At 72.9% G+C, this 57,040-nt stretch carries 50 protein-coding genes (1 of these 50 cut by a window edge); 18 read left to right on the forward strand and 32 right to left on the reverse strand.

Annotated features, from left to right (window positions below; all coding sequences use genetic code 11):
- Positions 1-606: 606 nt before the first annotated feature.
- The 5 genes from OG867_RS31740 to OG867_RS31760 all read right to left on the reverse strand — a co-directional run bounded on the left by OG867_RS31740 (position 607) and on the right by OG867_RS31760 (position 5,281).
- Complete coding sequence (locus tag OG867_RS31740) at positions 607-1,572, reverse strand: DUF1152 domain-containing protein (RefSeq protein ID WP_328904561.1); 966 nt, start codon at positions 1,570-1,572, stop codon at positions 607-609.
- Between the two features lie 98 nt (positions 1,573-1,670).
- A complete protein-coding gene (locus tag OG867_RS31745; protein ID WP_331720314.1) occupies positions 1,671-1,925 on the reverse strand; it encodes a GNAT family N-acetyltransferase in 255 nt (84 codons plus the stop codon).
- A 314-nt stretch (positions 1,926-2,239) separates the two neighbouring features.
- The gene (locus OG867_RS31750) at positions 2,240-2,455 is read right to left on the reverse strand and encodes a hypothetical protein (protein WP_331720315.1); all 216 of its coding nucleotides are present in this window, start codon (positions 2,453-2,455) and stop codon (positions 2,240-2,242) included.
- A gap of 176 nt (positions 2,456-2,631) precedes the next feature.
- Positions 2,632-3,972, reverse strand: coding sequence for a PLP-dependent aminotransferase family protein (locus OG867_RS31755; protein ID WP_331720316.1), 1,341 nt, complete (start codon positions 3,970-3,972; stop codon positions 2,632-2,634).
- 13 nt (positions 3,973-3,985) lie between these two features.
- Positions 3,986-5,281, reverse strand: coding sequence for an MFS transporter (locus OG867_RS31760; protein ID WP_328904565.1), 1,296 nt, complete (start codon positions 5,279-5,281; stop codon positions 3,986-3,988).
- A 193-nt stretch (positions 5,282-5,474) separates the two neighbouring features.
- On the opposite strand from OG867_RS31760, the gene OG867_RS31765 reads away from it, so the two are divergent.
- Genes OG867_RS31765 through OG867_RS31780 form a run of 4 tightly spaced genes read left to right on the forward strand, consistent with a single transcriptional unit; the run spans position 5,475 to position 9,857 of the window.
- Positions 5,475-6,827: a condensation domain-containing protein gene (locus tag OG867_RS31765; RefSeq protein WP_331720317.1), complete on the forward strand. Its 1,353-nt coding sequence runs from the start codon at positions 5,475-5,477 to the stop codon at positions 6,825-6,827.
- On the forward strand, positions 6,824-7,087 hold the full coding sequence (locus tag OG867_RS31770; protein WP_328904567.1) for an acyl carrier protein: 264 nt from the start codon (positions 6,824-6,826) through the stop codon (positions 7,085-7,087). The genes OG867_RS31765 and OG867_RS31770 overlap by 4 nt, the downstream gene beginning before the upstream one ends.
- A 3-nt stretch (positions 7,088-7,090) precedes the next feature.
- On the forward strand, positions 7,091-8,560 hold the full coding sequence (locus tag OG867_RS31775; protein ID WP_331720318.1) for an AMP-binding protein: 1,470 nt from the start codon (positions 7,091-7,093) through the stop codon (positions 8,558-8,560).
- Positions 8,541-9,857, forward strand: coding sequence for an ATP-grasp domain-containing protein (locus OG867_RS31780; protein WP_331720319.1), 1,317 nt, complete (start codon positions 8,541-8,543; stop codon positions 9,855-9,857). Before OG867_RS31775 ends, OG867_RS31780 begins: the two co-directional genes overlap by 20 nt.
- A 47-nt stretch (positions 9,858-9,904) precedes the next feature.
- Here the strand turns inward: OG867_RS31780 and OG867_RS31785 are convergent, their stop codons facing one another.
- Both OG867_RS31785 and OG867_RS31790 read right to left on the reverse strand, forming a co-directional pair.
- Complete coding sequence (locus tag OG867_RS31785; protein WP_328904570.1) at positions 9,905-10,333, reverse strand: SgcJ/EcaC family oxidoreductase; 429 nt, start codon at positions 10,331-10,333, stop codon at positions 9,905-9,907.
- 191 nt (positions 10,334-10,524) lie between these two features.
- Positions 10,525-11,970: a GMC oxidoreductase gene (locus tag OG867_RS31790; protein WP_331720320.1), complete on the reverse strand. Its 1,446-nt coding sequence runs from the start codon at positions 11,968-11,970 to the stop codon at positions 10,525-10,527.
- 177 nt (positions 11,971-12,147) lie between these two features.
- On the opposite strand from OG867_RS31790, the gene OG867_RS31795 reads away from it, so the two are divergent.
- From OG867_RS31795 to OG867_RS31805, 3 genes are all read left to right on the forward strand, one after another.
- Complete coding sequence (locus OG867_RS31795; protein ID WP_331720321.1) at positions 12,148-12,474, forward strand: YciI family protein; 327 nt, start codon at positions 12,148-12,150, stop codon at positions 12,472-12,474.
- Between the two features lie 149 nt (positions 12,475-12,623).
- Positions 12,624-13,853 carry a glycosyltransferase gene (locus OG867_RS31800; protein WP_331720322.1) on the forward strand — a complete coding sequence of 410 codons (1,230 nt, stop codon included), beginning with the start codon at positions 12,624-12,626 and terminating at the stop codon, positions 13,851-13,853.
- Between the two features lie 160 nt (positions 13,854-14,013).
- Entirely contained in the window at positions 14,014-14,565 is a 552-nt protein-coding gene (locus OG867_RS31805) for a GNAT family N-acetyltransferase (RefSeq protein WP_406281289.1), read from the forward strand.
- A gap of 45 nt (positions 14,566-14,610) precedes the next feature.
- Here OG867_RS31805 and OG867_RS31810 read toward each other — a convergent pair whose 3' ends face one another.
- Entirely contained in the window at positions 14,611-15,249 is a 639-nt protein-coding gene (locus tag OG867_RS31810) for a MerR family transcriptional regulator (protein WP_331720323.1), read from the reverse strand.
- 118 nt (positions 15,250-15,367) lie between these two features.
- Complete coding sequence (locus tag OG867_RS31815; protein ID WP_328904575.1) at positions 15,368-16,615, reverse strand: cytochrome P450; 1,248 nt, start codon at positions 16,613-16,615, stop codon at positions 15,368-15,370.
- 295 nt (positions 16,616-16,910) lie between these two features.
- On the opposite strand from OG867_RS31815, the gene OG867_RS31820 reads away from it, so the two are divergent.
- From OG867_RS31820 to OG867_RS31840, 5 genes are all read left to right on the forward strand, one after another.
- On the forward strand, positions 16,911-18,113 hold the full coding sequence (locus tag OG867_RS31820; RefSeq protein WP_331720324.1) for an epoxide hydrolase family protein: 1,203 nt from the start codon (positions 16,911-16,913) through the stop codon (positions 18,111-18,113).
- Positions 18,110-19,027, forward strand: a complete 918-nt coding sequence (locus OG867_RS31825; RefSeq protein ID WP_331720325.1) for a glycosyltransferase — start codon at positions 18,110-18,112, stop codon at positions 19,025-19,027. The genes OG867_RS31820 and OG867_RS31825 overlap by 4 nt, the downstream gene beginning before the upstream one ends.
- On the forward strand, positions 19,024-20,931 hold the full coding sequence (locus OG867_RS31830; RefSeq protein WP_331720326.1) for an ABC transporter ATP-binding protein: 1,908 nt from the start codon (positions 19,024-19,026) through the stop codon (positions 20,929-20,931). Before OG867_RS31825 ends, OG867_RS31830 begins: the two co-directional genes overlap by 4 nt.
- The gene (locus OG867_RS31835) at positions 20,928-22,718 is read left to right on the forward strand and encodes an ABC transporter ATP-binding protein (protein WP_331720327.1); all 1,791 of its coding nucleotides are present in this window, start codon (positions 20,928-20,930) and stop codon (positions 22,716-22,718) included. The genes OG867_RS31830 and OG867_RS31835 overlap by 4 nt, the downstream gene beginning before the upstream one ends.
- 131 nt (positions 22,719-22,849) lie before the next feature.
- Positions 22,850-23,248 (forward strand): VOC family protein, encoded by a 399-nt coding sequence (locus tag OG867_RS31840; protein ID WP_328904580.1) that lies wholly within the window; start codon positions 22,850-22,852, stop codon positions 23,246-23,248.
- A 78-nt stretch (positions 23,249-23,326) separates the two neighbouring features.
- Here the strand turns inward: OG867_RS31840 and OG867_RS31845 are convergent, their stop codons facing one another.
- From OG867_RS31845 to OG867_RS31875, 7 genes are all read right to left on the reverse strand, one after another.
- Entirely contained in the window at positions 23,327-24,196 is an 870-nt protein-coding gene (locus tag OG867_RS31845; protein ID WP_331720328.1) for a TauD/TfdA family dioxygenase, read from the reverse strand.
- 45 nt (positions 24,197-24,241) lie between these two features.
- Positions 24,242-24,919: a cyclase family protein gene (locus OG867_RS31850; RefSeq protein WP_328904582.1), complete on the reverse strand. Its 678-nt coding sequence runs from the start codon at positions 24,917-24,919 to the stop codon at positions 24,242-24,244.
- 30 nt (positions 24,920-24,949) lie between these two features.
- Entirely contained in the window at positions 24,950-25,552 is a 603-nt protein-coding gene (locus OG867_RS31855; protein WP_331720329.1) for a pyridoxamine 5'-phosphate oxidase family protein, read from the reverse strand.
- A 40-nt stretch (positions 25,553-25,592) separates the two neighbouring features.
- Complete coding sequence (locus tag OG867_RS31860) at positions 25,593-26,555, reverse strand: iron-containing redox enzyme family protein (protein ID WP_331720330.1); 963 nt, start codon at positions 26,553-26,555, stop codon at positions 25,593-25,595.
- 89 nt (positions 26,556-26,644) lie between these two features.
- Positions 26,645-27,997, reverse strand: a complete 1,353-nt coding sequence (locus OG867_RS31865; RefSeq protein ID WP_328904585.1) for a hypothetical protein — start codon at positions 27,995-27,997, stop codon at positions 26,645-26,647.
- Positions 27,994-28,854 carry a phytanoyl-CoA dioxygenase family protein gene (locus OG867_RS31870; protein WP_328904586.1) on the reverse strand — a complete coding sequence of 287 codons (861 nt, stop codon included), beginning with the start codon at positions 28,852-28,854 and terminating at the stop codon, positions 27,994-27,996. The genes OG867_RS31865 and OG867_RS31870 overlap by 4 nt, the downstream gene beginning before the upstream one ends.
- Positions 28,855-28,954: 100 nt before the next feature.
- Positions 28,955-30,013, reverse strand: coding sequence for a carboxymuconolactone decarboxylase family protein (locus OG867_RS31875; RefSeq protein ID WP_331720331.1), 1,059 nt, complete (start codon positions 30,011-30,013; stop codon positions 28,955-28,957).
- A 242-nt stretch (positions 30,014-30,255) separates the two neighbouring features.
- Between OG867_RS31875 and OG867_RS31880 the strand changes: the two genes are divergently transcribed.
- Positions 30,256-31,443: an acyl-CoA dehydrogenase family protein gene (locus OG867_RS31880; RefSeq protein ID WP_331720332.1), complete on the forward strand. Its 1,188-nt coding sequence runs from the start codon at positions 30,256-30,258 to the stop codon at positions 31,441-31,443.
- Here the strand turns inward: OG867_RS31880 and OG867_RS31885 are convergent.
- The 4 genes from OG867_RS31885 to OG867_RS31900 form a co-directional block, all read right to left on the reverse strand.
- Entirely contained in the window at positions 31,433-32,410 is a 978-nt protein-coding gene (locus OG867_RS31885; protein WP_331720333.1) for an NADP-dependent oxidoreductase, read from the reverse strand. The genes OG867_RS31880 and OG867_RS31885 overlap by 11 nt on opposite strands.
- On the reverse strand, positions 32,407-33,789 hold the full coding sequence (locus OG867_RS31890) for an FAD-binding monooxygenase (RefSeq protein WP_328904590.1): 1,383 nt from the start codon (positions 33,787-33,789) through the stop codon (positions 32,407-32,409). Before OG867_RS31890 ends, OG867_RS31885 begins: the two co-directional genes overlap by 4 nt.
- Complete coding sequence (locus OG867_RS31895) at positions 33,786-34,976, reverse strand: epoxide hydrolase family protein (protein WP_328904591.1); 1,191 nt, start codon at positions 34,974-34,976, stop codon at positions 33,786-33,788. Before OG867_RS31895 ends, OG867_RS31890 begins: the two co-directional genes overlap by 4 nt.
- A gap of 147 nt (positions 34,977-35,123) precedes the next feature.
- Positions 35,124-36,305 carry an acyl-CoA dehydrogenase family protein gene (locus OG867_RS31900; RefSeq protein WP_331720334.1) on the reverse strand — a complete coding sequence of 394 codons (1,182 nt, stop codon included), beginning with the start codon at positions 36,303-36,305 and terminating at the stop codon, positions 35,124-35,126.
- 289 nt (positions 36,306-36,594) lie between these two features.
- On the opposite strand from OG867_RS31900, the gene OG867_RS31905 reads away from it, so the two are divergent.
- The 3 genes from OG867_RS31905 to OG867_RS31915 are packed head-to-tail and all read left to right on the forward strand — an operon-like array spanning position 36,595 to position 38,870.
- On the forward strand, positions 36,595-37,341 hold the full coding sequence (locus OG867_RS31905; RefSeq protein ID WP_331720335.1) for an alpha/beta fold hydrolase: 747 nt from the start codon (positions 36,595-36,597) through the stop codon (positions 37,339-37,341).
- Between the two features lie 24 nt (positions 37,342-37,365).
- Entirely contained in the window at positions 37,366-37,917 is a 552-nt protein-coding gene (locus OG867_RS31910) for a carboxymuconolactone decarboxylase family protein (protein ID WP_328904594.1), read from the forward strand.
- A 41-nt stretch (positions 37,918-37,958) separates the two neighbouring features.
- Positions 37,959-38,870, forward strand: coding sequence for an oxidoreductase (locus OG867_RS31915; protein ID WP_328904755.1), 912 nt, complete (start codon positions 37,959-37,961; stop codon positions 38,868-38,870).
- A 75-nt stretch (positions 38,871-38,945) separates the two neighbouring features.
- On the opposite strand, the gene OG867_RS31920 is transcribed toward OG867_RS31915, so the two are convergent.
- The 6 genes from OG867_RS31920 to OG867_RS31945 form a co-directional block, all read right to left on the reverse strand.
- Complete coding sequence (locus tag OG867_RS31920; protein ID WP_331720336.1) at positions 38,946-40,316, reverse strand: condensation domain-containing protein; 1,371 nt, start codon at positions 40,314-40,316, stop codon at positions 38,946-38,948.
- Complete coding sequence (locus OG867_RS31925; protein ID WP_328904596.1) at positions 40,313-40,864, reverse strand: prephenate dehydrogenase/arogenate dehydrogenase family protein; 552 nt, start codon at positions 40,862-40,864, stop codon at positions 40,313-40,315. The genes OG867_RS31920 and OG867_RS31925 overlap by 4 nt, the downstream gene beginning before the upstream one ends.
- 32 nt (positions 40,865-40,896) lie before the next feature.
- A complete protein-coding gene (locus tag OG867_RS31930) occupies positions 40,897-41,700 on the reverse strand; it encodes a TIGR03084 family metal-binding protein (RefSeq protein ID WP_331720337.1) in 804 nt (267 codons plus the stop codon).
- A 92-nt stretch (positions 41,701-41,792) separates the two neighbouring features.
- A complete protein-coding gene (locus OG867_RS31935) occupies positions 41,793-42,236 on the reverse strand; it encodes an acyl-CoA thioesterase (RefSeq protein ID WP_328904598.1) in 444 nt (147 codons plus the stop codon).
- A gap of 102 nt (positions 42,237-42,338) precedes the next feature.
- The gene (locus OG867_RS31940; RefSeq protein ID WP_328904599.1) at positions 42,339-44,024 is read right to left on the reverse strand and encodes a GMC family oxidoreductase; all 1,686 of its coding nucleotides are present in this window, start codon (positions 44,022-44,024) and stop codon (positions 42,339-42,341) included.
- Positions 44,021-44,593: a DUF5987 family protein gene (locus OG867_RS31945; protein WP_328904600.1), complete on the reverse strand. Its 573-nt coding sequence runs from the start codon at positions 44,591-44,593 to the stop codon at positions 44,021-44,023. The genes OG867_RS31940 and OG867_RS31945 overlap by 4 nt, the downstream gene beginning before the upstream one ends.
- Positions 44,594-44,876: 283 nt before the next feature.
- Between OG867_RS31945 and OG867_RS31950 the strand changes: the two genes are divergently transcribed.
- Complete coding sequence (locus tag OG867_RS31950; protein ID WP_331720338.1) at positions 44,877-45,905, forward strand: ParB/RepB/Spo0J family partition protein; 1,029 nt, start codon at positions 44,877-44,879, stop codon at positions 45,903-45,905.
- A gap of 94 nt (positions 45,906-45,999) precedes the next feature.
- The gene (locus OG867_RS31955) at positions 46,000-46,725 is read left to right on the forward strand and encodes a helix-turn-helix domain-containing protein (protein WP_406290686.1); all 726 of its coding nucleotides are present in this window, start codon (positions 46,000-46,002) and stop codon (positions 46,723-46,725) included.
- 91 nt (positions 46,726-46,816) lie between these two features.
- Here OG867_RS31955 and OG867_RS31960 read toward each other — a convergent pair whose 3' ends face one another.
- The 6 genes in view from OG867_RS31960 to OG867_RS31985 are tightly spaced (at most 2 nt apart) and all read right to left on the reverse strand, a layout consistent with a single transcriptional unit that may run on beyond the window.
- Positions 46,817-48,163, reverse strand: a complete 1,347-nt coding sequence (locus OG867_RS31960) for a cytochrome P450 (RefSeq protein WP_331720339.1) — start codon at positions 48,161-48,163, stop codon at positions 46,817-46,819.
- A complete protein-coding gene (locus tag OG867_RS31965; RefSeq protein WP_331720340.1) occupies positions 48,160-48,702 on the reverse strand; it encodes a flavin reductase family protein in 543 nt (180 codons plus the stop codon). The genes OG867_RS31960 and OG867_RS31965 overlap by 4 nt, the downstream gene beginning before the upstream one ends.
- The gene (locus tag OG867_RS31970; RefSeq protein WP_331720341.1) at positions 48,699-49,070 is read right to left on the reverse strand and encodes a hypothetical protein; all 372 of its coding nucleotides are present in this window, start codon (positions 49,068-49,070) and stop codon (positions 48,699-48,701) included. Before OG867_RS31970 ends, OG867_RS31965 begins: the two co-directional genes overlap by 4 nt.
- The gene (locus tag OG867_RS31975; protein WP_331720342.1) at positions 49,063-54,930 is read right to left on the reverse strand and encodes a type I polyketide synthase; all 5,868 of its coding nucleotides are present in this window, start codon (positions 54,928-54,930) and stop codon (positions 49,063-49,065) included. Before OG867_RS31975 ends, OG867_RS31970 begins: the two co-directional genes overlap by 8 nt.
- Positions 54,927-55,952: an enediyne biosynthesis protein gene (locus tag OG867_RS31980; protein WP_331720343.1), complete on the reverse strand. Its 1,026-nt coding sequence runs from the start codon at positions 55,950-55,952 to the stop codon at positions 54,927-54,929. Before OG867_RS31980 ends, OG867_RS31975 begins: the two co-directional genes overlap by 4 nt.
- Before the next feature lie 2 nt (positions 55,953-55,954).
- On the reverse strand, positions 55,955-57,040 hold the 3' portion of the coding sequence (locus tag OG867_RS31985) for a VCBS repeat-containing protein (protein ID WP_328904608.1). The gene runs 840 nt beyond the window's last position; only the last 1,086 of its 1,926 coding nucleotides appear in the window; the start codon falls outside the window, past its right edge; its stop codon occupies positions 55,955-55,957.

The raw sequence follows: 57,040 nt of genomic DNA on the forward strand, positions 1-57,040 counted from the left end.
TCATCGCTGCGCGATGAGCAAGCGAAGCGCCGCGCTTCGCTTGGCGCGTCCTTCCGCTTCGCTCCAGGACTACGGATGCCGGCTCGCTTCGCTCCCCGGTGCGCGCGAGCGCGGGCGTTCACTCCGCTTCGCTCCATGAACGCAATGAACGGGCCTCGCTTCGCGGTGCCTTGACGGGCCGTCACTTCATGGCTGCCCGTCAAGGGTTTCGCTTCGCTCCACCCCTACCCGTCCGCTTCGCTCCCAGATCCAGAGCCCGCTTCGCGGGCGGCTTGCTGCACAAGTAAGGAATGAGAAAGTTGGCCTCAGCCCTCTCGGCTCAGCCTGTGCTTCATTCTCTGAACTGGATTCGAACTGGACTAGAGATATCCCCCCGATGAGGCTCAGCTCGTTCGTCTGTCTGTTTTGCCCTGCACCGTGGCAAGGCGCGGCACCGGTGACCTTGCCACGTCAGGCTTCACCCGGCCGCGCAGCGCGGGATCGCCGGATACCTCTTGAGCGCCGGGGTGGCCGATCACCCCGGGTACCCGCTCGTCAGAAGACTCGTCGGTGACTCGCCCCTCGGTCACCCCGGTGACGGCTGTCCCGTATCGGTCTGAGGGAGGTTCAGTGCGGGAACGCCCTCGGCGGACGCTGACGGGGCAGCGTGGTGCGGAACTCCTCGATCACGGAACTCACCTGCCGCATCAGCGAGGTCCGCTCCAGCAGACCGAGGTAGAGATTACGGCGGGCCAGTCCAGGCAGGTCCACACAGAAGTACAGCGCCATCAGCGGGTTGATGAACAACTCGCTGCCCTTGGTCCTTTCCGTGAACCGGACATTGCCGAAGTCACCGCGCACGGCAGCGGCCACAGAACCGTTCACAATGCTCGGGTGGCTCGCGGTGTGGCGCTGGGCATGCGCCACCGCGTCAAGATACAACGCACCCTCCCGCCCCGCCCCCAGCAGCGAGAACGCGCCGAGATACGAGCCATCCCGGTCCAGAGCGGCCAAGTTCTCCAGCACGAGCGAGTGGTTCACACCGTGATACGCATCCACCCCGAAGCCAAGACAGGCCACCAGCCGGTGCGCGACCTCGTCGAGTCCGCTCACGGCGGCGAGACTCGCCATGTCCTCCTCCGGGGTGCCGAGACCGTGCTCGTCGCCGCGCATCAGGATGTCGGTGCCGCCGTCCACCAGCACGATCGCGTCAACACCACCGAGATGCTCGATCAGCGTCCGGTAGGCCGTCCGCAGCGGCCCGACCCCGATGCTCGGGAAGGCGTACACGGTCGGCGGTAGATCCTGCGTCACGAGCCACTGGGCAAGCGTCCGTTCAGGGAAATAGTCACCACGCATAGGGGTGTCGGGCCCGATGGCCGCGACGTCCTGGTCCACCCACACGTCAAGGTCCAGGCCGTACAAGTCGGCGAAAGACAGGTTGGCAAGGTGTACCTCCTTGCCCGCCGACCGCAGCGCGAGTGCGAGCGGCAGCCCGGCGTACACGTCGAAGCCGCCGCCCGCACCGGCGATGAGCACCCGTCGCACGTCGTGCAGGCGAGTGAAGAATGCGGGTTCCCCCAGAGAAATCACCGCATGACGCTAGCAGGAGGGCGAGTCGGCACCAGGGCGATCAGACTTCAGTGAGATTGAGGCCGTGGAGTCCCTGTCGTCGTCCTGAGGGGCATCGCCTACGCCCCGTCCGGTGGTGCGACGCAGGTGTGCATCTGTGCGGTACGGCCGCCGGCTGTTGTCCAGGTGGCTGGGGACGTGGAGACGTAGTGCCATCCGGCGCGTTCGTAGAGGTGGATGGCGGCCGAGGCTCCGGATTCGACCTGGAGGGCGGGGGTGCGGCCAGCGGTTGTGGCTGCTTCGGTGGCCTTGCGCAGGAGCTCTGTGGCCACGCCTCGTCTGCGGGCGTCGGTGCTGACGAAGAAGCGCGCCACGGACAGCAGTCGCTGTGGCGGCAGGCCGACTGCGGTGGCCAGTGCCTGTCCCGGGGGGTCAGCCAGCCTTCGGGGTCGACGGGCCAGTCCACTGGATAGCGATCTGCCGTGTGGACCGTGGCGAGTGCCTGGACGCAGCCCGGCATGTGGTCATCGGTACGTGGACGGATCGTCGGTTCGCTCATTGCGGGATCCTGGCACGTCACCGCGTTTGCCCGGGAGCGCAGCTGAGCACGAGGGCCGCGGCTCCGGCCAGGGCGAGCACGACTGAGGCGCTGCGGGCCATGGTGCGGCTCCTCACCTATGACGGCCGATCAGGAACGTTGCAGGGCCGCCGGACGGCGGCGGCGCAGCGCCGGGCGGGCCGGCAGGAGGACGCCCGCGGCCACGGTCACAACGACGACCAGGACGATGGCCGCCACCTGGACCGGCGGCAGATAGGGCAGCGACCCGGTGACGGACAGGCTGAACGCGGTGAGGGGGATCAGGGCGGCCAGCACGCCGACCACCAGTCCGGTGACGATCAGCACCAGGGTGCTGAGGAGGGTCCTCGTCGTAGTCGGTCGAACGTGCCATGGAGGGCTCCTGCTTCCGGTCCAGTGCTCGTCACGGGTCCCCGTAACGTCTGCTCCATGCTGCCCTGGCCGTGTGGTGCGGGTCAGTGCACCGCACACCCGAATCGGGGTGGAGCCTGCACCACCCTGTTCTACGCAGCCGCTCGGACCATGTGCACCTGGGACTTCCGCTCGGCGACGAGTGCCGCCAGGCGGTCCAGGCCCGTGTTGATGCGGTCCGGTTCCAGGGCGCTGAAGGAAAGGCGCAGTTGGCGGTGGCCGCCGTGGCCTCCGTAGAAGTGGTGCATGGGGGTCCACAGGACTCCGAAGGCGCGGGCGGAGTGTTCGAGGGCTTCCTCGTCGGCGGTGAAGGGGACCGTGAGGACGGTGAACATTCCGCCGCGCGGAGTGGTCCAGGTGACGGTGGGGTCGCCTCCGAACCGCTGCTCCAGGCCGTCGAGTACGGCGGTGAGGTTGCGCCGGTAGACGGCCCTTTCGCGTTCCGTGGCCCGGACGAGGCTGCATCCGTGTTCCAGGAGGTAGCCGCCGATGACGGCCTGGGAGACCGTGGAGGTGTTCAGGGTGAGCATGCTCTTGAGCTTGGCCAGTTCGTCGGCGAGGAGGGTGCCGTCGGTCATCGGCTGGTCGGCGACGACGTAGCCGACCCGGCTGCCCGCGAAGGCCGTCTTGGCGAAGGAGCCGAAGTGGAGGACGCGCCGGGTCCGGTCGAGCGACTTGAGCGTGGGCTGCCGGTTCCCGTCCGCCCCGAAGAACGCGTACGGGTTGTCCTCCAGGATGAGCAGGTCCTCGCGGTCGGCGATGTCCAGGAGTTGCCGGCGGCGCTCCTCGGGGAGGGTCGCGCCGCTCGGGTTCGCGAAGTCGGGGACGACGTAGCAGGCGCGGGGCCGCAGTCCCCGGGCGCGCAGCAGCCGGACCTGGGTGACGAGGTCGTCCGGGTCGAGGCCGTGGGCGTCCTCGCGGACGCCGTGGACGGGCATGTCGACCAGCCGGGCCGCGCCGAGGAATCCCACGTACGCGGGGAGCGCCGCGAGCACGACGTCCTGGGGGCCGCGGCGCAGGGCGCGCAGGGCGAGGACCATGGCCTCCTGGCAGCCGGTGGTGACGAGGATCGCTTCCGGGTCGGCCGTGATGTGCTCGTCCTGTTCCAGCTGGCGGGCGACGAGGTGGTGGATGAACCCCTTGGTGCGGCCGTACTGGAAGAGGGTGCGGTTGATCTCGGCGGGGCTGCGGCGCTGGTCCTGCTCCAGGTGGCGCTGGAAGCGGCGGAGCCACCGGGGCAGCGATTCGGCGTCGTAGAAAGCCTCGTAGGGGCGTCCGGCGGCGAACGACACGGCGTCGGGGAAGCGTCCGGCGATGTCGTTGAGCGTGGTCATGGACGTCAGGACGGGGTCGTCCACCGAGGGGTGCAGATCCGTCCGGTCCAGCGGGGGCATCGCCGTCTCCGGCCGGCGCGGCGGTGTTCTCGTGTCCATGCTTCCCCCTTGTTCAGGCGTGGTGCGGGGCCGGGACGCCGGCCGTGTCGTCGGCCTCGGCCGGCCGGGTCCGGGCGCCGAAGCGGGCCAGGGCGGGGCCGGTGAGCCCGAGGAGCAGCATGATGACGCCGAGGCCGATCCAGCCGAGGCTGCCGAGGCCGAGTACGACTCCGAGCAGGAAGACCGGCGAGGCGGCGCGGACCGCCGAGGACGCGGTGCCGGACAGGCCCTGGTACTGCCCCTGCGCGTGGGCCGGCGGGAGGCCGAACTCGAAGGCGAAGGAGCCGGCGGAGTACCAGATCTCGCCGAGGGTGAGCAGCACCATGCCGGCGACGAGGGCGAGCACGGCGACCCACGCGGACACCCCGGCCATGAGGCTGATCGCCGCGCAGCCGAGCAGCAGGGCCATGCCGGAGCGGCGCAGGGCGGCCCCTCCGTCGGTGAGGGTCTGGACTCCGCTGCCGAGCCGGACCTGGAGGAGGACCACCAGGGCGGTGTTGATGAGGAAGGCGGCGGTGACACCCCAGGTGGGGGCGTCGGTGTGGGAGACGATCCAGACCGGGATCATGATTTCGAGGACGAGGACCTGGACGGTCATCGCGCCGCCGACGAGCGCGTAGAGGACGAACGCCGTGTCCCGCAGCGCGGCTCTCCGGGTGGCTCCGGCGGGCGCCTTGCCGGTGCCGGCGGCCGGGGCGGGCCGGGGCAGGGGCCGGTAGTCGGGGACCCTGAACAGGAGGAGCAGCGCGGCCGTCTGGGCGACGCCGAACAGGACGATGAGGACCTGGTAGGCGGTCTCGGTGCCGATCTGGATACCGACACCGCTGACCAGGGAACCGAGGGCCACGCCGATGTTGGAGACCGCCCGGGACTGGGAGCGGATGGTCACGGTGTTCTCGCCGCCGACCCGGCGCAGCAGGGCGCCGACGGAGGGGAAGTAGGCGGCGAAGCTGACGTTCATGCACGCGTTGACGACGAGCAGGGTCCAGAAGCCCTGGACGGCCAGGTAGGCGAGGCCGGACGCGCCGAGGCCGGCGAGCGAGCCCATGACGACCCGGCGCGGGCCGACGCGGTCGGCGAGGGCGCCGGCGGGCATCGACGCGAGGATAGCGATCAGGCTGGACACGGTGAACGCGAGTCCGACCCGGGCCGTGGGGAGCCCCACGATCCGGGTGAAGTAGAGGACGCTGATCGGCATCATGATGCCGCCGCCGACCGTCCCCACGAACGACGAGGTGACGTAGACGCGTTGTGCGCCGGCTTCGGGTATGAGGCTCTTGGCGAAGGTCAACGGACTGAGTGCGGACATGGCCTGCCTTCTGTCGCCCGTGCGTCGGTCTTCCGTGACGGCTCTGGTGGACGGCCAACCTAGGTCCGGCCCGGCGGTCGGTCATCTCCTCCCGTGCGCGGCCCGGAACGGGCTGCGCGTACGGGCAAGCTCGGAGTTGTCCGGCTTCTCGCGGGGCGCCTAGCTTCGCCGTTCCGATGAGGAGGCGTTGCCCATGCGAGACGTCGAGGAAATCGCGCGCTATCCGCTCTCCGCCCAGCTGGCCATGTGCTGCGCCAACGAGCGCGACGGCTTCGACATGTCGAAGTTCATCGCCGTGATGGCGTTGCGGATCCGGGGCCCCTTGGACTCCTCCGCGCTGCGCGGGGCTTTGGACGACCTGGTGTCCCGGCACGAGTCGCTGCGTACGGTCCTGGCCTGCGACTGCGACGACGACGGCGAGGGGTACCAGTCGGTGCTTCCGCCGGCCCCGGTGCCGTTCACCGAACAGGTGCTGGTGCCCGGGCCCGGCGAGTCGCGGGAGGACGCGGCCGAGGAGCTGCTCGTCAAGCTGCACGCGGAGACGATGCCGCGTACGGAGACCCCGCTGCTCAGGGCGGTGCTGTACCGGTTCGACGACCAGGACGCGGTGCTGACGGTCCTGTCGTCCCACCTCGCGGTCGACGCCTGGTCCGCGGGCATCCTGCGCCGCGATCTCGCGGCCTGCTACCGGGCCCGGGTGCGCGGCGAGACGCCGGAGCTGCCGCCGGCCCGGAGTTACGGGGAGTACGCGGCCCAGCAGCGGGAGGGGCTGGCCGGGGAGAGGGCCCGGTCCGTCCGCGACTTCTGGAAGGCGGAGCTGGCGGGCGGTCAGGTCTTCGCGCCGACCGCCGAGGAGGTCGGGAGCGCCGACCGGGGCGGGGCCGTCTACGGGAACGCCGTGTTCGACCTCGGTGAGCGGGAGATGGGCGCCGTCCGCGCGGTGGCCCGGAGCGTGCGCAGCACCCCGTGGCACGTGCTGGTCGCGGCGGGCGTGCTGCTCGCCGCCCGGGTCACCGGTGTCCCGGACGCGGCGCTGATGACCAACACGGCCGCCCGTGACGACCGGTCCTTCTACGACACGGTGGGGTTCTTCGCGGACGTGCTGCCGCTCCGGGTGGACCTGAGCGGCTGTGTCACCTACCGGGACGTGCTGCTGAGCGCCCGCCGGGCCTGTCTTGAGGCGTCCCGGCATCCTCTGCCGCACCGGGAGCTGGAGCGGGACAACCCTGCCTTCATGCGGCCGCGCGCGCAGCCGGAGAACATGATGTTCCTCTTCAACTACGCCCGGTCCGTCGTCGGGGACGACGACATCCAGTTCGCCGGGCGGGTCGAGCAGGTCTCGATGCGGCGCGAGATGCCGCTCGACCGGGGCGGGTTCTGCGTCTGGGCGATGTGGGACACCCCGTCCGGCGGTCTGCGCGGCTGCTTCGAGTACGCCCCCGAGCGACTGCGGAGCGGTACGGCAGAGCGCTGGACCGCCGACTTCGCCGCCCTGGTCTCCCACCTCGCCACCCACCCCGATCGCCCTTGGAGGGACGACACGTGACCACAACTCAGGACGACCTCGCACAGCGCGTACGGGACGAAGTCCTCGACGCCGCCCGGCAGGTGTTCGCCGGAGAGGTGGACGACACGCTCGACCCGGTCGCCGCCGGCTTCGACTCGCTGGCCGCGACGGAGATGGCCGTGGCGCTGGAGGAGCGGCTGGGCGTCGAGTGCACGCTCGCCGATGTCTTCGACATGCCGTCCCTCGGCGAGCTGGCCGCCCTGCTGGCCGAGCGGGTCGACCGGGCCGGCGGCCGGTAACCGGTGGACACGGGCGCGGAATGCCCGGTCGTCGCCCGGGTCCGGAGCGTCGCGGCCCGTCACCCGGGCCGCCCGGCCGTGGTGACGGATACGGGCCGGGTCACCTACCGGGAGCTGTGGCGCCAGGTGCTCGGTTGGCGGGACCGGTGCGCGGCGCTGGGTCTGGCCCCGGGCGCCCTGGTCGCCGTGCTCGCCGGGCCGGGGGCGCGCTGGCCGGCGGCGTTCCTCGGGGCGCGGGCGGCGGGTCTGGTCCCGCTGCTCGTCGACGTACAGCAGCCGGTCGAGCGCACCGGCGCGTTGCTCGCGGCGGCGCGCCCGGCCGCCGTGCTGCGGTCCGAGACCGGGGAGGCCGAGCGGACGGGTGAGCCCGCGCCCCGGGTGCTGCCGCCGGGCGCCGGTTATGTCGTGTTCACCTCGGGCAGTACGGGCGCGCCCAAGGGGATCGTCGGGCGGGCCGCGGGGCTGCTGGCGTTCATCGACTGGGAGATCGGGGCGGTGGGCGCCGGCCCGGGGACCCGGGTGGCGGTGCTGACGTCGCCGTCGTTCGACGTGGTCTTCCGCGATCTGCTGCTGCCGCTGTGTGCGGGCGGCGAGGCGCACTTCGCCGGGCGGGCGGTGCGCGCCGCCCCGGCCGCCGTGCTGGGCTGGCTCGCGGAACGCCGTGTGGAGGTGGTGCACGCGGTCCCGAGTCTGGCGGCGCGCTGGCTGGCCGCCGACGGGTCGGACGGGTCCGTGGACTCCCTGCGCTGGACGCTGTTCGCGGGTGAGCCGCTGCACGGCCGGCTGGTACGGCGGTGGCGTGCGGCCGCGCCGTCGACGGAGGTCGTCAATCTGTACGGGCCTTCGGAGACCACGCTCGCCAAGTTCCACCACCGGGTGCCCCGCGACTGCGGCCCCGGTCTGCTGCCCGTGGGCCGGCCGCTGGACGGGACGGCGCTGTCCCTCGTACACCCGGAGGCGACGGGGCCGGTGGGGGCGGAGGTGCGGCAGATCGTCATCACCTCGCCCGACGGCTCGCTCGGCTACCTGCCGGGGACCTGCGGGGACGACGACGCGGAACGGCTGCGGTACGCCCCCGGGTCCGGGGTGACCCGGTTCCGTACGCGGGACCGGGGCGTGCTGGACGACGACGGGAATCTGGTGGTCGTCGGGCGGCTGGACTCGCTGGTCAAGCGGCGGGGCGTGTTCGTGGACCTGGCGCGCGTCGAGGCGGCGGCGGCCGGTCTGGCCGGGGTGACGGCGGCGTGCTGCGTCCAGCTCGCGGACGGCGATGTCGTCCTGGCCGTCCAGGGCTTCGGCCCGGCCGCCGCCGCGGCGCTGCGCCGTCCGCTGCGCACGGCGCTCGGCGAGGGCATGCCCGACCGTGTCACGGCCCTGCCCGTCCTGCCGCTGCTGCCGGGCGGCAAGGCGGACCGGCGGGCCGTCGCAGACCTGTTGGACCGGAAGGAGACCGATGAACGCCGGGCGTCGTGACCGTACGAGGGACCGCACCATCGTCGTATGCAAGTACCAGCCGGAGCTGCTCGCCGCACTGCTCGACCACGAGGCGCGGACGGCCGACGTCTGCCTGGTGATCGAGCGGTCCGACGTCCTGTACGAGAGCCCCGATCCGGCGCTGCTCGGCCGGTGCCGCAAGGTGTACACCGTGTCAGGCTTCGACTCGCTGGCGGAGCTGTCCGCCGTCGCCGTGGATCTGCGGCAGACCTGTCCCCCGGTCGTCCAGGTGCACAACCAGGACGAGCGCAGCCAGTTCGGCTCGGGCTATCTGCGGCTGCTGCTCGACCCCTCGGCACCGGGGGCCCGCCACCATGTCGCGCTGCGGGACAAACGGCTGATGAAGGAGCTGGTGGGTGAGGCGGGCGTGGCCGTGACCCGGTTCCGTTCGCTGGCGGATCCTCAGGACGCGGACGCGGTGGCCGCCGTGGCGCGCGAGCTGGCCGCGCCGCTGATCGTGAAGCCGGTGGCGGGGTACGGGGCGAGCGCCACGGAGAAGGTGGAGTGCGGGGAGGAGCTGGGCGCGGTCGCGGCCGGGCTGAAGTTCGAGGTGGGGCAGCGGGCCGGGCAGCTGATGGTCGAGGAGTTCGTGCCGGGCGAGGAGCTGGCCGTCGACGCGATCTGGTCCGGCGGCGAACCGCTGACCTTCGTCGTGCACCGCTATCTGTACCCGAGGATGCAGGTGCTGGGCGGCGCCCTGGACGGTTCGCTGATCCTCGCGCCCGGGGAGCATCCCGGGCTGTACGCCCGTATCAAGGACATGCACAAGCGGTTCAACCCGGCCCTGGGCATCCACGACGGGCCCAGCCACCTCGAAGTCTTCGTCCGGGAGGACGGCGAGCTGGTGTTCTCCGAGGTCGCCGCGCGGCCGGGCGGCGGGTGGATCCAGCTCATGATCGGCGCGTACCACGGGCGTTCCACGTCCGGCCTGATCGCCGAGGCGGCGCACACGGGGTCGGTGACGCTGCCCGGCGCGCCGTGGCCGCACATCGGCGGGCTCCACATCAGGCCGTCCGCCCCGGGCGTCATCGTGTCGATGCCGGACGACGACGAACTCGCGGCGTTCCCCGGCGCGGTGGACTGGCACCGCAGGCGTGAGGCCGGCGACCGTGCCCGGATCTCGGGCCCGTCCGACTGGTACTTCCACCTGGTGCTCGGCGCGGACACCGAGGAGGGACTCTTCGAGACCTGCGAGCGGGCGGCCCGGACGTTCACGGTGGAGACCGCGGAGTCCGCACCCCCGGTACGCGGCAGAGCCGTCGCGCGCCGCGCCTGAACAGCCGTCCGCGCCCGGACCTCCTGGTCCGAGCGCGGACGCTTGTGTCAGGCGTTGTTCAGGGGGCTGTTCTGGTACGCGGCGAGGCGCCAGCCGTCCGGCTGCTTCACGGCCAGCCAGGAGGCGTGCACGGCGCGCTCGGGGGCCGGCTCGGTCTCGCCCTCGACGCAGATCCCGCCGCGCGTGATGAGGACGGCGACCTCGGGTGACAGGAAGCGGACGTCGATCGGGGTGCCGACGACGCGGGTGCCCTTATACGGCCCGGCGAAGGCGGCGCTGGTGAAGGCGCGGATGGACTCGCGGCCCTTCTGGAAGACGCCGGGCAGGATCATGGTGCCCTCGTCCGTGAACACGGCGGCGAAGGCGTCGGAGTCGTAGCGCGCCCACGCCTCGACGATGCGGCGCGGCAGGCCGGCGACCTCCGCCTTGTCCTCGTCGGCTACGGGGCCGCTGATCGGGGCGGTCTGCGTGGTCATATGTGCTCCCTGGAGGCTGGGCCGTGGTGGCCGGGCAAGGTCCTCCGGCCGTCGCGCGAGTGCCGCGGAGGGGCCGGCCGTGCTGTGCGTCAACCGTCACATTCCGGGGGTACGGGCCGCACCTTCCGGACCGACCGCGTTCGGGCCCGGCGCGGGCGGATTGGGCACGGGGCGAGAAGCCCGGGCGGCCGTCACCAGGGCCGGCCGCGCATCGCGGCGGACAGGCGCTCGGCGATCATGACCGTCGGGGTGTGGGTGTTGGCCGAGGGGGTGTCCGGCATGACCGACGCGTCGATGACCCGGAGGCCGGTGTGCCCGTGCACCCGTCCCTGGAGGTCGACCACGGATCCGGGGTCGGCCGCCGGGCCCATCCGGCAGGTGCCGGTGGCGTGGAAGTAGTCGCCGACGTGGTCCGGCAGCCAGGCGTCCGCGAAGTCCTCGTCCAGCAGGGCGGTGAGGTCGCTGCCCCGGTCGTCCACCCGTACCGACTCCACCACCTCGGCGAAGGCGGAGCTCCGCAGCGCGCGGACCAGGCAGCGCAGCGCCTCGTGCATGGCGCGCCGGTCGGCAGGGTCGTCCAGCATGCGCAGGTCGATCCGGGGCGGTCCGGACGGGTCGTCGGGGTCGAGCCGGACGGTGCCGTCGGAGCGCGAGGTCATCAGGGCGGCCATGAGGACGCCGTGCACCTCGCCGCCCCCGCTGGAGTCGCCGTGCATCGGCAGGAGGTGGATGTCGCCGTGCCCCTCCCCGGAGGACGTCCGGAGGACGGTGCCGATGCACGGGAGGTCGGCGCGCGCCTCCCGGTACTCGGGGCGCAGGACCAGGCCGACCGAGACGGCCGGGTGGTCGCGCAGGTGGTGGCCGATGCCGGGGCGGTCGACGCCGGAGCGCAGCAGTACGGCGGGGCTGCCGATGACACCGGCGCTGAGGACGACCTCGTCCGCGTGCAGCTCCTCGCCCGTCGCCGTCCGTACGCCGACGCACCGGGTGCCGTCGAACAGCAGCCGTTCGACGGGGGTGTCGGGGCGGACGGTGAGGTTGGCGCGGTTCCTCGCGGGCCGTAGCCGGTGCTCGGCGCTGGAGTGCCTGCCGTGGGGGGTGGCGTTGCGCAGGAGTACGCCGGCCCCGTCGGATGGGTCGTCAAAGGTGTCCAGGTCGCGTTTGAGGCCGAGTTCGGCGGCGGAGGCGAGCAGGGCGCTGTCCAGGGGCGTCAGCTCGGCGTCCGTGGAGGCGGCCAGGTGGGGCTTCAGCTCCTGGAGCCAGGGCCGCACCTCCGCCCAGGACCAGCCGGTGCAGCCGAGCTCGTCCGCCCAGCGGTCGTAGTCCCGGGGCAGGCCCGGCAGGGCGAGCATCGAGTTGACGGACGACGACCCGCCGACCCCGTACCCGCGCAGGTACCAGCCGAGCCGGCCGCCGGCCAGGTGGGTCGCCCGCTGGTCGGGCCAGAACGCCTGGTGGTGGGCGAAGATGCCGATGCCGTTGCGGGAGGCGATGGCGCGGGCCAGTCCGGGGGCGCGCCGGTCGGGCCCGCCTTCGAGGAGCAGCACCGCACGGTCCGGGTCCTCGGAGAGCCTGCTCGCCACCACGCAGCCGGCCGAGCCCGCTCCCACCACGATGACGTCCGGTCCTGGGGACACGCCGTCACCTCCTTCTCGCCTTCGCCATGGAACAGGGGCGCCCATCCTGTCGGCGCCGCGTTCGCGGCGGCCACTTTCAGGGTGCGGTCCTTCCGGGACGGACCGCCGCTGTCAGTGGCGGCACTTAGGATCGGCCCGGCCCCACCGTGGGGCCCCGGATGAATCGAGGTCCGTAGCGTGAAGTTCATGATGTTCGTGTGTACCGACTCCGAGCCCGACGAGGACCGGACCGACGACTGCGACACCTGGGCGGCCGAGAACGACGCCGCCGGACGGCGGGTCACCGGGAGCGCGCTGGCGCCGGTGGACGAGGCCGTCACCGTCCGGATGCGGGCGGGGGAGCTGCTGCGCACGGCGGGCCCGTTCGCGGAGTCCAAGAACGTGATCGTGGGGTTCGACATCCTGGAGTGCGCGGATCTGGACGAGGCGGTCGAGGTGGCGCGGCAGCATCCGATGGCCCGTATCGGCCGGCTCGAACTGCGCCACTTCGTGGATCTGGACTGAGCAAGCGGTTCGACTGAGCAAGCAGGGAGTTGGGCGCCCGGCGCGATATCGGTAGCGTCGGGCGTGGTTGCCGACGCCCGTACCGGTCGGTGCCAGGACCCCCGGCCGGTCCGCCGGCAGCCAGCGACTCAGCCCCCGCGGAGGCCCCCGTGTACGAGAACGACGCCGCCCCGAAAGCCTCCGTGGTCATTCCCACGTACAACAGGGCCGGTCTCCTCAGGGACACCCTGCACCAGCTGACCCGGCAGACCGTGCCCGCCGGTGACTTCGAGGTGATCGTCTCCGACGACGGTTCCAGCGACGAGACGGCGGACGTGGTACGGGAGTTCACCGACCGGCTCCGCATCCGGTACCGCTTCCAGGAGGACCGGGGCGCGCGCATCGCGCTCGCCCGCAACCAGGGGGCGCGGCTGGCGACAGGCCGGGTCCTGGTCTTCCTGGACACGGGTGCCATGGTCGGGCCGGGCTTCCTGCGCTCCCATCTCGCCGTGCACGACGCGGCGGAGCCCCGGGCGGTCATCGGTTACGCGTTCGGCTACAACCCCTCGGACCCCATGCGGCAGCTCGCCGGTCCGCTGGATCTGAGCGAGCCGGAGGCGGTGTGGGAGCGCTTCCGCGACGACCCGGCCTTCCGCGACATCCGGCACGAGCAGTTCACGGGGTGCGGTTTCGACCTGTCGCGGCGCCGGACGCCGTGGAGCATGCTCTTCACCATCAACTTCTCGGTGGACCGCGCGGCCTTCTGGGCCATCGACGGGTTCGATGAGCAGATCAGCGGCTGGGGCGGGGAGGATCTGGAGCTCGGCTACCGGTTGCACCGGGACGGGGTGGCGTTCCACTCGACGTACGACGGCTGGGTGATCGAGTCCTCGCACGAGCGGAACATGGACGTCTCGTTCAGCGAGTTCATCTCCAACATGGCCCAGATCCTCGCGAAGCACCCGCAGCCCGCGATGGAGCTGGGCTGGGCCCTGGTGGGCTGGACCCGGCCCTTCTGGGACTGGGAGAAGGAGTACCGCGCTCTTGAGGAGTGGACCGCCGAGGTGGGTGGGGCGTCCGTGGCCGGTGAGCTGGCCGCGTCGCTCGGGGAGGTGCTCGCCGGGAGCCGGATCGCGGTGTTCGGGTCGGGCGGTGACATCCCGTCGGATCTTCCGCCGTCGGTCCTCGTGGAGTTCGACCGGGGCCTGCTCGACGCGGCCCTGGCGGGGGGTGCGCACGAGGGCCATCACTCCATCGGTCTGCGTACGCCGCTGGCCGACGGCGCGGTGGACACGGTGGTGATCACCTCGCGCCTGTCCGGGCTGTGGAAGCGCTGGGGCGACGACCTGACGGCGGAGGCCGGGCGCGTCGGCCGCCGGGTGATCAACCTGGCTGCCTAGGTGTTCTGCGCAGCGACGAAGCTCCTGGTAGGCGGGTTCTCGACCAAGATCACCCGCACGGGGCTGATGTATCAGCGGCAACGATTACAGTCGCCCTTCCGGGCCGCTGCTGCTATTTCGTGGACATGGCCCAGACCTGATCGTGACGGGGAGCAGGGGTATGCGTGCAGATGCGGAGCACGTGGCGATGGTGGTACGTAGGGCCGTGCGGAGGGACCTCGAGCTGGTTCTGACCGTCCTGGCCAATGCTCGTGCCGGCCAGGAGCGGCAGGGGACCCCTCTCTCGTGGCGCGCGCTTCCGCGGGCGGCCGCCGCAGCCAGCGTCGCCAGGGGGGAGACCTATGTCGTGCAGCGTGCGGGAGACACCGTGGGCACGTTCGCTCTCGAGGATACTGACGCTGCGGTCTGGCCGGACTCGGAAGCGGTGGGGGCTGTGCATCTCCATCGGCTGGCTATCGACCCGCACCACCAGGGCCAGGGGATCGGCAGTTTCGCGGTTGACTGGGCTGCACGAACCGCGGCGGCGCAGGGGCGCTCCCTTCTGCGCCTTGACGCCGTCGCAGCCAACACGAGGCTGTGCACCTGGTACGAACGGCTGGGGTTCGCAGCGAAGGGTGAAGTGCTGCTCTCCGGATGGGTGCGCGCCAGCATGCGCTTCGAGCGCGAGGTGACCAGGCCCGTGGGCTTGCCGGAAATCGACACGCCGTGTTGATTTCCGGCAAGCCCGCAGAGCTCGTGAGCACGTTGCTGCAACGGCCTAGGTGTTCTGTCCACGGAGGTCCGTGTACGCGCGGGCCGAGGCGTCCGCGTGGGCGAGCCGGCGCAGGGCGCTGAACATGGCCTCGCCCAGCACCGTGCCCACGACCACGCGCTCCACCAGGTCCGCGCGCGCCGCCGGCCGCCCGAGATGGCCGAGATCGGCGCGGGCGACCCGCTCGGCCGCCGCCGCGTAGTCGTCCAGGAGTACGGCGAAGTCCCCGTGCCCCGAGGCGCGCAGGGCCACGAGCACACCGGCCAGCGCCTCGCCCGCCGGCCCGTCCGCCTCCGCCCGCCAGCCCAGGCGCCGCACCAGCCGGGCCACCTCGGCGCGGGCCGCGTCCAGCTCCGGGCCGGACGCGGTCTCCCGGGGCGGGGTCAGGCGGTCCGTGGCGGTGCGGAGCACGTCGGCCGGCGGGCGGTCCGGGTCGTCCACGGCCCGTAGTACGTCACCGATGGCCGCCAGGGAGAGCCCGCCGACGTCCAGCAGGGCCCGGACGAGGCGCAGCCGGTGCTCGTGGGCGCTGTCGTAACTGGCCCGGGTGGGGCTGGTGAGCCGGCCCGCGGGCAGCAGGCCCTGGCGGATGTAGAACTTGATCGTCGCCACGGGTACGCCGGACCTGCGGCACAGCTCGCCCATGCGCACCGGCGGGTGTCCTTCCTGGGGCGGACGGCAGGACGAAGGCGGGCCGGGGGTACCGGCCCGCCTTCCGGTGGCCGCCCGCGCGGGGGAACGCCGGCGGCCACGGCTCGACGGGCTACTGCCGCTTGAGGTGAACCGGGAGGGTGTCGACGCCGTTGAGGAGGAAGGTGCCGGCGGGCCGGACCTGGTCGTCGGGGACGGCGAGGGACAGGTCGGGGAAGCGTTCGAAGAGGGCCGGCAGGGCGACGAGGGCCTCGATCCGGGCGAGCGGGGCGCCCAGGCAGTGGTGGACGCCGTAGCCGAAGGAGAGGTGGCGCTTGTCGGCGCGGGTGATGTCGAAGCGGTCGGCGTCGTCCCCGTGCCGGGTGGCGTCCCGGCCGGAGGCGGCGAAGCCGGTCAGGACCGGGTCGCCCTTGGGGATGGTGACGCCCGCGATGTCGATGTCCTCGGTGGCGAACCGGAACGGGAGCTGGGCGATCGGGGACTCCACCCGCAGGGTCTCCTCGATGACCTCGCTCCACGGCACCTCGCCGGAGAGGACGAGGGCGAGCTGGTCGGGGTGGGTGAGCAGGGCGACCACGGCCTTGCTGATCAGGTTGGTGGTGGTCTCCGAGCCGGCGCCGAGCATGAGGTGCAGGGTGCCGGCGAGCTCCGAGTCGTTGAGCCGTGAGCCGTCCTCCTGCTGGGCCTCGATGAGCTTGCTCAGCAGGTCGTCGTCGGGCTCGCGGCGCTTGAACGCGACCAGGTCGTACATGGCCTGGTGCCACTGCTCGACGTTGGCGACGGCCTCCTCGTGGGAGATCGTGGTCTCGGTGTTGACCTCGCCGCCGCGCATGACGTCCCGGCGGCGGTCCTCCGGGACCCCGAAGAGCTCGCAGATCACCCGGGTCGGCAGCGGGTAGGCGAAGCGGTCCTTGAGGTCCACGACCTCGTCGGGGCCGCTGGTGGCCAGGTCGTCCAGGAGTTCGGCGGTGATCCGCTCGACGCGGGGCCGCATCTCCTCGGAGCGGCGCAGCGTGAACGCCTTCGCGGTGAGCTGGCGGAGCCGGGCGTGGTCGGCGCCGTCGGCCGTCGTCATGTTGTCCATCATGACCCAGCCGATCAGCGGGAAGTCCTCGCCGATCTCGCCGTTGACGAAGGCGGGCCAGTGCTTGTGGGCGTCCTTGGCGAACCGCTCGTCGTTCAGCACCTCCTTCAGCGCGTCGTGGCCGACGACCGACCAGGCGCGTACCCCGCCGGGCAGCTCGACCTGGGCGACCGGGCCGCTCCGGCGCAGGCGCGCGCCTTCCGCATGCACGTCCCGACCCGTCGGGTCGAGAACGATCGACTCCGATTCCACGCAGACCACTCCTTGTTCCGTCACGTGCGAAGCGTTGGCGGCGGCAGGCCGGGAGCGCGGCGGATGCTGGTTCCGCGCCGGATTCCTGACGGCTCTCGCCGGTGCGCAGACGCTAACGAGCGGGCGGCGGACGGCACCACTTCCAGCGTGCGCACTCGTCCGGGCCGGGACGGACGCGGTGGTCGGCCGGTCGGGCGACCACTTCCGGATTGCTCTCTTCCGGCTGTTCGCTGCCGTAGCGTGCGCAACTTCCCTAGTCTGGCTTTCATTTGACCCACCGATGAGCCCAAACTGCCCGGTTCTGAAAAGGAGTTCAGGGATGCGCCCCTTCCGCGTCGCGATTCCCCAGGAGGCGCTGGACGATCTCCATGACCGCCTCTCCCGTACGAGATGGCCCAGTGAGCTGCCGGGTGTGGGGGATGCCCGCGGTCTGCCGGTCGGTCAGGTGCGGGAGCTCGCCGCCTACTGGCGCGACGGCTTCGACTGGCGGGCCGCCGAGGCGCGGATCAACGCGTTCCCCCAGTTCGTGGACGAGATCGACGGTGCGCGGGTGCACTTCCTCCATGTGCGCTCGCCCGAACCGGACGCGACTCCGCTGCTCATGACGCACGGCTGGCCGGGGTCGATCGCCGAGTTCCTGGACGTGATCGGGCCGCTGAGCGACCCGCGCGCGCACGGCGGGGATCCCGGGCAGGCGTTCCACCTGGTGATCCCGACCCCGCCCGGCTTCGGGTTCTCCGGTCCGGCGCCGGAGGCCGGCTGGTCGGTGGGGCGGATCGCCGGTGCCTGGGTCACCCTCATGGAGCGGCTGGGGTACGAGCGGTACGCGCTGCACGGCACGGACCTGGGGGTGTGGATCTCGCTGACCCTGGCCGGGATGCGGCCGGAGCGGGTGATCGGGGCGCACGTCAACTTCCTGCTGACGCCGCCGTCCGGCGAACCCGGCGAGATCGAGGCACTGAACGCCTCGGACCGGGAGCGGGTCGCGGCGCTCGGGGGGATGGAGCAGGGCAGCGGCTACATGCGCATCCAGAGCACCCGGCCCCAGACCCTGGGGTACGGCCTCACCGATTCACCGGCCGGGCAGCTGGCCTGGGTGGCGGAGAAGTTCCACGCGTGGACGGACGACTCGGTGCCGGGGGGCTCGGTCGATCGCGACCAGCTCCTGACCAATGTCTCCCTCTACTGGTTCACGGCCACCGGCGGCTCGTCGGCGCAGCTGTACTACGAGATGGCCGACCAGTTGCCCGGCTCGTCCAAGCCGCAGGAGGTGCCGCCACCGCTGCCCGTACCCCTGGCGGTGACCGTGCATCCGTACGACAGTGCGCTGCCCGTACGCAGCCTGGCGGCGCCCCGGTTCCCGGAGATCGTGCAGTGGAGCGAGTTCGACCGGGGCGGGCACTTCCCGGCGATGGAGGTCCCCGAGCTCTTCGTGGCGGACGTGCGCTCGTTCATCGAGGCGGCACGGGCCCGCGACATCGCACGGCAGTCCGAGGTTCCCACCCTGGCGGAGGCGTCATGACCGAGCAGTTGCAGTGCAGCGTCGTCATTCCCACGTACAACCGGAAGGCGCACCTGGCGCACACCCTGGATTCGCTGGTCCGGCAGACCCTGCCGCGCGAGCGGTTCGAGGTGCTGGTCGTGGACGACGGTTCCAGTGACGGCACCGAGGAGCTGGTCGGCGGCTACGCTGACCGGCTGGACGTGCGGTACTTCTTCCAGCCCGACGACGGCTGGCAGGTGGCCAGGGCCCGCAACGTCGGGGTCGCGGCGGCGCGCGGTGCCGTCACCGTCATGATCGACTCCGGTGTGGTGCTGCACAGCGAGGCGCTGGCCGGCCACCTGACGGCACACCGGAAGGCGTCCGGTCCGGTCGCTCTCGTCGGCTACCTCTACGGCTTCACCGTGGACAACGCGGACGCCGAGGCGCTGGAACGGGAGATCGACACGGACGACCCGGACGCCACCATGGCCGGCTTCGCGCGGACCGGTACCCGGTTCGACATCCGGGAGTACTTCTACGAGAAGTACACGGACGACTTCAACGGCCTGCCCGCCCCGTGGGTGGTCTTCTGGACCGGCCATGTCTCGGCCCCGACGGCGGCGATCCGGGCGGCCGGCGGCTTCGACGAGAACTTCCGGTCCTGGGGCGGCGAGGATCTCGACCTCGGTTACCGGCTGCACCGCGACGGTGTGCGGTTCGAGCTGTGCCGGGACGCGTCGGCCATCCACCTGCCGCACTACAAGGACTTCGAGGAGAACGAGGACGCGGCCGCGCCCAACTACCAGTACATGGCGCGGAAGTACGGCACGCCCATCACCGGGCTGCTGACCGAGCTGCGTACGGTCACCCCGTTCGACTTCAACGACGTCATCGCCGAGCGCGGGCTGCCGGCCTGCGCGGACCACCTCGCACAGCACGGGGTCGCCGGATGAAGTGGCTCCTGCCGGACGGTGTCGCCCGGCTGCTCGCGGCCCGCCGGGACATCGCCCGCCTGCTGCCCCGTGCCGGGGCGGCCCTGGTCGCCGCGAGCGCGGTGGTCAACGTCCTCCTCGGCCTCCTGCCCGTGCTGTTCGTGGTGGCGAGCGCCGTGGTGCTCGGCCGGGTCCCGGCGGCGGTGGAGGGCGGGACCGGCTCCGGCGCCTTCGACGCGCTGATCCGGGCCTTCGTGCTGGCCGCCGCCGCGTTCGTGGGGCAGCAGATCCTCGCGCCCGCGCAGCAGGCGCTCGGCGAGTCGGTGGCCCGCCGCATCGACGGCCGGGTGCTGGACGAGCTGATGGACGCGGCGACGTCGACGCCCGGGATCGCCGCGCTGGAGGACGCCCGGGTCATCGAGGACCTGCGCGCCGCGGCCCGTGAGCTGGAATCGGGGGTGCAGAGCCCGGGCCAGGCCGGAGCCGGGCTGCTCGCGCTGGGCGCACGGCAGATCCAGCTCCTCGGGTACGTCGCGGTCGTCGGCTTCGCGTTCTCCTGGCTCGCGGCCGCCGGGCTGCTGACCGCCGTGCTGCTCTTCCGGCACGGTCACGTCGGCGGGCTGCGGAAGTACGCCGGTGCCCGCTTCGACCTGGGCTCGAAGGAGATGGAGAACGACTACCTGCGCACCCTCGCCACCTCGGCCGACGCGGCGAAGGAGATCCGCGTCTTCGGGCTGATGCGGTGGCTCCAGGACCGGCTGCACACCTCGTACACCGACTGGCTGAAGCCGCTGTGGAAGATCCGCCGCGCGATCTATCTCGGACCGTTCCTCTGGTACACGCTGTGGATGGTGCTGGTGAGCGGTGCGGCCCTCGCGGCCATCGGCACCGGCGCGGCCGACGGGGACACCGGGCAGACCCTGACCGTGTTCGCCCTGGTCCTCCAGGCCGCCCTGGGGGCGCTGCGGCTCGCCGAGTTCTACCCGGAGAGCGATCTGCAGACCGCCATCGGCATGCACGCGTACGAGGCGGTGCGCCGCTTCACCGACCACCTGGACGCCACCACTACCGCCGAGCCGGCCGGGAACGCGCGAGGCGCCGAGGTGCCGGAGCCGGCCGGGGTCATCCACTTCGACCACGTCACGTTCCGCTACCCCGGCGAGGACCGCGCGGTCTTCGAGGATCTGGACCTGGAGATCCCCGTGGGCAGCTGCACGGCCGTGGTCGGGCTGAACGGCGCCGGCAAGACGACCCTGGTCAAGCTGCTCACCCGGCTCTACGAACCCAGCGCCGGCGTCATCCGCCTCGACGGGGTGGACATCGCCTCCTACCCGTTGGAGGCGTGGCGCGCCAAGACCGCGGTGATCTTCCAGGACTTCGCCCGGTTCGAGGTCTCGGCCGCCGACAACGTGGCCTTCGGCGCCGTCCACCGCGCCGACGACACCGAGGGCGTCCGCCGGGCGATCGAGGCCGTGGGTCTCACCGGCGCCCTCGACGCGCTCCCCCGGGGCACGGCGACGCCGCTGGCCCGCCATCTGGAGGGCGGGGCGGAGCTGTCGGGCGGCCAGTGGCAGCGGCTGGCCCTGGCCCGGGCCCTGTTCGCCCTGGACCACGGCTCGTCCGTGCTGGTCATGGACGAGCCGACGGCCAGCCTCGACGTACGGGCGGAGGCCGGGTTCTTCGAGGAGTTCACCTCGCTCACCCGGGGCGCCACCACAATGCTGATCTCGCACCGCTTCTCCACCGTGCGGCGCGCGGACGTCATCGTCGTGCTCGACGGCGGCCGCGTCATCGAGCGGGGCAGCCACGAGCAGCTGCTCGACCGGGGCGGCCGGTACGCGGAGCTGTTCCGGCTCCAGGCCGACCGCTTCACCGATGACGACGACGGGGCCGGCCACGGCGTGCCGGCGGAGGTGCTGTCATGAAGGAAACCCTCGACGGCTCGTGGGGCCTGTTCCGCATGGCGTGGCGCATCCACCCCCGCAAGACGCTCCTCGCCCTCGCCCTGATGGTGGCGGGCGCGGTCTCGGCCCCGCTGCTCGCGGTGTTCCTGGGCCTCATGACCGACGCGGTGGTCGCGGGCCGGGGCACGGCGGCCGCCCTGTACGGGGTGGCGACCGCGGTGCTCGCCGCGCTCACCCTCACCGGGGCGCACTTCGCGCACATCGCCTACTTCGAGCTGTCGGAGCTGGCCGAGCTGGACATGGTCCAGCAGCTGGCGGAGCTGTCCAACGGCTCCGCGGGGATCGAGCACCACGACCGGGCCGAGTTCGCCGACGAGCTGTCCGTACTGGACCGCGAGGTGCGGCAGTTCAGCAACGCCCTGTCCGCGCTGTTCAGCAGCGTCGGCCTGGCCCTGGCCATGGTCCTCACCGCGGTCCTGCTGGCGCGGCTCCACCCGGTGCTGCTCCTGCTGCCGCTCGCCGCCGCTCCCCCGCTGCTGGCCGGGCGGGCCGCCGAACGCCGCCTCGACCGCTCCCGGACGAGCTCCGCCGAACCCACCAGGCTGGCCCTCAACCTCTTCCGGCTCTCCACCTCCGCCCGGCACGCCGGGGAGCTGCGCGTCTTCCGGCTGCGGCAGGAGATGCGGCGCCGGCACGCCGGGCTGCGCGCGGACGCGGACCGGGTCCTGTGGCGCGGGCAGGCCGGGGCCGCCGCGCTGCGGGCCGGCGGCCAGGTCGTCTTCGCCCTGGCGTACGTGGGCACCGTGCTGCTCGTGCTGCGGGACGCGGTGTCCGGCCGGCACGGCATCGGGGAGGTCACCGTCGTCATCGCGCTGGCCGTCCAGGTGAACCAGCAGGTCACGGAGGCGGTCAATCTGACGGGCACCCTCCAGCGCATGGGCAGCACCCTGCGCAGGGTGGCCGCGGTACGCGCCCTGGTGGCGGAGCCGGACGGCCCCGCCGAGGAGGGCGGCCTCAGCCCCGCGGACCGGATGCGCGAGGGCATCGAGCTGGACGGGGTCGGCTTCGCCTACCCGGGTGCGGACGCGCCGGTGCTCAACGACCTGCGGGTGCGCATCCCGGCCGGCACCACGGTCGCCGTGGTCGGCGAGAACGGGGCCGGGAAGTCGACGCTGGTCAAGCTCCTGTGCGGGCTGTACCGCCCGACGAGCGGCCGGGTCCTGGTGGACGGCGTCGACCTGCACCGGCTGTCCGCCGAGGAGTGGCGGGCCCGTATCTCGGTCGGCCTCCAGGACTTCGTACGGTACGAGTTCCGGGCCGGGACCACCGTCGGGCTGGGCGACCTGCCCCGGGTGGACGACGACCGGGCGGTGCTCGACGCCCTGGAGTCGGCGCACGCCGGTGACGTGGTCGAGCGGCTGCCGCAGGGGCTGGACAGCCAGCTCGGCAAGAGCTGGACGGAGGGCGCCGAACTCTCGGGCGGGCAGTGGCAGAAGCTGGCGCTCGGCCGGGCCATGATGCGGCCGGCACCGGTCCTGCTCGTCCTGGACGAGCCGTCGTCCGCGCTCGACGCGGAGACCGAGCACCAGCTCTTCGAGCGCTTCTCGGAGCAGGCCCGGCAGGTGCGCGAGGCGGCCGGCGCGATCACGGTCCTGGTCTCGCACCGGTTCTCCACCGCGCGCATGGCCGACCTCATCCTCGTCGTCCGGGACGGGCACATCGCGGAGTCCGGCAGCCATCAGGCGCTCATGGCGGACGGCGGCCTCTACGCCGAACTCTTCGGCCTCCAGGCGGCGAGCTACCGGTGACGGGCGGAGGGGCACATTCCATCGGATCTGCCGGGCTCGCGCGACTTTGGGATGTGCCCCTCCTGCCGGATGCCCGCCGGACGCTACGGTCGGCTGACCCGGATGATGCCGCACGGAATACGGAGTAAGAAATGATCAAGGGACTCGACCGGCTTGAGGTCATCACGCTCTTCGTCGAGGACGTGGTCGCGGCGAAGCGGTTCTACCAGGACGTCTTCGGCCTTGAGGTGGTCTTCGAGAACGAGGACTCCGCGGTGGTCAAGCTCAGCAACACGATGATCAACCTGCTGGTGACCGACAACGCCCCGACGCTGGTCGAGCCGCGCCCGGTCGCCGCCCCGGAGGCGGGCGCCCGGCTGCTGCTCACCATCGAGGTCGAGGACGCCGACGCGGTGTGCGCCGAGCTCGTGGAGCACGGGGTGACCCTGCTCAATGGTCCGGTCGACCGCCCCTGGGGCCGCCGTACCGCCGCCTTCGCCGACCCGTCCGGCAACGTCTGGGAGGTCGCCCAGGTCCTGCCGGACGCGTAACCGGAAGCGACACACGAGCGGGGCGCGGCCACCGGGTGGCCGCGCCCCGCTCCGTCGTGTCCGGTCAGTCGTGTCCGGTCAGTCCCAGAGGACGGTGGTGCGGTACAGCAGGCGCGGGCTGACGAGCCGGTCGCAGGGCGTACGGGTGTGCATGGTGGCCTCGTTGTCCCACATCACCACGTCGCCCTCACGCCACTGGTGGCGGTACACATAGCGGTCGGCCGTCGCGTGGTCGTGCAGCTCGCGCAGCAGCGCGTCGCTCTCGGCCCGGCCCAGACCGACGATCCCGCTGATGATCATGCTGCCGAGGAGCAGCGACCGGCGCCCGGTCTCGGGGTGCTCCCGGACGAGGGGGTGCGCCATGTCGGGCATCCGCTCGCGTTCCTCGGCGGTCAGCGGCGCCTTGTGCGGGTTCGTCAGCCGCTCGGTCTCCACCAGGTGGTGCATCGAGTGCACGCCCTGGAGCCCGGCGATCCGCTGCTTGACGGCCTCCGGGAGTTCGTCGTACGCGGCGGTGGAGTCGGCGAACAGCGTGTCGCCGCCGGTCTCCGAGGCGACGACGGAGTACAGCAGCGACGCCCTGCTGGTGCGCGCCTTCCAGCTGTAGTCGGTGTGCCACTCGATCTGCTCGTCGCCGTCGTACAGGCCGATCGGCTGCCCGTCCTTGAAGATGTTGCTGATGGTCAGCACTTCGGGGTGGTCGGGGACCACGTACTTCGAGACGGGGTAGACGTCCAGCGGCCCGAACCGGCGGCTGACGTCGACGTGTTGTGCATGGCTGAGCTGCTGACCGGGGATCACCAGCACCCGGTGCTCGGCGAGATCGCGGGTCAGCGCGCCGACGGTCTCCTCGGTCAGCGGCTCGCGCAGGTCGAGTCCGTGGACCGTGGCGGCGAAGGTCTGGCCGGCCCGTTCGATCCGGTAGGGCGCTGCGGTGGTGGTGAGCATGGCGGCTCCTCACTGTGGTGGGTGGTGTGGGTGGTCCCGCGCGCCTCAGCCCACGACGGCGTACGCCCGTACGGGGAAGCTGCCCAGGCCCGCGACGGGCGCCGGTACCGCGTGGAAGCGGAATCCGTCCGACGGCAGGTCTTCGAGGCCGCGCAGGTGCTCGATGACGCAGATCTCCGCCGCGAGGAGTCCGGTGTGGGCGGGGCGCGTCAGGTCCGCCATGTCGTCGATGTTCACGGAGTCGATGCCCACCGCGGCCGGCTTCCGCGCGACGAGCCGTTCCACCGCGCTCGCGCTGAGGAAGGGGTGCCCGGCGTCCGCGTACCGAGGGGTGCGCCAGTGGCGGTCCCAGCCGGTGCGGATCAGGACCGCCCGGCCGGTGACCTCGACGCCGTCGAGGAGCTCGGGGCCGACGGACCGGCCCTCGATGCCCGTGGCGTCGATGACGACGCCCTCCACGTCCGCCAGCCGGGACAGGTCGAGCGCGGACAGGTCGGGGCCGTCGGGGTAGCGGTGGAAGGGGGTGTCCAGATAGGTCCCGGTGTTGGCGACCATGGTGATGGAACCGATGTGGAACTCGGTGCCGGCCGGGTACCTGCCGCGCGACTCCTCGCGGGAGAGGTGGTCGCTCAACTCCGGCCCGGGCAGGCCGGGGTAGGTGTCCATGCCGTGCTCGATGGTGTGGGAGAGATCGATGATCCTGGTCCGGACGGGGTGCCCCACGGTGGTTCCTCTCGGTCGGTGTTCCACGCTTCAGCCGGGGTGGGCGGGGCCGCGCACCGGCAGCAGTCCCTCGTACTCCGGTTTCTTCTTCCACTCCGGTTCGGGCGGCAGGTGGCCGGGGCGGGGGCAGTGTGCCGAGGGGGCGCCCGTGACCCGGTCGTGCAGATATCTCGGGCAGTTCTCGAAGACCTGGTCCACCGTGATCCGCAGGACGGCCTCCGCGCCCTCGTGCGCGGCGACCGCCTCCGGGTCGGTGAGCAGCCGGGCCCGCCCGCCGACGCGGAGCTTCGCGGGGACGCCGGCGGGCAGGAAGAGGAGGGCGACGTGCGCGGCGGCCGCGGCGTTGCCGAGCGTGCGGTACATGCCGTTCCCGTCGTAGCTCGGCAGGTCCAGCGTGTGCGCGTCGAGCACCCGGACGAAGCCGGGCAGCCCGCCCTTGTACGAGCAGTCCGGCCGGCCGTCGGGGCCGACGGTCGCCACGAACACCTCGTCGGCCGCGGCGATCCACTCCTGGTGCCCGGGCTCCAGGCGGTCGAGGACGTACTTCTCGGCGAGGTGTCCGGCCAGGCCGGACGTGCCGAACCGGCGCTGAAGTCCTCGGCTCTGCTCGTGGTAGAAGGCGTCGGGCTCCATGGGGCCGCTCCCTGTGATCGGGGGGATCGGGGTCCGCCGGTCAGCGGCGCAGGTCCTTCATCTGCTGCCAGATGCGCCGGTAGTAGGCGTTCGCGACGCGTTCCCGGGTGAGCACCCCCATGCACACCTCGCGGAGCGCGGCGGGCGAGGACTGGACGAGCGGCAACAGGACGTGGTCCAGCCAGTCGGCGCCGTGGCCCTCGTCCACGTGGACGTGGATGCTCTGGTACGTGATGACGTCGGCGGGCACTCCGAGGCGGGTGCAGGCGTCGACCATCGCCTGGAAGCGCGGCGGGGCGCTGTGCTCCATCAGGCCGAGGGCGCCCAGGGCGCGCGGGACCAGGCCGCGGTGGAGCGCGTACATGAGGGTCAGGCAGGCGTTCTCGAAGACCTCGGTGCCGTTCAGCTCGGAGGTGTCGATGTTCCGCTCGGCCAGGCGGTCGCGCATGTAGACGGCGGAGTGCTCGAAGAGCACGGTGTGCATCCGTTCGAGCGCGCCCTCGCCCATCTCGTCCCAGTAGTTCTCGGCCATGACCAGCTTGCTGGCACCGGCGGAACCGAGCTGGACCAGGGCGACCAGGTCGTCGAAGCGGCTGTCGACCAGCTCCTCGGCGAGGAAGAAGAGCGCCACCTCGTCCAGCCTGGCCTCGTTCTCGATGTACCGGCAGAACTCGGGCTGCACATGGGCGGCGCTGACCGCCTCGAACCAGTCGCGGAACTCGGCGGCGGACTCGGGCAGCCGGGCGGTGTCGACCTGCTCGTCCTCCCAGCGCAGCCACTCGTTCTCGATGCGGCCGATCTGCTGCGAGGCGTTGAGCCGCGGGATCTGCTCGAAGGTCTCGGGGCCGCCCAGGTAGGCCGCGTAGTGGCGGTGCAGACGGGTCATCAGTTGGAGTCGCGCGGCCAGGTCCGGCGCGGACGCGTCCTGCGGGAAGGCAGCGGAGATCGCGCTGCCGTGGGGACGGGGGCGTTCCAGAACGCTGCCCGGGAGTGCTCCAGCCACTGCTTACCTCCTGGCCGTGACGGCCTGTGCGAGTTGTTCCGGGTGGGGGGCGGGCCCGTCGCCGAGGGGGGCGACGGGCCGTTGGTCGCTCAGACCGCCGCCATCGGGCAGCCCGCGGCCTCGGCGGCCGTGACCACCGGGGCGGCGGCCGTCGCGGCGATGTCCTCGGCGATGCCGGCGACGATGGCCTGGGCCTCGTCGGCGGTGGGCGCGGCGGCGATGACCGCGATCATCGGCTCGTCCCAGTGGATGCCGCGCACGCTGGTCGGGTAGGCGCGGACACCCTGGTCCCAGAGGCGCTGGAAGACGGGGCGGATGTGCTCCTGGTAGCTGAGCCCCGGCGGCACGGTCATCATGAAGTGGGCGGAGAGGGTCAGGTCGCGCTCGGCGTTCCACAGCCGGAGCAGGCCGCCGGCGTGCAGGGAGCCGCTGCGCCGGGCGTTGATCTCCGTCACGTACAGGGTGCCGTCCGCGCCGGCGACGCAGTCGGCGCACATCCAGCCCCGGTAGCCGAGCGCGTGGGCGGCGGCGCCCACACCGTGCGCGACCTTGGTGACCTCGGCGCCCCAGTTCTGCGGGAGCGCGCCGTCGCCGACGTCCACGCTGCGGAACTGGTAGCCGTTCTCGACGGTGAGGGCGCACAGGACGACGTCCTCGACGCCGTCCTCGCCGACCAGGATGTCGACGGCCGGGCAGCCGACGCCCGGGGCGTGCTCCACGAACTGCTGCACCAGGATCGGGAAGGCGAAGAAGGAGTCCCGCGCGGCGTTGTCCAGGAAGCTTTCGACGGTGCCGGCCGAGACGACGCCGGAGCCGTCGCCGGCGACGCCGTAGGCGGTACGGGCGATGACCCGGTCGTAGCGGGTGAGCAGCCGGGTGAGGGCGCCGCGCAGCTCGACCCAGTTGCTGACGACGACGCCGGGGGCGACGTGGATGTCGGGCAGTTCGCGGGCCAGGTCGAGAACACTGACCTTCGAGTCGAGGTAGAGGCTCGCCCAGTAGTCGGCGGTGTCGACGGAGTCGAGCTCGACGTCCAGGCCCCAGCCGCGGATGATCGCGGCCAGCTGGTACGTCTCGGGGGTCGGGCCGACCATCTGCATCCTGACCAGGTCGTGGCCCTCCAGGCGGGCGCGCAGGGCGCGCTGCGCCGCCCCGTCGGCGAGCAGGTCCTCGACCAGCAGGCCCGTGGTCACGGCCGGGGAGATGTACGGGGGTGCTTCCACGCCCAGCGCGTGGTGCACGTCCGCGAACCACTGCTCGTCCACCCCGGCGGGGAGCAGGAGGACGCGCGGGGCGGAGGTCCAGAACACCGAGTGCTCGCACTCGTACGTACCGCTGAACCGCACCACGCGGGCGCGCTCGTCGCCGGTGAGGTTCAGGTCGGGGTCGCGCAGGAAGTACTCGGCGGCGTTCGGGATGATGAGTTCTACGGTCTTGGTCACTGCGGGGTCTCCCCGGTCGCGTAGGGCATGGGTGTGAGGGCCCGCACCGTGGGCTCGCTGAGGAACGGCGGGCGGGGCTTCGAGACGTCCTGCGGTCCGTTGTCGCTGCTGTTGTAGACGAAGATCACCATCGCCCGGCGGAACGGTGAGCTGTTCGGCGCGGAGGTGTGGAGGATGTTCGGGCTGAAGAAGAGCACGGAGCCGGCCGGGCCCTTGGGGCTGACCATGCCGCGCTCGCGCACCATGGCGCCGACGGTGTCGTGGCCGACCTGGAACTTCTCCTCGGCGGTGAGCGTGGCCACCCAGGACGGGGCGTCCTCGTAGCCGGCCGGCATGCCCGAGGACTCGGTGCCGGCGAGCACGCCCCGGCGGTGCGAGCCGGGGACGAAGGTGAGCGGTCCGTTGAACTCGGTGACCTCGTCCAGGAAGATCGCCACGTTGACCAGGTCGGGGCGCTGGATGCCGTCGTTCTGCAGCCAGTAGATGTAGTCCTGGTGCCATTCCCACTGGTCCCCGGAGAACGGCGCCTTGAAGTTGATCTTCGACTGGTGGACGTACGCGGAGTGGCCGACGATCTGCTCGACCGCGCCCAGCAGCTCCGGCGCCCGGGTGACCTCGGCGATCTCCGGGTAGGTCTGGTGCAGTCCGTAGACGGAGCGGACGGTGGTGTTGTCCCGCTCCATGACGCGTCGCGGGCCGTCGTCGGCGTGGAGCCGGGGCAGCAGTGTGTCGACCACCCCGGGGACGTCGGTGTTCAGATAGCCCGGGGGCAGCATCAGGTACCCGTCGCGCCGGTACTGGTCCAGCAGTTCGGTCCCCAGGGGGCCGGCCGTCAGGGTACGAGCTACATCAGGCATGGGTCCTGAACCTCCCGGTACGGTGCGGGTCTTGCGGGCAGCGCGAGCTCCGGGCACCGATTCTGCGCAGTGGGGCCCGAGGGGGCATCTCCGTGGTTGCTCACGTTCGGCGGCCCCGGTCCGCCCGGGGTGCCGTGCGCGCCTCCTGCTCGCGGCCGAGGCGGCGGCCGGTGCCCAGCGCGGAGCGCAGCGCCGCCCAGGAGGTGAGCTCGATGAGCGCCCGGTCGCCGGGGTGGCGGGCGCGGAACGCGGCGACGTCCTGGTCGGTCACCTGGTACGGGGCGTACGCCACCAGCAGCGCGAGGGCGGCGGCGGGCCGGTCGGCGGCCGGCAGGCCCGCCACCGCGTCGGAGAACCAGGCACGGCTCGGCCCCCGCGGGTGGTCCCCCGCGTCGAGGCGCCCGGTCACCAGCGCGCGGACCGGCTCGGGAAGCCAGTGCACGGCGGCGTCCGTCGCGGCGGCGGCCCGGCCGAACGCGTCGGCGGCCGCCGGCACGTCCTCGGCCCAGGAGAAGCCGTCCGGGGGCGGGGCGGCGGGCAGCAGGGGGAGCGACCGGCCGGGCGCGGGGCTCGCGGCACCGGCGGGGCGCATGGCCCGGGCGACCGTGCGCATCATCGGACCGCGCACCGGGCCGGGGACGGCGGCGGGCATGGGCGACTCCGCGAGGAAGAGGGTGACCATGCGGTTGAGGTAGTGGAAGACGACGGCCACCGCGAGGAATTCGGCGCGCTGGGCCGGCTGCCAGGAGGCCGGCCAGGGCGGGGTTCCGGCGCCCGGGTCCGCCCCGGCGCGCGCCCACGCGGTCAGCTCGGGGTCCTCGTCGGCGGCGCCGTCCAGGGTCTCGTACGTGGCCCGGTGGACGTCCACGCAGTACGGGCAGGCGTTGGCCCGGGACACGGCCGCGGCGACCCGTTCCCGGGCGGCCCGGTCGGTCGCGCCGTCCACGAGCAGGCCCTCCCGGAGCATCGCCCAGGCGGCGGCCAGCGCGGGCGGGGACGGCGAGTGCAGGGCGAGCGGGGGCGCCAGCACCCCGAAGTCCCGCACGGCCTGGGTGTAGACGGCGGCGACGTCGCCGCGCGCCTCGGACTGCCGTACGGCCGTGACGTGCCGGACCTGTGTGCACGCGTGCCGGAGCATCGCTCCCACGATCTGTCTCATCTTCTCCGCGCCTCCCGCGAACCGTGCCGTGCCCGTTGCCGCCAAGTGGCCTCGCGGCCCGGCGGCTTCGGCGGTGTCGGCGCAGGCTGTCAGCCGGCGGGCGGGGCGGGCACCTCCGCGGTTGCCGGTTCGCCCGGGACCGCGTGGACCGGCAACCCCGAAGATGCCTGCCGGGGCGCGGGGTTGAACGCTGAGGGGGTGTCCTCGCCCCGGCCGGGCGAGGCGGAGAACGAGGAGGCGCCATGTCCCCTGTGCCTGTTGTCGCGCGGCGGCGACCGTCCCTTACGCCGGTGCTGCGGACCCGGCTCCGAACCTCGGCGGCCCTGTCGGCGCGCAGCGGTGAGCCGGACCGGGCGGCGGTCGCCGAGCTGCGGGCGTCGGGGCTGCTGGCCGTGGCGGTGTCCGAGGCGTACGGCGGCGCGGGGGGCCGGGCGGCCGACGTGAACCGGATGGTGGAGGAGGTGGCGGTGGTCAATCCGTCGCTGGCCATCATCGCGTTCCAGCACTGCTCGGTCGCGGCGCGGATCGGTGAGTGGGGCTCGGCCGCGCAGAAGGCGCAGCTGCTGCCCCGGCTGGCCGACGGCACCTGGCTGGCCGCGTCCGCCTGGAGCGAGGGCGGCGGCCGGCCCGGGTCGGGCGGTCCGCGCAGTACGGCGGTGCGCGAGGAGTCGGGCGGCTGGGTGCTGCACGGGGCGAAGGCGTTCACCACGGGTGCGTGTCTGGCCGATGTGTACCTGGTGCAGGTGCGCGACGCCCGTCCGGCCGTGGAGCCGGCGCCGGGCGGGGGCCCGCGGCCGACGTTCTTCGTCGTCCCGGCGCGGACGGAGGGCCTGGTCGCGGAACTGGGCCTGGACCTCGCCGGGATGCGCGGTTCCGCGACGGGGACGGTGTCCCTGACGGACTGCCGGGTGCGGGACGCGAACCGGCTGGGCGCGGTGGGCGCCGGGCAGGAGATCGTGGCCGGCGCGCACCGGTCGGGCGCCGGCCTGGGCGCGGTGGCGGTGGGCATCGCGCAGGCGGCCCTGGACGAGGTGACGGGGTACGCCCACCGGCACGGGCTGATGGGGCGGCAGTCGTTCCGCTACCGGCTCGCCGAGCTGACGACCCGTCTGGAGGCGGCCCGGGCCATGGTGGAGCGGGCTGGTGCGGGGACCGCTCCCCGCCCGGACCTGGCGACGCTGCGCAGCAAGCTGTTCGCCTCGACGGCGGCGGAGGACATCTGTCTGGAGGCCGGCCGGCTCATGGGCTCGGCCGGCTACGCGTCGGAGAGCGCGGTGGCGGGCCTCCTCGCGGACGCCCGCGGGGTGGCGCTGATGGGCCCGTCCAACGAACTGTGCCACCGGCTCCTCGCCGTGTCGCTCCTCGGCCGCGACCACGCTGTCGCGGAGGAGCCCGACGAGGCGCCGGAGGCCACGGTGTTCAGAATCTGAGGACGACCTTGCCGGTGAAGCGGCCGGTCAGCTGGCCGACCGCCGCGTCGACGCCGTTCTCCAGGCCGTCGACCACGGTCTCCGGCACCACGATCTGCCCGGTGCGCACCCAGCGGGTGAACTCCTCCTCGAACCGGGGCATCAGCTCGGGGTGGTCGAAGGTGTAGAAGCCCTGGATGCTGAGGCGTTTGCCGACCACCGTGAGCATGTTGCGCGGGCCGGTCGGCACGCCCGACCTGACCTGTTCGGTCTGCCCGCACATCACGATGCGGCCGCGCGGCCGCAGCGCGTCGATGGCCGCTTCCAGGTGCTCTCCGCCCACGCTGTCGAAGTAGACGTCGAGTTCGCCCCCGATCTGGGAGGCGATGCCGTCGTGGTAGTCGAACGCGGCGTCGTAGCCGAGGGTCTCGACCGCGAAGCGGACCTTGTCGGGCGAGCCGACCGAGCCGATCACCCGGCCCGCTCCGCGCAGCCGGGCGATCTGCCCGGCGATGGAGCCGACGCCGCCGGCGGCGCTGGACACCAGCACGGTGTCGCCCGGTCTGATGCGGGCGAGTGCGACGCCGATGTAGGCGACCACCCCGAAGCTGAGGTGGTGGGAGAGCGACGGGTACGCGTCCGGGTCCAGGCGGCGGAACTGGCAGCCCTCGCCGACCGCGTAGTCCCGCCACCCGTACCGGTGCCACACGAGGTCCCCGGCCGCCAGGCCCTCGCACCGCGACTCCACGACCTCGCCGACCGCGTCGCTCCACAGGGGCTCGCCGGTCTCGAAGTGGGGGATGTCCAGGGCGGACAGGTCGCTCATCCGCAGCAGCGCGCCCGGGTCGATGGACATGTAGAGGTTACGCACCAGGACCTCGCCGGGAGCGGGGTCCTGGACGTCCACCTCGACCAGTTCGACGTCCCCGGGGTCCGGCACGCGCTGGGCCGGGCGGGAGACGAGGCGGACGAGCCGGCCGGTCCTCATGACAGGGCCCGTTCCCGGTCCGCCGCCGTGTCCGCGCTCCCACGCCGGCCGCGCGGGAAGAGCACCCTGCGCAGCACCGAGGGGCGCATCACGGCGGGAGGCGGGTCGACCAGCCCTGCCACGCGCAGGAACGCCTCGGTGACGGCCTCGTCGTGGACCGCCGCCGCGCGCAGCCTCGGCATATAGGCGTTGACCAGCCGTACGGGCAGGCTCCGCCTGCCCCGCGTACCGGGGAAGGCCAGGTCGCCGCCGGCCGCCAGCGCCCACGGGGCGTCGTTGACGCGTGCCAGGTCGCGGAAGTAGGCGCGCGGGTCCGGGTCCCGGTCGCGGCCGGTGTGCCGGGCGAGCACCCGCGCGCCGAGGGCGGCGACCGTCATCCCCTGGGCGTAGATGGGGTTGAAGGAGCAGACCGCGTCGCCGAGGACGAGCAGTCCCCGGGGGAACGCGCCGAGGGATTCGTAGCGGCGGCGGACGCTGGCGGGGTAGTGGAAGGAGACCGGGTCGCCCAGCGGGGTGGCCTCGCGCACCGCCTCGTGGATCGCCGGTACGGGGAGGGACGCGGCGAACGCGAGGAAGCCGGGGAGGTCGGCCGGCGGGCGGTCGCCGTGGATCCCGTACAGCGACAGCGAATAGCGGTCCGCGAGCCGGGCCAGCGTCGCGCCCCGGGGGGAGCCGGGGGTGGCGACGCAGACCTCGGCGACCCCGTCGCCGACGGGGTCGGGGTCCAGGGGGCCCCGGAAGTCGCAGGTGGTGTAGGTGAGGTCGATCCTGACCTTGTCCTCGCGCACCTGGGGCAGGCCGAGCGCGGCCAGCCAGCCGGGGGTGCGGGAGCCGCGGCCGGTGGCGTCGACGGTGAGGTCGGCGGGGACCTCGTACGCGCCCTCGGACCCGTGCCGGGCGTGCAGGCGCACCCCGGTGACCCGGCCCCCCGCGGTGCCGATGAGGCCGGTGATGTCGGTGGCCTCGGCGAACCGTACGGCGTCCAGGGCGCGGACCCGGCGGCGCAGCCGCTGTTCCAGCATGGGCCGGGACGGCGAGATGCAGGTGAGTCCGGTGGTCGTGCGGCGCATCATGCGGCCGTCGAAGTGCCAGCCGAGGCTGGTCCCGAAGTCGCCGACGGGGACGCCGTCGGCGCGCAGTTCCTCGGTCAGCCCGGGGAAGAGCCCTTCGATGACCTCGTGGCCACTGGCGAGCAGTCCGTGGACGTGGTGCCCCTGGGGCGCGGCGCGCCGGGGCCCCGCGGTGTCTCCCAGCTCGTCCCGGTCCACGACCAGGACGTCGTCGTAGGAGTCGGCGAGGACCCGGGCGGCCAGCAGGCCGGCGATGCCGCCGCCGAGGACGACGGCGCGCCGGCCGGGGGCCGTGGCTCCCGCCGTCATGCGCGGTCCCCCGCCCCTGCGGTGACGGGCTGCCGGGCGCCGACGGCCGCGGCGAAGTCGCGGAGGTCGGCGACGAAGTGCGCGGGCTGCTCCAGCGGGGCGAAGTGGCCGCCGCCGGGGTGCTCGCGCCACTGGACGATGTGCGGGTACTGCTGCTCGGCGAACGCCCGGACCGGCGGCGCCGGGTCGTCGGGGTAGACGGACACGCCGAGGGGCGCGGTCATGGGCGGCGGGGCGGTCGCGGTGGGCGAGCCGGGCAGCTGGTCGGCCAGTTCGTAGTAGGTCTGGGCGGACGAGCCGCCGGTCGCGGTGAGCCAGGTGAGGGTGAAGTTGGCGAGCAGGTCGTCCCGGTCGATGACCTCCTCGGGCCGCTCGGCGCAGCCGGACCACTCCTTGTACTTCTCGGCGATCCAGGCGAGCTGGCCGGCCGCGGAGTCGTCCAGGGAGTACGCCAGGGTCTGCGGCCGGGTCCCCTGGATCTTCATGTAGCCGGAGCCGTACTCGAAGAAGTCCCCGAGCCGGGCGAGGCGGCCCAGGTCCCGCTCGTCGAGCCCGGCGACGGCCTCGGGGCCCGGCGGCGGGGTCACCAGGAAGTTCACGTGCACCCCGGCGACGTGCTCCGGGTCGAGGGAGCCGAGGGCGAGGCTGACCCAGGAGCCCAGGTCGCCGCCCTGGACGAGGTAGCGGTCGTAGCCCAGCCGGCGCATGATCTCCGCCCATGCCTGGGCGATCCGGGGCACGCCCCAGCCGGGTTCGGCGGCCGGGCCGGAGAGGCCGTGCCCGGGGAGGGTCGGCAGGACGAGGTGGAAGGCGCGGGACGGGTCGCCGCCGTGCGCCCGGGGGTCGGTGAGGGGGCCGATCACGTCCAGGTATTCCAGGACGGACCCGGGCCAGCCGTGGGTGATGAGCAGCGGGGTGGCGTCCGGCTCGGGCGAGCGGACGTGCAGGAGGTGGACAGGGGTGCCGTCGACCTCGGTGCGCAGCTGCGGGTGGGCGTTGAGCCGTTCCTCGACGGCACGCCAGTCGAACGTGTCCAGCCAGTACTGGGTGAGCTCGCGCAGATAGCCCACGGGGACGCCGCGGCTCCAGCCGGCTCCGGGGATCTCGGCGGGCCAGCGGGTCTCCGCCAGACGCCTGCGCAGGTCGTCCAGTGCGGACGGGGGGAACTCGGTGCGGTACGGATGCATGTGGTCTTCCCGGTTCCTGGTGCTGTGGTGGGTTCCGTCGCGTGGAGCGGGGCGCGCCCCGGAAAGGGCCTAGGACCTGTCGGGAGTTCCCCGTCGTCCGCGCGGAGCGCGGGCGCCGCTGCGCAGGCGGGGAACTCCAGACAGGGCCTAGAGGTACGAGGTGTTGGGGTCGAGGCCGCAGAGCACGCGTCCGTACAGTTCGGCGTTGGTGTCGGGGTGCATCAGCGCGTGCAGGTTGAGCGCCTGGACGTCGCGGCGGATCCGCTGGATGGGGTCCGTGCTGTACAGGCCGCTGCCGCCGCTCGCCGTGGCCAGGGCCTCGACGGCGCCCGCCGCCTGACGGAACGTGCGGCCGAGCGCGGCGCGGGCGGCGATCCGCTCCGGCAGCGTCCACGGCTCGCGGGCCAGGCCCTTGCGGTCCAGGTCGCCGGCGATGCGGCGGGCGTGGAACTCGGCCTCGTCGGCCAGGTAGGCGGCCTCCGCCACGTGGAGGTGGGTCACCGGGGCCTCGCGCCGGCTGTCGTAGGCGGTGTACGTGATCTTCCGGCCGGGGAGCCGGTCGTGGAAGGTCTCGACGGCGGCGCGGGCCAGCCCGACCGCGGCGCCGGCGAAGCAGGCGGAGCCGGTGGCCATCATCGGCGCGTTCCAGACCGGGGACGCCTGGTTGAGCTCGGTGGCGTACTGGCCCTGGAGGACCAGGGGCAGGGGCAGCACGCGTTCCATCGGCACCCGCACGTTGTCGGCGATGGTGGTGAGTGACCCGGTGCCGCGCAGGCCGGAGGTGAACCAGTCGTCCTCCAGCTGGAGTTCGGCGGTCGGTACGAGGGCCATGACGGGCCACACGCCGTCGCCGCCCGGGGCCGGGGCCATGGCGAGGACGACCTGCCACTGGCTGTGCGGGGCGCCGCTGACGAAGGACCAGCGGCCGTCGATGATCATGTCGGAGCCGTCCGGGCGGGCCTGGGCGGAGGGGCTGAGCACCCCGCAGACGCGGACGTCCGGGTCGGCGAAGACCTCGTCCTGGACCTGGTCGGGGAAGAGCCCGGCGAGCCAGGCGCACATGGACCACACGGCGGTGTTCCAGGCGGCCGCGCCGTCGCCGCGCGCGATCTCGCCGATGACGCTCTGGAGGGTCGCGAAGTCCGTCTCCTCGCCGGAGTAGCGCGCCGGGACGCGCATCCGCAGCGCCCCGGTCCCGGCGAGCGCGTCGAGCGTGGCCTCGTGGAGCCTGCGGTTGTCGTCGGTCCACCGCGCGTGCTCGCGCAGCGTCGGCAGGACCTTGCTGACGTTCTCCTGGAGGGGATGGGCCACAGGCGCTGTCGCAGTCATGTGTGGTGCCTCTCGTCTCGGTCTTCGCGGAGGGACCGGGCGCTGCGGGACGTCGCGGCACGCGCGTCTCCGGCGCCTGCCCGGGCGTGGATCAAGGCTGCGGTCCGCGTCAGGCGCGGCGCATCTTCCTTCGTGCGCAACGGGCTCGGGGAGCGTTGGGCGCGTCTTCCCGCGTGCTGTGGTCGCTCTTCCGCTGTGCCTGAACGCCTGTTCAAGCGGGTCGGGCCCGTCGCGGGCGGTGAAGGCTGCCCTCCGGGTTCCGCCGTCGGCCCGGGAGAGGAGCGCGGTCATGGCATGGCTTCAGCGCACACGGGTCGCGCCCGGTGCCGCGTTCCGCGTGGTCTGCTTCCCGCATGCCGGGGGCACGGCCGCCTTCTTCCGGCACTGGGCCTCCCCCGGCGGGCGGTTCGAGGTGTACGCGGTGCGCTATCCGGGCCGTGCGGAACGGGCGGCCGAGCCGTGCGCCACGGACGTCCGGGACCTCGCGGCGGGCGTCGCGCCCGCCGTCGCTGCTCTGGCGGACCGGCCGGTGGCGCTGTTCGGGCACTCCATGGGCGCCTGGGCCGCGTTCGAGACGGCGCTGCTGCTGGAGCGGGGCGGTGTTCCGCCGAGCCGCCTCTTCGTCTCGGGCGCCTCGGCCCCGCCTCCGCGACCGGCCCCCGCCGGGCTGGAAACGGCGTCCCCGGACGAGCTCGCGACGACCCTGGTCCGGCTCGGGGGCACCGACCCCGCGCTGCTGGACGACCCGGGGCTCCTCGACCGGTACTTCCCGTACATCCGGGCGGACCTGCTCATGGCGAGCCGGTACGCGGCACGTCCGGCGGACCGCGTCGGCTGTCCCGTCACCGGGGTGCTGGGCGACGCGGACCCGGTGACCGGCCCCGGTCAGGCGTCCGGCTGGTCGCACCGCACCACCGGCGGATTTCGCCAACTCGTCGTTCCCGGAGGCCACTTCTACCTCGCGGACGACCCGCCCCTCGCGCTGCTCGACGCGGAGCCGGCCTCCTCCCCGCGCACCGCGCCGATCCCCACGTAACACTCCTCCGTGAAAGGGCCTCGCATGACGCACATCGCGCTCGACAACGACCTCCCCGGCATCACCGGCCTGATGGCCAACCGGCCGGACACCGCCGCCCCGCTGAACCACCTCGCCGAGACCCTGCTGCGGGCGCCCGCCTCGCTCCCCCAGGGTGAGCGGGAGCTGATCGCCGCGTACGTCTCCCACCTCAACCGGACCCCGTTCTGCGCCGGTTCGCACGCCGCGTTCGCCGCCGCACAGCTGGTGGAGGGCCAGGAGCTGGTCGACGCGGTCCTCGCCGACCCGGCGAGCGCCCCCATCGGCGCCAAGCTGCGCGCGCTGCTCGCCGTGGCGGCCGAGGTGCAGGCGGCGGCCCGGGCCGTCTCCGCCGAGGCGGTGGCGGAGGCGCGGCGGGCGGGCGCGAGCGACGCGGACCTGCACGACACCGTGCTGATCGCGGCGTCCTTCTGCATGTTCAACCGGTATGTCAGCTGCCTGGACACCGCGCTGCCGGTGTCCGACGCCTACTACCTCGAATCCGCGCACCGGATCACGACCGTGGGCTACGGCCGGGCCGTGAGCGTCCCGGCCTGAGCGGTGTACGCGGCGGCGGAAGGAGGACCGGAGTGTTCGGCCTGACAACGGAAGAGCGGTGGACGGCTGCCCGGGCGCCGGAGCAGCACGGGCGCACCGCCGTCGTCACCGGTGCCAGCTCCGGCATCGGCCTCGCGACCGCCGCCGCGCTCGCGCGCCTCGGGGCGCATGTGGTGCTGGCGGTACGGGACCCCGGCCGGGGCACCCTGGCGGTGAGCCGTATCCGGGAGGCCGTACCGGGCGCCGACCTGACGGTCCAGGAGCTGGACCTCGCGGCCCTGGACTCCGTACGGCGGGCGGCGAGGGAACTCGAAGGGCTGCCCCGGATCGACCTGCTGGTCAACAACGCCGGGGTGATGTGGACCAAGGGCACGACGACCGCCGAGGGCCATGAGCTGCAGTTCGGGGTGAACCACCTCGGGCACTTCGCGCTCACCAACCTGCTGCTGCCCCGGCTGGCCGAGCACCCCGGCTCCCGGGTCGTGACGGTCAGCAGCCATCTGCACCACCTGAGCCGGCCCGGGCCGCCCGGCGCCCGGCCGCCCTCGGGCCGCTACCGGGCGTACAACCGGTCGAAGCTGGCCAATCTGCTGTTCACCGCCGAACTGCAACGGCGGCTCACCGCGAGCGGCCGTCCGACGATCGCCACGGCCGCCCACCCCGGCCTGGCGGCCACCGGTCTCGGCCGGGGCTTCCCGGCCGGGCTGCGGGTGGCCGGCGCACCGTTCGCGCGGCTGCTCCTCCAGGACGCCGACGCGGGAATGCTGTCCACCCTGCGGGCGGCCACCGACCCGTCCGCGCGAGGCGGTTCGTACTACGGGCCGGGCGGGATCACGGGCACCCGGGGCGCTCCCCGGATCGTCCGCCCCGGCCGGGGCGCCCGGGACGAACGGGCGTGGCGGCGGCTGTGGGAGCAGTCGGAGGAGCTCACCGGCCTCACGTACGGCGGCTGAGCGGGACCGAGGCGGGTGGGGTACGGGAAGCTTCCCGTACCCCACCCGCCTCGGTCGTTCCCAGGCCCTGCCCGGTCACCCGAGGCTGTTCCAGGACCGGTCGGGCTCCCGTACGGCCGCTTCGAGCAGGGCGGCGTAGGTCCCGGCCCAGCCGGCGACGGTCTCCGGGTCCAGCTCCTCGGTGTTGAACTGGATGTGCCCGCCCAGCTCCCCGGTGGCCAGGGCGTGCACGGTCCACGCGACGCCGTGCGGGATCCAGGCGCCCTCCGGGGTCAGGCCGGCCGGCTTGGGCACCTCCTCCGTGGCGTCGGCGATCCGGGTGGCGGCGGGCTCGAAGGGCGGGGCGAAGGCGCCGAAGATGAGGTTGGTCTTCCGGGGCTCGTCGTTGGGGGACATCAGCTCGGGCAGCATGTCCTCCACGTGCTGGATGGGGACCGCGTTCTCGTGTCCCTCGCGGCAGGTCCGGGCGGTGGCCGCCAGGACGTCGCGGAAGGTGTCGTGGCCGGCGAGGCCGGTGCGCAGTGCGAGGAAGTCCATCAGCGGGCCGACGATGCCCTGGTGGCGCGGGGCGGGGCGCACGGTGGTGAGCGTGTCGATGACCGGGTCCATCGTGCCGTTGATCCGGTGGGCGAGCAGGTTGAACGCCGCCAGGTACACGGTGGAGACGGGGGTGTCCGCCTGCGCGGCCAGCTCGTGGGCCCGGGTCACGGTGGCGGCGTCGAGCGGGAAGGTGTGGGCCGAGTAGGGCGCGGAGTGGACGTGCGGGACCTCGCGGTCGGTGGGGACCGCGAAGACGCGGGCGCCGGCCAGGTGCGTACGCCAGTAGGCGCGGTCCTCCTCGGTGCGGGGCGTGTTCTCGCGGGTGAGCTCGTCGTGGGTGAAGTCGGTGTACTGGACGGCCTCGGGCAGGTCGGCGGGCCGGTCCTCGGCGTGGGCGCGGATCAGCTCGGCCAGGTCCCGCAGGAGCACCTGCATCGACCACTCGTCGCCGGCGGTGTGGTGCGTGACGAGGCTCAGGACGGCGTCCTCGGCGTCGAAGCGGACCAGCCGGGCGCGGAGCAGCGGCACGGTGCGGGGGTCGAGGCTCCCGGTCTCGGCCTCGTTGCGGAGCCGTTCGGCGGCGGCGTCCCGGTCCGGTCCCGCCGCCACGGCGAGGTGGTCGACCAGCAGGGGGACGGACCGGGCGGGCACGACCTCCTGGGTCGGGCTGTCCTTGTCGCGTGTGACGACGGTACGCAGGATGGTGTGCCGGACCACCAGCTGGTCCAGGGCCCACTGGAGGTCCGCGGTGTCCAGCGGACCGGTGATCCGCCAGCTGCCCGCCATGGTGAACCGGTGGCTGAAGAATCCGGCCTCGTCGCCCTCGTCCCCCGAGTTCCACAGCACCTGGGGCGCGGAGAGGGCTTCGGGCTGCTGGTCGGACGCCTGCGGGGTGAGCGTGGTCATCGTCTTCCTCTTTCGGAGATCGGGGAGCGGGCCCGGCGGCCCGGGGGCACGTCGTCGCGGTGGGCGCCGCAGGTGCGGACGAGGCGGTCGACGGCGTCGAGGGCGTCCGGTTCGGCCAGGGGGTAGGGGCACACGGTCCACGGGCGGCCCGCGAAGAGGCCGGCGGCCGGTCCGCCCGGCCGGGCGGGGAGCCGGGGGCGGCCGGGGACGTACCCCCGCAGGTCGCAGCCGCGCAGGCGGGCTTCGTCCCAGATGCCGTGGTTCCCGGCGGTGAGGTCGGTGTAGGCGCGGCCGAGACCGGCGGCCTGCGCCTCGTACAGGGTGTCGATCACGGCGGCGGTCGGGGTGGCGACGACGACCAGTGCGGCCGGGAGGCTGTCGGGCCGAAGGACGGTGCCCGCGCCCCGGAACACGGCCCGGGCGAGGGCGCGCGGGTCCTCGTCGGCGAGCGCGACGCTGCGGCCGGCCCGGGTCAGGGCCAGGGCGATGGAGGTGCCGAGCGTCCCGCAGCCGATCACGGTGACGTCGTGCGGGGCCGTGGAGGTCATGGTGGCCGCCGGGGGTCCGTCGGGGTGCCGGGTCAGTGGCTGTGGGCCGCGAACTGCCCCGGCCGGCGGCCTTCTCCGGCCGGTCCCCGGTACGCCTGGGCCAGGCCCAGCCACTCGGTCGCCCGGTCGCCGCTCGCGGTCAGCGCGAGGTCGTCGGGGTGGCGGCGCCGGGTGACCAGCAGGCAGAAGTCGTGGGCGGGGCCGGTGATGGTCTCCACGGCGTCGGCCGGGCCGATGCTCCAGTGCTCCCCGGAGGGGGCCGTCAGCTCGAACCGGAACGGCTCGGCGGGCGGCGTCAGGCCGCGCGAGAGGTAACCGAAGTCGCGGGTCAGCCAGGCGAACTCCGCCAGGTGGCGCAGCCGGTCGCTGGGCTCGCGGCGCACCCCGAGGGCGTCGGCGATGTCCTGGCCGTGCCCGAAGACCTCCATGATCCCGGCGCAGGTGAGGATCCGCGGGGGCAGCGGATTGACGAGCCAGGGGACGATGGAGTCCTCCGGCACGGCGGCCAGGGCCCGCACGCACGCCTCGCTCTCGGCGGTGAAGGCGGCGAGCAGTCCGGCCGGGGTGAGGTGGTCGAAGCCGCGGAGCGCCGCGTTGACCGCCCCGTCGAAGTCGCCGGCCGCACCGGCGGCGATCTTCTCGAAGGTCTGCGGGTCGGCGGCGGCGGTCCTGGCCAGCTGGAAGATGAAGGTCAGGTGGGCGATCTGGTCGGCGATCGTCCAGCCGGTGGCGGGGGTGGGCGTCCGCCAGGCGGCGTCGTCCAGGTTCTCCACGAGGCGGATGGTCTCCTCGGCGTCGATCGAGAGGTCCTTGAGGGTGTCCTGCAGCGTGGCCATGGGGTTCTCCTGGGGTGGGTTGTGTGAAGCAACTCGGTCGGGTTGCGTGAAGCAACCCACTGGGCGTGCGGGGGCCGTACGGGAACGGGGCGTCAGGCGGCGAGCGCGGCGCCGGAGTACGGCGCGAGGGCCTGGACCAGGGAGTCCGGGACGAGCGAGGGGACGGTCGCGGTGTTGGGGCCGCGCATGCAGGCGATCCGCTGGCGGCCGCGGGCGACCAGGGTCTCGCCGCCGTCCTCGGCGAGCCGCACGTAGTCGAAGGTGAACTCCAGCTGGGTCTGCCCGAGCTCCGCCAGGCGCATCCGGATGGACAGCTCGTCGAAGGCGGTGATCTCCGCGAAGAACTCGCAGTCCACCTTGAGGGTGAAGAGCTTCAGGTCGTCCTGGACCTCGGCCAGGACGGCCGGCGCCTCCTGCTTCAGGAACATCTCACGGCACCGTCCCTGCCAGCGCAGGTAGTTCACGTAGTACACGTTGCCGACGAGGTTGGTCTCCTCGAAGCCGACGGTGTGGAGGTACTCGAAGTAGGCGCTCATGGTCTTTCCTCTTCCTGCTCGGTGCGGTGGGGCTGGTTTCGTGAAGCAACCTGCTGGCGATGAGTGGCCGCCCGGGCCCCTGGCCCGGGCGGGGGCGCGCGGCTATCCGGCGACGGGCGCGGGTACGGACGGCGAGGGGATCACGGTCAGGGTCCTGGACCGGCTGTCGCGGACGGCGGCGGGGAGCGTTGCCCGGTAGCTGACGCGGACGCCCTTGTCCTGGGCGGCGCGCACGATGCCCGGGACCGCTCGTTCGGCGATGGCCGCGATGGTCATGGCGGGGTTCACCGTGAGCGCGCCGGGGACGGCCGAGCCGTCGGTGACGAAGATGCCGGGGTGGCCGCGGAGTTCGTTGCGGTCGTCCAGCGCGGAGGTGTGCGGGTCGTCCCCCATCCGGCAGGAGGCCAGGGGGTGCACCGTATAGGCGCCGACCAGGTCGTTGGTCCAGGGCATGACCTGGGACAGGCCGTCCTTCTCCAGGATCTCCTTGACCTCGGCGTCCGACTTCGCCCACGCCTCGACCGTGCTGGTGGTGGGGGCGTAACGGAGGTTGCCGCGGCCCAGCATCTGCTGGGAGATACGGTGCGCGTTCCCGGTGGCGGGCGGCGGACCGAAGACGCCTTCGTTGTTGTCCTCGATCATGGTGAAGATGGTCAGCCAGGACTGCCAGCGCTTGAGGATCTCCTTCTTGGCCTTTCCGAACCAGGAGGGCGCTGCCTCTCCCGGCACCTGGGCGAGGATCGTGCCCAGGCCGGGCGGGAAGTACAGCTGTTCCAGCGAGTAGCGGGAGAACTCGGGGAGGGATCCGTCGAGCCGGTCCCAGTTGGCGACGGTGGGGCCCTTGCCGATCTGGTTGACGGCGTACGCGGTGCCGTCGCCCCGGTCGAGCTTCAGCAGCTCGGCGGCCTTGTCCTCGTCGATGATCGCCGTGTTGAGGCGTTCCCCGTTGCCGGAGAAGTAGCGCCCCACCGCGTGCGGCATCGTGCCGAGGTCGCCCTCGCTGCGCTGGAGGATGACGGGCGTGGCGCCCGCGCCTGCGGCCAGGATGACGATCTTCGCCTCGATGACGCCGTTTCCGGTGCGGACCCGGTAGTCCTCGGCGTCGATGACGTCGTAGTGGACCCGGTAGTCGCCCTCGGGGGTCCGGGTGATGCGCTGGACCTCGTGGAGTGGCCGGATCACGGCGCCGTGGGTGACGGCGGCGGGCAGGTAGTTGAGGAGGAGGGACTGCTTCGCCTCGTAGCGGCAGCCGGCCATCATCCAGTTGCAGTTGGTGCACCGGGAGCTGTCCACGGCGGTCGGCAGCGGGTTGGCGGTGCGGCCGGAGTGGTCGCACGCGGCCGCCCACAGGCCGCCGGCGTAGCTGACGTCGTCCCAGTCCTGCCGGGTGACGGACAGCGCCTGGGCGACGCGGTCGTACCAGGGGTCGAGGGTGTCGCGGTCGATGGCCTTCGGCCACATGCGGCGGCCGATGCTGCCCTTGCGTTCGAAGACGAAGCGGGGGGCGCGGGGCATCGCCGCGAAGTAGACGACGCTGCCGCCGCCGACGCAGTTGCCGCCGAGGACGCTCATGCCGTCACCGACGACGAAGTCGAAGGCCCGGGTGTAGGAGGAGCCGAGCTTGTAGTCGTGCTCGAAGTCCTCGCTGGTCAGCCAGGGTCCACGTTCCAGTACGGTGACGGAGGCCCCGCCGGCCGCGAGGTGGTAGGCGGTGATGGCGCCTCCGAAGCCGCTGCCGATCACCAGGACGTCGGTGCTTTCCGCAGGCTTCTCCGCGGGGTTCGTCATGCCGGGCTCCCGGAGGGTGTGGTGTCGGGGTGCAGGCGGGCCAGCGGGCGTCCGTAACCGGGCTTCGCGAAGCGCCAGAAGCCGTCCGCGCCGGGCGGGGTGATGCCGAGGGCGGCGAGACCGGGGTGGTCCGCGGCCAGGGCCTCCGCCGTGTGCAGGTGGGCGGCCGAGTCGAAGGACATGTTGGAGAAGAGGGCCAGCAGGATCCAGAACTCGCGCTCGGGGTGTCCGGGGGCCGTCAGCCGCTTGACCAGTTCGGTGCGGTGCTCGAAGTCGAGTGCCACGAAGGGCGGGACCGTCGCGTCGAGCTCCAGGCCGTGCTGCCCGGCGTAGCCACGGGCGTGCTCGTCCAGGAGTTCCGCGAGGCCGTCCACGCCCTCCGACATTCCGGTGGCGTCCCAGCGCAGGAGGTCCAGCGCGCCGGCCGCGACGGCTCCGCCGCCGGTGGCCGCGCCGGCGACGGCACGGTCCTCGGGACCACGCTTTTCACCGGGGATTATGGTGTCCGCGAATGCTTCCAGGGTCAGTCGTGCACTGTCGGCCGACTGCCGGCCGGTCACGTCCGTCATCAACTCTCCCTCTCCGGACAATCGGAATGTCGTGCGGCATGCCGAGGAAGCTATGCGAGCGGTGCGAGTTCAAGCAACGGGTGAGTCTGTTCAAGAAACGACCGAGTTCCACGAAGCAACTAACCGAAGTCTCCTCGGGGCCGCTCCGGGCCACCCGATAAAACCAGCCAGCCGGTAGACTTCGAATCGCTCTTCGAACAGCGGAACCGGATCGTACGACGCGTTGGAAATCGTTCCACCTCTCTACGTCGGGAACAGTTCACCCCCACTTCCAGGAGCACCCATGAGCGGTTCTGCCGAGGAACAGACGGAGCTACCCGCCCATTTCACCCAGCCGGTGCGCATCCGCGATCTGGCACCGGGCCGCTCACCGCGTCTGGACGGGATCGACGAGGCGCACGCCCGGCGGCTCGCCGAGGTGTACGACTCGCTGCCGCCGGTCCTGGTGCAGCGCCCGACGATGCGGGTCATCGACGGGATGCACCGGCTGCGGGCCGCCGAGATCCTCGGGCACGAGGTGCTGCGGGCGCAGTTCTTCGACGGCGCCGACGAGGAGGCGTTCATCCAGTCCGTCGCCCGGAACATCGCGCACGGACTGCCGCTCTCGACCGCCGACCGGAAGGCCGCAGCGGACCGGATCCTGCGGTCGTTCCCCGCCATGTCGGACCGGAGCATCGGCATCTACACCGGGCTCGACGCGAAGACGGTGGCCGGGGTCCGGCACCGTTCAACCGTGGATTCTCCGCAGCTGAACATGCGTGTCGGGCGCGATGGCAAGGCCCATCCGCTGGACCGCACCACCGAGCGCCGGCAGGCCGCCGAACTCATCTCACTGCGCCCGGGCCTGACCCTGCGCATGGTGGCCCAGCGCACCGGACTCTCCCTGGGCACCGCCCACGACGTACGGCAGCGGCTGCTGCGCGGTGAGGACCCGGCGCCCCAGCCGGGACCCCGTTCCGCGGCGCGCCCGGCGGCCCGCGACACGGCGGCCCGCGACACGGCGGCCCGCGACACGGAGGGCCCGCGCCCCGCGGCGCCCGTCCGCCGGGCCCCGTCCGGCGGGGGCCGCACCGTGACGACCCGGGACGCTCTGGACATCCTGCGGAGCCTGGCCGGTGACCCGGCGCTGCGGCAGACCGATTCCGGGCGCGACTTCGTCCGGTGGCTGCACGCCCATTTCCTCACCGACGAGGCATGGCGGCGCCAGACACCGGCCATCCCGGCGCACAGCCGGCAGGCGATCGCCGACGTGGCGATGAAGTGCTCGGATTCGTGGCGACGATTCGCCAATGAAATGAATACCGGCCGCTGAACATGCGGATCATGACCCGATCGAAGTTATCCGGAAGGGATCTCTTGTGACTTCTCCATCGGTCAACCAGGCGATTCTTCGCGTCGTCGAGGAAATGCATGAGCGTCTCGATCAGGAACTCACGATCGATGACATGGCACGCGTTGCCATGTTCAGCAAGTTCCATTTCACCCGGATCTTCCGGCACACCACGGGGACGTCACCGCGGCGGTTCCTCTCCGCGCTCCGGATTCAGGAGGCGAAGCATCTTCTCGTCTCCACCGACATGAGCGTCGCGGACGTGAGCAGCCGGGTCGGCTACAGCAGCGTCGGGACGTTCAGCACGCGGTTCAAGACGTGTGTGGGGGTGTCGCCGAGCATGTACCGGGAGAGCGGCGGCGATGTGTCGGCGCTCGGCCCGGCCCCGGTCCGCGCCGCCGGCGACGGCCCCGCGCCGCTCACCATCCGGGGGCGGGCGGTGCTGCCCGGCGACCGGGCCCTGGGCCAGGTCTTCATCGGGCTCTTCCCCAGCGCGATCCTGCAGGGCCGGCCCGTCCGGCACACCGTCATGGACGGCCCCGGCCCCTTCCAGTTGCACGACGTGCCGCCCGGCACCTGGCACGTACTGGCCTACTCCGTCCCGTACGGCACTCCGCTCCCCGCCGGCCAGGGCGGGTACGCGCCGGACACCCTCAGCATCGGCCGGTACGGACCGGTCACCGTGCAGCCCGGGGTCGCGGTGCTGCCCGCCGACATCGTGCTGCGCCCGGCCGATCCGCTGGACCCGCCCATCCTCGTCGCCCTCTCGGGCCGGGACCTCCGCACTCCGGTCGCCGCCTGAGAAGCCCCCGGGCGGCCGGGGCACACGAAGGGGCCGGCGGTGCGAATCCCCCTCGCACCGCCGGCCCCTTCGTGTGCCGCGACCGCCGGCCTCAGCGGTTCCGGCCGACCGTCATCGGCAGCCCGTCCGCCATCCGCAGCGAGAGCATCGCCTCGGGGACGGCCTTGTGCCCCGGTACGGAGTCGAGCGTCAGGTCCCGGGTGACCAGGGCCGTGACGAACACCGCCTCCATCATCCCGAGGTTGCTGCCCACGCAGTACCGGGGCCCGGCCCCGAACGGGATGTACGCGTAGCGCGGGCGGTGCGCGACCCGCTGGGGGTCGAACCGCTCCGGGTCGAACCGCTCGGGGTCCGTCCACAGCCCCGGGTGCCGGTGCAGGATGTACGGGCTGATCAGGACGTCCGCCCCGGCCGACACCTCGTATCCGCCGACGTTGTCCGCCCGCTGGGCGATGCGGGGCAGCACCCAGACCGGCGGGTAGAGGCGCATGACCTCCTGGATGACCATGGTGGTGTAGGACAGCCGGTGCAGGTCGTCCAGGACCGGGGCACGGTCCCCCAGGATCTCCCGGGCCTCCTGGCGGACCTTCTCCCGGACCTCGGGGTGCCGGTCGAGCAGGTGGAAGGTCCACCCCAGCGTGCTGGCGGTCGTCTCGTGCCCGGCGAGCAGCAGGGTCACCAGCTCGTCGCGCAGCTGCTCCGGGGCGCCGTCGACGCTCTCCGCCTCGGCCGCCGCCAGGATCATCCTGGCCAGCGCGTCGTCGGGCGCCGCTCCCCCGCTCATCCGGCCGCGCCGGTCGGCGATGAGGGCGTCGGCGATCCGGTGCAGCTCGCGGCGGGCGGTGCGGAACCGGCGCTGCCGGGGCAGCGGCAGCCACGCGGGCACCTTGTCCATCGTCACCATGTCGAACATGGCCTGGTCCTGCACCGCCTCGAAGGCGTGGGCCACCTCGCCGTAGCCGTCGAGGCCGGTGTCCAGGAGCGTGCGGCCGAGGACGCCCAGGGTCAGCTGGGTGACCAGGTGCATGAGGTTCACGGGGGCCGCGCCCTCGTGCCGGGCGAGGAGCGCGACGAACTTCTCCGCCTCCTCCGCCACGGTCTCGGCCTGCTGGGCGATCCGGGCCGGCTTGAACGCCGGCTGGACGGTCCGGCGTTGCTTGCGCCAGACCGGGCCCTCGCTGGTCAGCAGGCCGTCGCCGAGGGCACTGCGGGCCTGCACCAGGCCGATGCCCTTGTGGTAGTTGTCGCTGTTGTCGGCCAGGACGTGTTTGGCGTAGTCGGGATGGTTGAAGATGTAGAGCTTCTTCGGGCCGATGGCGACCCGGACCGCGTCGCCCAGGGCCGCCGCGTCCCGCATCAGGCCGAGACGGTCCGTGGCCAGTTTGCGCAGCAGTCCCGGGAGCGCGGAGACCGGCGGTTCGGCCGGCCGGGCGGTCATGCCGCCTCGCGTTCTTCGGTGAGGCCCCGGAAGCGCCCGCTCCGGAAGACCAGGGTGTCGGCGGCCGGCGGCCGCTTGCGCGCGGCGACGACCCGGCCGATGAAGATGGTGTGGTCGCCGCCGTCGTAGACCTCCTGCCGCACGCACTCGAAGTGCGCGTCGGCCCCGGCGATCAGCGGGGCGTCGGTGGCCCGGCCCGGCTCCCACCCGACCGTGGCGAACTGGCTGAGCCCCGAGGGCCGGGTGGGGTCCGCGAAGTGCCGGGCGACGTCCTCCTGCCCGGCCGCCAGTACGGAGACCGAGAAGTCCTCCGCGCCGGTGAGGCTGCCGTGCATGACGGCCTCCTTGCCGACACAGACCAGGACGAGCGGGGGGTCGAGGGAGAGGGCGGTGAACGAGTTGGCGGTCATGCCCCGCCAGGCGTGGCCGCCGACGGTGACGACGGTCACCCCGGTGGCGAAGGTCCCGAAGGCGCCGCGCAGCTGCCGGGTGTCGGTGAGGTCGACGTCCTCCGCGGTGCGGGTGGTTACCAGGCTCATGCGGAACTCCCAGCCGGTGTCGAGAGGATGGACGGGCTGATCCCGGCGATGCGTTCCCGGCCGCGGGCGACCAGGATCCCCTCGCCGTGCGCCCCCTGCTTGTACTGGTGGTACGTCAGCTCCAGCTCTCCGGGCGCGGTGCCGGTGACCCGGACCCGGACGAGCACGGCGTCACCGGGCTCGGTCTCGGTCAGGGCCTCGCAGTCCATCTCCCGGGTGCTCAGCGGTTCGGCGGGGAACTCCGCCTGTTCCAGGGTCAGTTCACGGCACTGCTCCTGGCGCAGGAGGCAGCCGAGATAGGAGCCGTCGGCCTCGGCCTCGGCCTCCGTCCCGGTGGCCGTGAAGTGGTATTCGTACGTCTCACCCACGGCCCTCGCCCCCCTCCCCCGGTCCCGCCAGGACGGCGAAGACGGCGGGTTCCAGCGAGGTGCGCAGCGCGGTGACGAAGGTGGCGATCTCCAGGTCCCCGCTCTTGAAGAGCACCCAGTTGTCCTTGGTCTGCGGGAGCAGGGACAGGGACGTGCTGGTGAGGTGTCCGGCCTTCTTCAGGCACTCCACCGCGCTCCACACCCGGGTGGCCGCGGTGTCCGGGGCCTCGCCGGTCGTGCCCGCCACCAGGGCGGCCAGCGGGGCGTGGTCGCCCAGGAGGCCCGTCCAGTCCTTCTGCGTGCGTACGCAGACGGCCTCGACGTCACACGCGACGGCGGTGTCGGACACGGTCGCCAGGGTGAGGTTCATGCCGTGGGCGGCGGACACGTGCTGCCCGGTGGCGAGTTCGGGCTTGCCGTCGGGCCGGTAGCGCAGCTCGGCGGGTGCGCCCAGCGCGCGCTGCACGGCGGTGAGGGTCGCGGCCCGGCGGGTCCGGACCACCTTCTTGGTCCTGGTCGCCACCGCTCCGGGCCCGGGGGCGTCGGTGTCGTCGTCCGGGTCGGGTTCGACCACGACCGCGATGCTCGCGCCGAGGACCTCCTCCAGCGACCGTTCCAGGTAGGAGCCGAGGAGCGCCGGCGGCCAGGGCCCCGAGCCGTCGTTCTTGCGCACGGCGTGCAGGGTGAGCCCGTCCCACCGCTCGACCACGGTGCCGTCCGGGGTGCGTACGGCGATGTCGTAGATGTACGTGTCACCGTCCCGGGACCGTTCGGTGGCGCAGTAGCGCAGCTCGTCCGGGTCGCCGGGCAGCTTGGCGGCGGTCAGCGGCGTCAGGCGTTCGATGCCGGACGGCAGCAGGGTGGCGTCGGGGACGCAGACCTGGTTGCCGTGCATGAGCGCGTCGCGCATGCCGGGGTCGGCGAGCAGCAGGGTCGCGGGGAGGTAGCCGGCGAACCAGCCGCCGGTGCCGGCCAGGGTGAGGTCGGCGTCGACGTCCCGGGCGGCGGCGCGGTGGTAGCGGCGCAGCCGCTGGAAGCGGGTGCCCTGGAAGAGCACGCTCCCGTACAGGTCGGCGTCCGGGTCGAGCGGCACCTGGCCGAGCGGTGCGGTGCTGACGTCGGGCCGTCCTTCCTCCGGCGGTGTCGTCGTGTAGACCACGCGGGCCCGGAAGTGCTCGGCGGCGTAACCGGTCTCCTTGGTGAAGACGGCGACGTCGACGGTGTCGGGTCCGGTGACGGTGGCGGCGATGCGGATGTGCGCGGAGCCGTCCGGCGGGACGACGATCGGCCGGGTGAACCGCACGTCCTCCAGGACGGGTGTGCCGGTCCGGCCGGTGGCCGCGAAGGCGACCTGGGTCATGGCCTCCATGCCCATGACGGCGGGCATCAGCAGGTTGCCGTCGAGGTGGTGGTCGGCGAGGTAGGGGTCGGAGCCGACGTTGAGTTCCGCCTCGGTGATCAGCTCGACGTCGTGGTAGCGGATGAGCGGGGTGGCGGTGAACCGCAGCAGCGGCAGCGGCGGCTGGTGGCGGCGGACCGTGGCGACGCCTTCGGTACGGCCGCTGACGACGGAGACGACGGGCGCGTCCGGGTCCGTGATGAGGCGGAGCAGGATCTCCACGCCCTGCTCGGGCGAGACGGGGGCGATGCCCTCGCGGGCCAGCGTCTCCACGACGGAGAGCTTCTCGCCCATGCCGACACCGGACCAGACGGACCACTCCACGCACCGGGCCCGCAGCCCCGGGTGGTCCCGGGCGACGCTCTCGGTGAGGTCGGCCAGCCACTCGTTGGCGGTGGCGTAGTGCGCCTCGCCCTTCAGGCCGGCCCGGCCGATGATGCTGCCGAAGGTGACGAGGAGCTTGAGGTTCTGCGCGCCGACCGCGTCCAGGACGTGCTGGAGGCCGTTGACCTTGGGCGCGAAGGTGCGCCGGAGGTCGTCGCGCCGCAGCGCGGTCAGCGGGGCGGGTTCGTTGCGCCCCGCACCGTGCAGCAGACCGGTGACCGGTCCGAGCCGCCCGGTCAGCTCCGCGAGGGCCGCCCGGACCTGGGCGGGGTCGGTGACGTCCGCACGCGCGTAGTGCACGGGCACGCCGCCGTCCGTCATCCGGGCGAGGTTCGCGGCGAGTTCGGCGTCCGCCGCCGCGTCGGACCGTCCCATGACGGCCAGGGCCGCCCCGGTGTCACGGGCGATGGCGAGGGCGCACTCCGCGGAGATGCCCTTGCCGCCCCCGGTGACCAGGAGGACGTCGGAAGCGCCGATCGGCGGGTCGTTGTGCTCGGCGCGGACGGGCAGGGCCCGGAGCGTCGGCACCCGGCGCACGCCGTCCTCGCCGTAGTGGGCCTCGGAGAACCGGACGGCGCCACGGGTGGCGGCGACCTCCGCGAGGACCCGTTCCACCAGGTGCGCGCCGGGCGGCGTGTGCACGATGGTGACGCGGAGCCGGGGCTCCTCCTGGGCGAGGGTCTTGACGAGGCCGGCGGCGCCGCGCCCCGACTGGACGAGGACACAGCGCGGTTCGGCGTCCTGGGAGGCGACGGCGAGGGCCGTCTTCGCCCCGTCGAGCGCGTGCTGCAGGGCCTCCTCGGAGCACTGCTCGGGCAGCCGTATCAGGATGCCGGGACCGTACGGGGACGCCTGGAGCGCGGTACGGATCTCCTCGGCCCCGGTGTCCCCGGCGTCCGCGAACAGCTGCCAGGTGCTGGTGCCCTCCCCGGCGCGCGGGGCGGCGGGCAGCGGCAGTGCCTCGGGGGCCACGGAGAAGGCGCGGGCCCAGGGCGCGGCACCGATGACGACCGGGCCCGCCGCGTCCGGAGCGTCGGCCGTCGCGGCCAGCTCCTCCAGGGCCTCGGCGAGGAGCCGTACGGAGGCGGTCGCGAAGTTGGTCGGCATCCGGGCGGCGGAGAGGCCCAGTTGGGTAGCCGCCTGGTTGACGATCTGGCCCACCGTGATGGAGCTGAGGTGCAGGTCGTCCAGGAGGCTGGTCTCGGGTCCGACGAGCTCGGCCGGGAGTTCGGCGCGCTCGGCCACCAGGGCGGTGAGCACCTCCAGGACGGACCGGCCGGCGTCCGCGCCCTCGGTGCCCGTGGCGTCGGCGTCCGCCGGGGAGGCGGCCGGGGCGACGGCGGGCAGGTCCAGGAGCGGGGCCTGCTCGCAGGGGCTGGAGAGGAACGTGCGGGCGGCGCCGATCTCCAGCGGCCGGGTGAGCCGGTGCCGGAACAGGCGCTCGTGGGCGACGGGCGCCCCGCTCACCCAGGCGGCCGCCACGACGCGGAGCAGCGAGCGGACGGACTCGTCGTCGGTGTTCAGGGCGACGGCGGGGACGCCCGTGGCGTTGCCGGCCAGCGCGGAGAGCACCCGGCCCGGGCCGACCTCGATGAACAGGTCGGTGTCACCGGCCGCCCGGGCCACGGCCTGGGAGAACCGGACAGGGGCGGTGATCTGACGGCGGAGCAGGTCCGGGACGGAGGTGTCCGGGGTGAGTTCGGCACCGGTGACCGTGGAGATCACACGGCGTCCGGGGGCCGGGTGGGCCCGGTCGTCCAGCCAGGTGCCGAAGGAGTCGGCGGCGGGGGCGACCAGGGGCGAGTGGAAGGCGTGCGAGACCGGCAGCCGGGTGCAGGGGACGCCCTCCTCGGCGGCGCGCGCGGCCAGCGCGTCCACGGCGTCGACCGGTCCCGCGACAACGGTCTGGGCCGGGCCGTTGTAGCCGGAGACGACGACGGGCAGGCCCTGGGCGAGGCGTTCGGCGGTCTCGGGCCCGGCGGCCAGGGAGGCCATGGTGCCCGAGGCGCTGTGGTCGGCCATGGCCTGTCCGCGTACCCGGGCCGTCTCCAGGAGCTGGGCGGCGGTCAGGGAGCCTGCCCAGTGCAGGGCGGAGATCTCGCCGAGGCTGTGGCCGACCGCGAGGCCGGCCTCGATGCCGAGGGAGTCCAGGACCCTGAGCCCGGCCAGCGAGCCGGTGGCGATGCGCGGCTGGGCCGTCTCGGTGGCCGTCATGTCGCCCGTGGTGGGCAGGGCGGCGGTGGCGTACGCCTCGGCGGCCTCCGGGAAGCGCCTCGCGAGGGCTCCGCCGGTGGTGCTGGTGCCCGATCCCTGGCCGGGGAAGAGGAAGCCGATGCGGGGCTCGTCGGCGGCGTGGCCCAGGAAGGTGTTCCCGTCCGCGGTGAAGGCCGTCGCGCGTGCGTCGCGCTGGTCGACGGCGGTGATCAGGCGGCGCAGCTGCCGTTCGGCGTCCTCGGGTGAGGTGACGACGGCGGCGGCCCGCCAGGGAAGGTCGCGCAGTTCGCGCTGGAGGAGGGCGGCGAGGTCGGTGATCTGGCCGTAGGAGAGCCGGATCGTCTCGTCGGCGGCCCGGGTGAGGCGGTCGCGCAGTTCACCGGGCGAGTCCGCGTCGAAGAGCAGGACCTCGGCGTCCTGGAGCGAACCGGCGAGGTCGAGGGAGCGGCGGGCGAGCGGCTTGCGCTGCTGCGGCTCGGGCTTGTCGAGGACGATGTGGGTGTTGATGCCGCCGAAGCCCATCGCGGTGATTCCGGCGCGCAGCGGGGCGTCCTCGGGCCAGGGTTCGGCCGTGCGCAGGGCCCGCAGGTTGGCGTCGTCGGCGGTGAGGAGGTCGTGCGGGTCGGCGCAGCCGATGGTGGGCGGCAGCATGCGCGCGTCGACGGCGAGCGCCGCCTTGATCAGGCCGGCGACGCCGGCGGCGGCCTTGGTGTGGCCGATCATGCCCTTGATGGAGGTGATGACCGCCGAGCCCGGTTCGGCGCCCGCCCGGGCGCGGAACTCGCCGAGTGAGGTGAGCTCGGTGGCGTCGCCGACCTCGGTGCCGGTGCCGTGGCCCTCGAAGAGCGGCACGGTCTCGATGCCGAAGCCGGCCTGTTCGTAGGCGCGCCGCAGGGCGAGCTGGTAGCCGCTGACCTCGGGGCGGGTGATGCCGCCCTGGCCGTCGGAGGAGATGCCCCAGCCGGCGATGGTGGCGTAGATGCGGTGACCGCCGGCGAGCGCGTCCTCCTCGCGCATGAGGACGACCATGCCGCAGCCCTCGCCGGGCCAGAAGCCGTTGGAGCCCTGGTCGTAGAGGCGCATCTCGCCGCGTGCGAGGGCGCCGGTCTTGGCGAAGCCGATGACCTCGAACGGGTCGATGGACAGGTCGACGCCGCCGGCGACGGCGATGTCCGTGACGCCGCTGAGCAGGGAGGCACTGGCGGTCGTGACGGCCAGCAGGGAGGAGGAGCAGGCGCCGTCGACGGTGTATCCGCCGCCGTTGAGGTCGAAGTAGTTGCAGATGCGTCCGGCGATGGTGTTGGCGAGGCCGCCGGCGAGGGTGTCCTCGTCGGTGGGCGGGAACGGCCGCTTGTAGTCCTCCTCCATTCCGGCGGCGAACTCGGCGATCCGTTCGTCCTCCCAGCCGAGGTCCTTGAGCGCCCCGGTCAGCACCCGTCGTACGTAGGGCCAGCGCAGGCGCATCACGTTGGCGCGGGAGAACTCGCCGGTGAGGGTGTTGCCGATGACGACGCCGGTGGTCTCGCGGGGCAGCCCGGCCGCGTCGGGGAAGCCGGCGTCGGCGAGGGCGCGGCCCGCGGTGTCCAGGGCCAGCCAGTGGGTGAGGTCGGTGGACCGGTAGGTGCTGCCGGCGGTCCGGTGGGCGACGCGGTCGAACTCGTAGTTCTCCAGGAGCGCCGCCGTACGGGAGTAGAAGCGGTCGGGGACGGTGGGGTCGGGGTCGTAGTAGTCCTCCAGGCGCATCCGCTCGTCCGGGAGCCTGCGGAAGGCGCGGCGGCCGGCGACGGCGTTGTCCCACAGTTCGCGGGGGGAGGCGGCGTCGGGGTACCGGCACGCCATGCCGACGATGGCGATCCTGCTCATGCGGGCACCGACTCCTTCTGTTCTCCGGGCGACACGCCGTTGAGGGACGTGGCGGCCGGGGCGGGACGGAGGGGGACGACCTCGGACACGGCCTTGGGCTGCGCGGCGGTGTCCTTGTCGGCGGTGGCGTGGATCCACCACAGGTAGCCGCCGCGGATCAGGCAGACGAGCGCGGTGGCGAAGAAGATGCCGTAGGCGATGTGCAGGGCCGTCAGGAGGCCGTACATCGCGGCGACTCCGCCGCCGAAGGCGATCTGGGCGGTCCGCTTGGACGGCGAGGTGCCCGGGTCGGTGATCATGTAGTTGGTGAAGAGGACGAAGGCGGTGCCGGTCATCATGCCCAGGGCCGCCGGGATGGAGGTCCCGAAGATCAGGCCGCGCACGATGGCCTGGAGGGCGAAGCCGCCGACCCAGGCGGCGATCAGCCACATGCGGTCCGTGAGCTTGGCGTTGAGCATGGTGCCGAGCACGATGATGATGCCGGGCAGGACCCAGTCGGCGGGCCCGTAGAGGTACTCGGTGAAGTGGTACGGCGGGGCGATGCTGGCCCAGGGGAACAGCATCAGGATGACCGCGATGCCGAAGTTCGACGGGTTCATGAAGTGGCGCATCCGGCCGCGCAGCGGCGCGCGCAGCACCCATTTGGTGCCGACGGCGACGATCACGCCGAAGATCATGACCCAGATCCGGTCGTTGACGTAGGTCAGCATGTTCACGGCCAGGCCGGTGATGTGCGAGGGGAGCAGGAACTGCATCAGTCCGCGCGGGCCGCCGCCGAGGAAGCGGGCCCTGCGGCCCTCGACCCGGGCGCTGACGGCTTCCAGGGCGATCTCCAGGGTGTACGCCGTCGCGAGGGCGACCAGCGGCCAGGTCCATGCCTGTTCGAAGCCGAGGACGGTGTAGCCGAGGATGTTGAGCACCGAGATCGAGAGCGCGAACCGGGTCAGGGCCTTGATGACCTTGGCGTCGTGCCGGGGGGCGCTCTGCGCCTTGATCGGGGTGGGGGTCTGCTGGTCGGTCATGGTCACTTCTCCTTGGCCGTGACGCCGAGCTGGAGGCAGTGCCAGCCGGGGTTCAGCTGAAGGTCCTGGTGGTGTACCTGGCCGGAGCGGTCGCGCCAGACGAGGTTGACCTTGAGCGGTCCGTCCGGCTGGTCGCCGAGTCCGATGTGGATGTCGCTGCTGCGGCGTCCGGAGTGCCCGCCGCCGCCGTCGACGCGGCCGACGCGCACGCTGCCGTCGGAGCGGGTCACCGTGGCCTGGGCGCCGATGACGGGCGAGCCGTCGGCGTCGACCAGCTTGAGTCCGAGGTAGTCGCCGGGGTTCTTGCTGGTGTTGCTGTAGAAGACGGGCTCGCCCCACTGGCGGGCGACGGCCATGTCGAGCCGGCCGTCCCCGTCGACGTCACCGGTGGCGACGCCCCGGGTGGGCACCGGTACGGCGAGGCCGAGCGCGGGGGCCAGGTTGGCGTAGGAGCCGTCCGGGCTCTTGGAGAACAGGTGCAGCGCCTGGTCGCCGGCCAGGTCGTCGCCCTCGCGCAGGTTGGGCCACCACATCGGGTGGCGCACCAGGGCGTCGTTGGCGGTGGCGAGCTCCTGGAGCTGGGGCCAGCGGTTGGTCTTGCCCTTGACGAAGCCGGTGGCCTGCGCGATCTCCAGGTCGCCGTTGTTGTCGAAGTCGCCGGTCTTGACGTCCCAGCCCCAGCCGGACCACGCCAGGTTCAGCGGGGCGCTGTGGTCGGTGAAGGGGGCGATGCCGTCGCGCATCTTGGCGCGTACGTCCTTCTTGTCGCGGGCGGAGTCGATGAACGCGAAGTTCGACTCCTGGATGCCGAACGACGTGGTGATGTTCGAGACGAACGCGTCGTACAGGCCGTCGTTGTCGAGGTCGCCGAAGTCGACGCCCATGCCCTTGAAGGAGCTGCGGCCCATCTGCTTGGACTTCGGGATGGTCGAGCTGTACGCGGACTTCACCTCGGCGAACCGGATCTTTCCGGGGCGGGAGACGTTGTGGAGCAGGGCGGAGGTGCCGAAGTCGTGGCCGAGGTACAGCTCGGGGAGCTGGTCGCCGTCGAGGTCGTTGGCGGAGGCGGCCAGGGTCCAGCCGTGGCT

The sequence above is a fragment of the Streptomyces sp. NBC_00209 genome (genome assembly GCF_045206345.1).
Lineage (GTDB): Bacteria > Actinomycetota > Actinomycetes > Streptomycetales > Streptomycetaceae > Streptomyces.

Bases quoted from the DNA above. Each gene is read 5' to 3' on its own strand.
- OG867_RS31755 (WP_331720316.1), bottom strand. From the start codon at position 3,972: ATGGACACGAGAACACCGCCGCGCCGGCCGGAGACGGCGATGCCCCCG.
- OG867_RS31760 (WP_328904565.1), bottom strand. From the start codon at position 5,281: ATGTCCGCACTCAGTCCGTTGACCTTCGCCAAGAGCCTCATACCCGAA.
- OG867_RS31765 (WP_331720317.1), top strand. From the start codon at position 5,475: ATGCGAGACGTCGAGGAAATCGCGCGCTATCCGCTCTCCGCCCAGCTG.
- OG867_RS31780 (WP_331720319.1), top strand. From the start codon at position 8,541: ATGAACGCCGGGCGTCGTGACCGTACGAGGGACCGCACCATCGTCGTA.
- OG867_RS31785 (WP_328904570.1), bottom strand. From the start codon at position 10,333: ATGACCACGCAGACCGCCCCGATCAGCGGCCCCGTAGCCGACGAGGAC.
- OG867_RS31805 (WP_406281289.1), top strand. From the start codon at position 14,014: ATGCGTGCAGATGCGGAGCACGTGGCGATGGTGGTACGTAGGGCCGTG.
- OG867_RS31810 (WP_331720323.1), bottom strand. From the start codon at position 15,249: ATGGGCGAGCTGTGCCGCAGGTCCGGCGTACCCGTGGCGACGATCAAG.
- OG867_RS31820 (WP_331720324.1), top strand. From the start codon at position 16,911: ATGCGCCCCTTCCGCGTCGCGATTCCCCAGGAGGCGCTGGACGATCTC.
- OG867_RS31825 (WP_331720325.1), top strand. From the start codon at position 18,110: ATGACCGAGCAGTTGCAGTGCAGCGTCGTCATTCCCACGTACAACCGG.
- OG867_RS31830 (WP_331720326.1), top strand. From the start codon at position 19,024: ATGAAGTGGCTCCTGCCGGACGGTGTCGCCCGGCTGCTCGCGGCCCGC.
- OG867_RS31835 (WP_331720327.1), top strand. From the start codon at position 20,928: ATGAAGGAAACCCTCGACGGCTCGTGGGGCCTGTTCCGCATGGCGTGG.
- OG867_RS31840 (WP_328904580.1), top strand. From the start codon at position 22,850: ATGATCAAGGGACTCGACCGGCTTGAGGTCATCACGCTCTTCGTCGAG.
- OG867_RS31845 (WP_331720328.1), bottom strand. From the start codon at position 24,196: ATGCTCACCACCACCGCAGCGCCCTACCGGATCGAACGGGCCGGCCAG.
- OG867_RS31855 (WP_331720329.1), bottom strand. From the start codon at position 25,552: ATGGAGCCCGACGCCTTCTACCACGAGCAGAGCCGAGGACTTCAGCGC.
- OG867_RS31870 (WP_328904586.1), bottom strand. From the start codon at position 28,854: ATGCCTGATGTAGCTCGTACCCTGACGGCCGGCCCCCTGGGGACCGAA.
- OG867_RS31875 (WP_331720331.1), bottom strand. From the start codon at position 30,013: ATGAGACAGATCGTGGGAGCGATGCTCCGGCACGCGTGCACACAGGTC.
- OG867_RS31880 (WP_331720332.1), top strand. From the start codon at position 30,256: ATGTCCCCTGTGCCTGTTGTCGCGCGGCGGCGACCGTCCCTTACGCCG.
- OG867_RS31885 (WP_331720333.1), bottom strand. From the start codon at position 32,410: ATGAGGACCGGCCGGCTCGTCCGCCTCGTCTCCCGCCCGGCCCAGCGC.
- OG867_RS31890 (WP_328904590.1), bottom strand. From the start codon at position 33,789: ATGACGGCGGGAGCCACGGCCCCCGGCCGGCGCGCCGTCGTCCTCGGC.
- OG867_RS31895 (WP_328904591.1), bottom strand. From the start codon at position 34,976: ATGCATCCGTACCGCACCGAGTTCCCCCCGTCCGCACTGGACGACCTG.
- OG867_RS31900 (WP_331720334.1), bottom strand. From the start codon at position 36,305: ATGACTGCGACAGCGCCTGTGGCCCATCCCCTCCAGGAGAACGTCAGC.
- OG867_RS31905 (WP_331720335.1), top strand. From the start codon at position 36,595: ATGGCATGGCTTCAGCGCACACGGGTCGCGCCCGGTGCCGCGTTCCGC.
- OG867_RS31910 (WP_328904594.1), top strand. From the start codon at position 37,366: ATGACGCACATCGCGCTCGACAACGACCTCCCCGGCATCACCGGCCTG.
- OG867_RS31920 (WP_331720336.1), bottom strand. From the start codon at position 40,316: ATGACCACGCTCACCCCGCAGGCGTCCGACCAGCAGCCCGAAGCCCTC.
- OG867_RS31925 (WP_328904596.1), bottom strand. From the start codon at position 40,864: ATGACCTCCACGGCCCCGCACGACGTCACCGTGATCGGCTGCGGGACG.
- OG867_RS31930 (WP_331720337.1), bottom strand. From the start codon at position 41,700: ATGGCCACGCTGCAGGACACCCTCAAGGACCTCTCGATCGACGCCGAG.
- OG867_RS31935 (WP_328904598.1), bottom strand. From the start codon at position 42,236: ATGAGCGCCTACTTCGAGTACCTCCACACCGTCGGCTTCGAGGAGACC.
- OG867_RS31940 (WP_328904599.1), bottom strand. From the start codon at position 44,024: ATGACGAACCCCGCGGAGAAGCCTGCGGAAAGCACCGACGTCCTGGTG.
- OG867_RS31945 (WP_328904600.1), bottom strand. From the start codon at position 44,593: ATGACGGACGTGACCGGCCGGCAGTCGGCCGACAGTGCACGACTGACC.
- OG867_RS31950 (WP_331720338.1), top strand. From the start codon at position 44,877: ATGAGCGGTTCTGCCGAGGAACAGACGGAGCTACCCGCCCATTTCACC.
- OG867_RS31955 (WP_406290686.1), top strand. From the start codon at position 46,000: ATGCATGAGCGTCTCGATCAGGAACTCACGATCGATGACATGGCACGC.
- OG867_RS31960 (WP_331720339.1), bottom strand. From the start codon at position 48,163: ATGACCGCCCGGCCGGCCGAACCGCCGGTCTCCGCGCTCCCGGGACTG.
- OG867_RS31965 (WP_331720340.1), bottom strand. From the start codon at position 48,702: ATGAGCCTGGTAACCACCCGCACCGCGGAGGACGTCGACCTCACCGAC.
- OG867_RS31975 (WP_331720342.1), bottom strand. From the start codon at position 54,930: ATGAGCAGGATCGCCATCGTCGGCATGGCGTGCCGGTACCCCGACGCC.
- OG867_RS31980 (WP_331720343.1), bottom strand. From the start codon at position 55,952: ATGACCGACCAGCAGACCCCCACCCCGATCAAGGCGCAGAGCGCCCCC.